General features: G+C 49.1%; 56 protein-coding genes and 1 tRNA gene (2 of these 57 only partly in view). 30 read left to right on the top strand and 27 right to left on the bottom strand.

What is annotated here, in order from left to right; genetic code table 11:
* Positions 1–30: 30 nt before the first annotated feature.
* From ACWHYD_RS00260 to ACWHYD_RS00280, 5 genes are all read left to right on the top strand, one after another.
* Positions 31–1,650, top strand: coding sequence for an MBL fold metallo-hydrolase (locus ACWHYD_RS00260; RefSeq protein ID WP_447963944.1), 1,620 nt, complete (start codon positions 31–33; stop codon positions 1,648–1,650).
* A gap of 136 nt (positions 1,651–1,786) precedes the next feature.
* A complete protein-coding gene (gene ricT, locus ACWHYD_RS00265; protein WP_447963945.1) occupies positions 1,787–2,512 on the top strand; it encodes a regulatory iron-sulfur-containing complex subunit RicT in 726 nt (241 codons plus the stop codon).
* Positions 2,513–2,610: 98 nt separating this feature from the next.
* Positions 2,611–3,030: a hypothetical protein gene (locus tag ACWHYD_RS00270; RefSeq protein WP_447963946.1), complete on the top strand. Its 420-nt coding sequence runs from the start codon at positions 2,611–2,613 to the stop codon at positions 3,028–3,030.
* Between the two features lie 126 nt (positions 3,031–3,156).
* Entirely contained in the window at positions 3,157–3,906 is a 750-nt protein-coding gene (ubiE, locus tag ACWHYD_RS00275; RefSeq protein ID WP_447963947.1) for a bifunctional demethylmenaquinone methyltransferase/2-methoxy-6-polyprenyl-1,4-benzoquinol methylase UbiE, read from the top strand.
* A gap of 4 nt (positions 3,907–3,910) precedes the next feature.
* Positions 3,911–5,542: a B12-binding domain-containing radical SAM protein gene (locus ACWHYD_RS00280; protein WP_447963948.1), complete on the top strand. Its 1,632-nt coding sequence runs from the start codon at positions 3,911–3,913 to the stop codon at positions 5,540–5,542.
* Positions 5,543–5,913: 371 nt separating this feature from the next.
* Here ACWHYD_RS00280 and ACWHYD_RS00285 read toward each other — a convergent pair whose 3' ends face one another.
* From ACWHYD_RS00285 to ACWHYD_RS00305, 5 genes are all read right to left on the bottom strand, one after another.
* Positions 5,914–6,549 (bottom strand): hypothetical protein, encoded by a 636-nt coding sequence (locus tag ACWHYD_RS00285; protein WP_447963949.1) that lies wholly within the window; start codon positions 6,547–6,549, stop codon positions 5,914–5,916.
* Between the two features lie 137 nt (positions 6,550–6,686).
* A complete protein-coding gene (locus ACWHYD_RS00290) occupies positions 6,687–7,568 on the bottom strand; it encodes an HAD family hydrolase (protein WP_447963950.1) in 882 nt (293 codons plus the stop codon).
* 272 nt (positions 7,569–7,840) lie between these two features.
* A complete protein-coding gene (locus ACWHYD_RS00295) occupies positions 7,841–8,653 on the bottom strand; it encodes an AAA family ATPase (protein ID WP_447963951.1) in 813 nt (270 codons plus the stop codon).
* A 135-nt stretch (positions 8,654–8,788) separates the two neighbouring features.
* Positions 8,789–9,745 (bottom strand): DUF2156 domain-containing protein, encoded by a 957-nt coding sequence (locus tag ACWHYD_RS00300; protein ID WP_447963952.1) that lies wholly within the window; start codon positions 9,743–9,745, stop codon positions 8,789–8,791.
* Positions 9,746–9,800: 55 nt separating this feature from the next.
* Positions 9,801–10,424, bottom strand: coding sequence for a YkgJ family cysteine cluster protein (locus tag ACWHYD_RS00305; RefSeq protein ID WP_447963953.1), 624 nt, complete (start codon positions 10,422–10,424; stop codon positions 9,801–9,803).
* Between the two features lie 198 nt (positions 10,425–10,622).
* On the opposite strand from ACWHYD_RS00305, the gene ACWHYD_RS00310 reads away from it, so the two are divergent.
* The 8 genes from ACWHYD_RS00310 (at position 10,623) to ACWHYD_RS00345 (ending at position 17,534) form a co-directional block, all read left to right on the top strand.
* The gene (locus tag ACWHYD_RS00310; RefSeq protein ID WP_447963954.1) at positions 10,623–12,119 is read left to right on the top strand and encodes a hypothetical protein; all 1,497 of its coding nucleotides are present in this window, start codon (positions 10,623–10,625) and stop codon (positions 12,117–12,119) included.
* Between the two features lie 68 nt (positions 12,120–12,187).
* Positions 12,188–12,505, top strand: a complete 318-nt coding sequence (locus ACWHYD_RS00315) for a glutathione S-transferase N-terminal domain-containing protein (protein WP_447963955.1) — start codon at positions 12,188–12,190, stop codon at positions 12,503–12,505.
* Between the two features lie 3 nt (positions 12,506–12,508).
* A complete protein-coding gene (locus tag ACWHYD_RS00320) occupies positions 12,509–13,633 on the top strand; it encodes a KamA family radical SAM protein (RefSeq protein WP_447963956.1) in 1,125 nt (374 codons plus the stop codon).
* On the top strand, positions 13,633–14,793 hold the full coding sequence (locus ACWHYD_RS00325; RefSeq protein WP_447963957.1) for a 2'-deoxycytidine 5'-triphosphate deaminase: 1,161 nt from the start codon (positions 13,633–13,635) through the stop codon (positions 14,791–14,793). The genes ACWHYD_RS00320 and ACWHYD_RS00325 overlap by 1 nt, the downstream gene beginning before the upstream one ends.
* A gap of 2 nt (positions 14,794–14,795) precedes the next feature.
* Entirely contained in the window at positions 14,796–15,227 is a 432-nt protein-coding gene (locus ACWHYD_RS00330; RefSeq protein WP_447963958.1) for a hypothetical protein, read from the top strand.
* Positions 15,228–15,281: 54 nt separating this feature from the next.
* The gene (locus ACWHYD_RS00335; protein ID WP_447963959.1) at positions 15,282–15,983 is read left to right on the top strand and encodes a TIGR04283 family arsenosugar biosynthesis glycosyltransferase; all 702 of its coding nucleotides are present in this window, start codon (positions 15,282–15,284) and stop codon (positions 15,981–15,983) included.
* Entirely contained in the window at positions 15,967–16,740 is a 774-nt protein-coding gene (locus ACWHYD_RS00340) for a TIGR04282 family arsenosugar biosynthesis glycosyltransferase (protein ID WP_447963960.1), read from the top strand. Before ACWHYD_RS00335 ends, ACWHYD_RS00340 begins: the two co-directional genes overlap by 17 nt.
* A gap of 59 nt (positions 16,741–16,799) precedes the next feature.
* Positions 16,800–17,534 (top strand): SDR family NAD(P)-dependent oxidoreductase, encoded by a 735-nt coding sequence (locus tag ACWHYD_RS00345; RefSeq protein ID WP_447963961.1) that lies wholly within the window; start codon positions 16,800–16,802, stop codon positions 17,532–17,534.
* An 81-nt stretch (positions 17,535–17,615) separates the two neighbouring features.
* Here the strand turns inward: ACWHYD_RS00345 and lipB are convergent, their stop codons facing one another.
* Genes lipB through ACWHYD_RS00360 form a run of 3 tightly spaced genes read right to left on the bottom strand, consistent with a single transcriptional unit; the run spans position 17,616 to position 20,042 of the window.
* Entirely contained in the window at positions 17,616–18,350 is a 735-nt protein-coding gene (gene lipB / locus ACWHYD_RS00350) for a lipoyl(octanoyl) transferase LipB (RefSeq protein WP_447963962.1), read from the bottom strand.
* Positions 18,351–18,356: 6 nt separating this feature from the next.
* Positions 18,357–18,761 carry an acyl-CoA thioesterase gene (locus ACWHYD_RS00355; protein WP_447963963.1) on the bottom strand — a complete coding sequence of 135 codons (405 nt, stop codon included), beginning with the start codon at positions 18,759–18,761 and terminating at the stop codon, positions 18,357–18,359.
* An 18-nt stretch (positions 18,762–18,779) separates the two neighbouring features.
* Positions 18,780–20,042 carry a TIGR02710 family CRISPR-associated CARF protein gene (locus ACWHYD_RS00360; protein ID WP_447963964.1) on the bottom strand — a complete coding sequence of 421 codons (1,263 nt, stop codon included), beginning with the start codon at positions 20,040–20,042 and terminating at the stop codon, positions 18,780–18,782.
* A gap of 135 nt (positions 20,043–20,177) precedes the next feature.
* Between ACWHYD_RS00360 and ACWHYD_RS00365 the strand changes: the two genes are divergently transcribed.
* The 3 genes from ACWHYD_RS00365 (at position 20,178) to ACWHYD_RS00375 (ending at position 23,203) form a co-directional block, all read left to right on the top strand.
* Positions 20,178–20,759 (top strand): D-sedoheptulose-7-phosphate isomerase, encoded by a 582-nt coding sequence (locus ACWHYD_RS00365; protein WP_447965910.1) that lies wholly within the window; start codon positions 20,178–20,180, stop codon positions 20,757–20,759.
* Positions 20,746–21,723 carry a hypothetical protein gene (locus tag ACWHYD_RS00370; protein ID WP_447963965.1) on the top strand — a complete coding sequence of 326 codons (978 nt, stop codon included), beginning with the start codon at positions 20,746–20,748 and terminating at the stop codon, positions 21,721–21,723. The genes ACWHYD_RS00365 and ACWHYD_RS00370 overlap by 14 nt, the downstream gene beginning before the upstream one ends.
* Before the next feature lie 70 nt (positions 21,724–21,793).
* Positions 21,794–23,203, top strand: a complete 1,410-nt coding sequence (locus tag ACWHYD_RS00375) for a sigma-54-dependent transcriptional regulator (RefSeq protein WP_447963966.1) — start codon at positions 21,794–21,796, stop codon at positions 23,201–23,203.
* Between the two features lie 713 nt (positions 23,204–23,916).
* Here ACWHYD_RS00375 and ACWHYD_RS00380 read toward each other — a convergent pair.
* From ACWHYD_RS00380 to ACWHYD_RS00400, 5 genes are all read right to left on the bottom strand, one after another.
* Positions 23,917–24,807 carry a response regulator gene (locus ACWHYD_RS00380; RefSeq protein WP_447963967.1) on the bottom strand — a complete coding sequence of 297 codons (891 nt, stop codon included), beginning with the start codon at positions 24,805–24,807 and terminating at the stop codon, positions 23,917–23,919.
* A 234-nt stretch (positions 24,808–25,041) separates the two neighbouring features.
* Positions 25,042–27,369, bottom strand: coding sequence for a GAF domain-containing sensor histidine kinase (locus tag ACWHYD_RS00385; RefSeq protein ID WP_447963968.1), 2,328 nt, complete (start codon positions 27,367–27,369; stop codon positions 25,042–25,044).
* Positions 27,356–28,315, bottom strand: a complete 960-nt coding sequence (locus ACWHYD_RS00390; RefSeq protein WP_447963969.1) for an ABC transporter substrate-binding protein — start codon at positions 28,313–28,315, stop codon at positions 27,356–27,358. Before ACWHYD_RS00390 ends, ACWHYD_RS00385 begins: the two co-directional genes overlap by 14 nt.
* Before the next feature lie 355 nt (positions 28,316–28,670).
* Positions 28,671–29,012 carry a hypothetical protein gene (locus ACWHYD_RS00395; RefSeq protein ID WP_447963970.1) on the bottom strand — a complete coding sequence of 114 codons (342 nt, stop codon included), beginning with the start codon at positions 29,010–29,012 and terminating at the stop codon, positions 28,671–28,673.
* Positions 29,013–29,388: 376 nt separating this feature from the next.
* Positions 29,389–30,195 carry a symmetrical bis(5'-nucleosyl)-tetraphosphatase gene (locus tag ACWHYD_RS00400; RefSeq protein WP_447963971.1) on the bottom strand — a complete coding sequence of 269 codons (807 nt, stop codon included), beginning with the start codon at positions 30,193–30,195 and terminating at the stop codon, positions 29,389–29,391.
* Positions 30,196–30,297: 102 nt separating this feature from the next.
* Here ACWHYD_RS00400 and ACWHYD_RS00405 point away from each other — a divergent pair, with 102 nt between their 5' ends.
* The 7 genes from ACWHYD_RS00405 (at position 30,298) to ACWHYD_RS00435 (ending at position 35,820) form a co-directional block, all read left to right on the top strand.
* Positions 30,298–31,071 carry an alpha/beta hydrolase gene (locus ACWHYD_RS00405; protein WP_447963972.1) on the top strand — a complete coding sequence of 258 codons (774 nt, stop codon included), beginning with the start codon at positions 30,298–30,300 and terminating at the stop codon, positions 31,069–31,071.
* Positions 31,072–31,106: 35 nt separating this feature from the next.
* Positions 31,107–31,652, top strand: coding sequence for an MOSC domain-containing protein (locus ACWHYD_RS00410; protein WP_447963973.1), 546 nt, complete (start codon positions 31,107–31,109; stop codon positions 31,650–31,652).
* A complete protein-coding gene (locus tag ACWHYD_RS00415) occupies positions 31,649–32,311 on the top strand; it encodes a class I SAM-dependent methyltransferase (RefSeq protein ID WP_447963974.1) in 663 nt (220 codons plus the stop codon). The genes ACWHYD_RS00410 and ACWHYD_RS00415 overlap by 4 nt, the downstream gene beginning before the upstream one ends.
* Before the next feature lie 54 nt (positions 32,312–32,365).
* Positions 32,366–32,439 (top strand) — tRNA-Gln (locus ACWHYD_RS00420).
* A gap of 161 nt (positions 32,440–32,600) precedes the next feature.
* Entirely contained in the window at positions 32,601–33,539 is a 939-nt protein-coding gene (locus tag ACWHYD_RS00425) for an AlbA family DNA-binding domain-containing protein (RefSeq protein ID WP_447963975.1), read from the top strand.
* Positions 33,540–33,683: 144 nt separating this feature from the next.
* Entirely contained in the window at positions 33,684–35,126 is a 1,443-nt protein-coding gene (locus ACWHYD_RS00430) for a hypothetical protein (protein WP_447963976.1), read from the top strand.
* Positions 35,127–35,154: 28 nt separating this feature from the next.
* Positions 35,155–35,820, top strand: a complete 666-nt coding sequence (locus tag ACWHYD_RS00435; RefSeq protein WP_447963977.1) for an SOS response-associated peptidase — start codon at positions 35,155–35,157, stop codon at positions 35,818–35,820.
* 261 nt (positions 35,821–36,081) lie between these two features.
* Here the strand turns inward: ACWHYD_RS00435 and ACWHYD_RS00440 are convergent, their stop codons facing one another.
* From ACWHYD_RS00440 to ACWHYD_RS00455, 4 genes are all read right to left on the bottom strand, one after another.
* Positions 36,082–36,399 carry a DUF3467 domain-containing protein gene (locus ACWHYD_RS00440; RefSeq protein WP_447963978.1) on the bottom strand — a complete coding sequence of 106 codons (318 nt, stop codon included), beginning with the start codon at positions 36,397–36,399 and terminating at the stop codon, positions 36,082–36,084.
* Position 36,400: 1 nt separating this feature from the next.
* Positions 36,401–36,937: a helix-turn-helix domain-containing protein gene (locus tag ACWHYD_RS00445; protein ID WP_447963979.1), complete on the bottom strand. Its 537-nt coding sequence runs from the start codon at positions 36,935–36,937 to the stop codon at positions 36,401–36,403.
* The gene (locus ACWHYD_RS00450) at positions 36,918–37,265 is read right to left on the bottom strand and encodes a type II toxin-antitoxin system RelE/ParE family toxin (RefSeq protein WP_447963980.1); all 348 of its coding nucleotides are present in this window, start codon (positions 37,263–37,265) and stop codon (positions 36,918–36,920) included. Before ACWHYD_RS00450 ends, ACWHYD_RS00445 begins: the two co-directional genes overlap by 20 nt.
* 925 nt (positions 37,266–38,190) lie before the next feature.
* On the bottom strand, positions 38,191–38,742 hold the full coding sequence (locus tag ACWHYD_RS00455) for a hypothetical protein (protein ID WP_447963981.1): 552 nt from the start codon (positions 38,740–38,742) through the stop codon (positions 38,191–38,193).
* Between the two features lie 678 nt (positions 38,743–39,420).
* On the opposite strand from ACWHYD_RS00455, the gene ACWHYD_RS00460 reads away from it, so the two are divergent.
* On the top strand, positions 39,421–40,101 hold the full coding sequence (locus ACWHYD_RS00460) for a thermonuclease family protein (RefSeq protein ID WP_447963982.1): 681 nt from the start codon (positions 39,421–39,423) through the stop codon (positions 40,099–40,101).
* A 244-nt stretch (positions 40,102–40,345) separates the two neighbouring features.
* On the opposite strand, the gene ACWHYD_RS00465 is transcribed toward ACWHYD_RS00460, so the two are convergent.
* The 8 genes from ACWHYD_RS00465 to ACWHYD_RS00500 form a co-directional block, all read right to left on the bottom strand.
* Entirely contained in the window at positions 40,346–40,846 is a 501-nt protein-coding gene (locus tag ACWHYD_RS00465; protein ID WP_447963983.1) for a hypothetical protein, read from the bottom strand.
* Between the two features lie 359 nt (positions 40,847–41,205).
* Complete coding sequence (locus ACWHYD_RS00470) at positions 41,206–42,252, bottom strand: SDH family Clp fold serine proteinase (RefSeq protein ID WP_447963984.1); 1,047 nt, start codon at positions 42,250–42,252, stop codon at positions 41,206–41,208.
* Between the two features lie 110 nt (positions 42,253–42,362).
* Positions 42,363–43,679 carry a replicative DNA helicase gene (locus ACWHYD_RS00475; RefSeq protein WP_447963985.1) on the bottom strand — a complete coding sequence of 439 codons (1,317 nt, stop codon included), beginning with the start codon at positions 43,677–43,679 and terminating at the stop codon, positions 42,363–42,365.
* On the bottom strand, positions 43,676–44,527 hold the full coding sequence (locus ACWHYD_RS00480) for a hypothetical protein (protein ID WP_447963986.1): 852 nt from the start codon (positions 44,525–44,527) through the stop codon (positions 43,676–43,678). Before ACWHYD_RS00480 ends, ACWHYD_RS00475 begins: the two co-directional genes overlap by 4 nt.
* 1 nt (position 44,528) lies before the next feature.
* Entirely contained in the window at positions 44,529–44,750 is a 222-nt protein-coding gene (locus ACWHYD_RS00485; RefSeq protein WP_447963987.1) for a helix-turn-helix transcriptional regulator, read from the bottom strand.
* A gap of 105 nt (positions 44,751–44,855) precedes the next feature.
* Entirely contained in the window at positions 44,856–45,521 is a 666-nt protein-coding gene (locus ACWHYD_RS00490) for a hypothetical protein (protein WP_447963988.1), read from the bottom strand.
* Entirely contained in the window at positions 45,460–46,659 is a 1,200-nt protein-coding gene (locus ACWHYD_RS00495) for a tyrosine-type recombinase/integrase (protein WP_447963989.1), read from the bottom strand. The genes ACWHYD_RS00490 and ACWHYD_RS00495 overlap by 62 nt, the downstream gene beginning before the upstream one ends.
* Positions 46,660–46,995: 336 nt before the next feature.
* On the bottom strand, positions 46,996–47,823 hold the full coding sequence (locus ACWHYD_RS00500) for a response regulator (RefSeq protein ID WP_447963990.1): 828 nt from the start codon (positions 47,821–47,823) through the stop codon (positions 46,996–46,998).
* 812 nt (positions 47,824–48,635) lie between these two features.
* Here ACWHYD_RS00500 and pyrF point away from each other — a divergent pair.
* From pyrF to ACWHYD_RS00530, 6 genes are all read left to right on the top strand, one after another.
* Complete coding sequence (gene pyrF, locus ACWHYD_RS00505) at positions 48,636–49,406, top strand: orotidine-5'-phosphate decarboxylase (protein ID WP_447963991.1); 771 nt, start codon at positions 48,636–48,638, stop codon at positions 49,404–49,406.
* A gap of 805 nt (positions 49,407–50,211) precedes the next feature.
* Positions 50,212–52,179: a response regulator gene (locus ACWHYD_RS00510; protein WP_447963992.1), complete on the top strand. Its 1,968-nt coding sequence runs from the start codon at positions 50,212–50,214 to the stop codon at positions 52,177–52,179.
* 291 nt (positions 52,180–52,470) lie between these two features.
* Positions 52,471–52,842, top strand: a complete 372-nt coding sequence (locus ACWHYD_RS00515; protein ID WP_447963993.1) for a response regulator — start codon at positions 52,471–52,473, stop codon at positions 52,840–52,842.
* Between the two features lie 29 nt (positions 52,843–52,871).
* Positions 52,872–53,450, top strand: coding sequence for a hypothetical protein (locus tag ACWHYD_RS00520; protein WP_447963994.1), 579 nt, complete (start codon positions 52,872–52,874; stop codon positions 53,448–53,450).
* 50 nt (positions 53,451–53,500) lie between these two features.
* Complete coding sequence (locus ACWHYD_RS00525) at positions 53,501–54,100, top strand: nitroreductase family protein (RefSeq protein ID WP_447963995.1); 600 nt, start codon at positions 53,501–53,503, stop codon at positions 54,098–54,100.
* Between the two features lie 228 nt (positions 54,101–54,328).
* Positions 54,329–54,925, top strand: a complete 597-nt coding sequence (locus tag ACWHYD_RS00530; RefSeq protein WP_447963996.1) for a class II aldolase/adducin family protein — start codon at positions 54,329–54,331, stop codon at positions 54,923–54,925.
* 270 nt (positions 54,926–55,195) lie between these two features.
* Here the strand turns inward: ACWHYD_RS00530 and fxsT are convergent, their stop codons facing one another.
* On the bottom strand, positions 55,196–56,992 hold the 3' portion of the coding sequence (fxsT, locus tag ACWHYD_RS00535) for an FxSxx-COOH system tetratricopeptide repeat protein (protein WP_447965911.1). 66 nt of this gene lie beyond the right edge of the window; 1,797 of the gene's 1,863 nt are visible here — the last part of the coding sequence; its start codon lies off the right edge, out of view; the stop codon is at positions 55,196–55,198.
* Positions 56,947–56,992, bottom strand: partial view of a toll/interleukin-1 receptor domain-containing protein gene (locus ACWHYD_RS00540; RefSeq protein ID WP_447963997.1) — the 3' portion only. The gene runs 560 nt beyond the window's last position; the window shows 46 of its 606 coding nt (coding positions 561–606); the start codon falls outside the window, past its right edge; its stop codon occupies positions 56,947–56,949. The genes fxsT and ACWHYD_RS00540 overlap by 112 nt, the downstream gene beginning before the upstream one ends.

The following is a 56,992-nucleotide window of genomic DNA, read 5'->3' on the forward strand; positions in this document are numbered from 1 at the left end:
GACCGAGTTTTTTCTCCATCTCACGTTGTGATGAATCCCTGGACGAACATTGATCCCACGCAGTATGTCGGACTGCACCCCTGGGTGTGGGTTCAGTTGGAAAGTGCGGAAGAGCCCGGACCATTTCCGTTTTTGGGCGGGGTGGATCCGGAAGTTGTCAGCAGTCTTCATCAGGTGCATGGGCTCATGATGAGCGGTATCGAGACTGCCATCAGCGACATCATGGCCAAACGAGCTTCTGTGGATGACCCTCAGATATCCCGTCGTTTGGAGGATGCCTATGCGGAAGTGGTGCAAAGCCGTCCTCCCCTGCAACGACATATTCAATGCGGACGGAAATCCGATGGAACCTTTCACTGGACCTATCCAAGAAATCCTACTGCCTCGGCCAAAATGACATACGGGGGAATGCGGATTTTTAATTCCGTCACGCGACAAGCCATCCCCTTTGGGTTTGAGCGGCCAATCGGGCCGAACGTAGGGCATTTCCTGGGTTTTCTCACTGGCAGGAATACGATGGGCGAAATTCAAACGGTGGCCCAGGCTGGCGGGCGAGACCTTGAGCGTCAATTGGCGCAGCTCTTTACCCTCTTGAAAGACCATGATTGTCTCGCCACTGCGCCAAACACCTCCATTGAGGCCCATTGGAGGCAAATCACAAAGGACCAGGATGTGGTGCATCTGGGTCATGCCGCGTTGATGTATCGACATCAGGATAGTTTTTTATGGTTTGATCCCTGGCTCATGCCATGGTTCGCGGAGTCGCCTGTCCCATCTCTGTGGGCCAATCTCCTGCCCCGCCCGGCTGGAATTTTTCTCACCCATGATCATGACGACCATGTCGATCCCCGAACCCTGTACCATTTACCCAAAGATGTGCCGATTTTTGTGCCGAGTCGACGCAACCGGAAAACGCTGCATTATGATTATCTGTCCCTTCTCAGGGAACTAGGTTTTTCACAGGTCAGGGAGCTGGCCCATGGCGAAAGTTGGCGTATAGGAGATGCCGAGGTCGTGTCCGTGCCGTTTTTCGGTGAAGACCCATGTGATGTGGAACTTCCTCGAAATTGTTATTTGGTGGCGGACCGTGGGCGGAATACGTTGGTGCATGCCGATAGCGGGCCGACCAATGATGGCCACTCGGCATTGCAAGACAAGGTCATGGCCAAGCTCGTGTCAAAGTATGGTCCGATTCCCTTGGTTTTTGCCTCACAACAACAACTCAAAGAAGTCCGGAGCTATGCGGCCTATGCCTGTCTCTCTCCTCCGGGAACTTGGTTGGAGGTGGGAGAAAACGGCTTTTTGACCAATGACTATTTAGCCGAGTTGTGCCGAACGGCTCAAGCCAGGCTGTTTGTGTCCTATGCGACGGGAGGTGCGGATTGGTATCCCGATCATTTATCGTTTATGTTCAGTGGGCGTAATCCGGCCCGGACGGCCCTGCTCACCGCGAATTGGGATCCTCCTGAAAGTCTTAAGCAGGAACTGGAACCGTTTGGCTGTCGCTATCATTTCGGCCAGGCGTTTGATGTGTTTGGAGTCGGATCCAATGGAGAAACCCTGGTATCTCATCTGTCAGATCAGCTGGCACCACTTGGGCTTTATCAGTTGGATCATGCTCCTCCTCCCTTCCTGCGAAAACAACGGTAGCCATGGCATGGGAGGGGTGGCGTGAAGTCACGAGGCCTGAGCCTCCAGGATTCCCGCTTGGCCTCTTCCAGCAAGTCCGGTATGATTGAACCTCACGCCTACAGTATTCCTAGGTAGCAAAGGGAGACAATGATTCATGGTGCAGGAATCTGAAGACCAAAAAGAATTTATAGAAGAAGTTGCGGTGGTCGGCGTCAAAGTTCGGGATCTAGGGGAGGTTAAAAAAACCAGGACCGATGATCATACAGTGAAAGTCGGCGATTGGGTTTTGTTGGATTTAGATAACGACCATACTTTTGGGAAAGTCTATCTCCCTCCTCAATTTCTTCCATTTAGCCCGCCAATGCGGGTGATGCGGCAGATTATTCGAAAAGCTACTGAAGATGATAAACGTCAGATTGCCCGCCAGGTCCGATTGGCCCAGGAAGGTGAGGAATTTTGTAATCAGCGAATTGAAGAATCCGGCCTCAAAATGACCTTGGTGGAGGTGTTTGGATCGTTTGCCCAGCGATCACTTACTTTTACCTATACGGCCGATGATCGGATTGATTTTCGGCAACTGGTCAAAGATCTAGCCAGGCGATTTGGATGTCGGATTGAGATGCGCCAGATTTCAAGCCGGGAGGAAGCCGCCAGACTGAGCGGTGTGGATACCTGTGGATTGGTGTTGTGTTGCTCCAGCTTTTTGACTGATTTTAAGCCGGTCTATCCTCGGGGACGGGCAGATGCCCCCATGAATGGTATGGATAGCCACCGGATCGGGGTCTGTGGTCGGATGAAATGTTGTTTGTTATATGAGGAAGAGGGTTGGACACTCACTCGACGCAAGCCACAGCCGTTGATTCATCCCACAAAACGATAACAACCTGTTCGTCAGAATAGTGGAAGTAGCGAGAAGGAGTGCGATGTCGCATCGGCAAGCTTGGCTGGGTATGAGGATAAGCGGAGATAAGATTTAAGATGGGGGCTAAGCCACGATTCGTCATTTATGCACATAATGCGACCTATGATAAGTTGCATCAAGTGGCGACGCTGGGGTTAACGGCGGCGGCGATGGGGAAAGACGTGATGGTGGTTTTGTTGTTCTGGACAATCAAAAAGTTGGCGGAAGGCCGGATAAATGAATTGGATTTTCCTCCGGAGTATGCCGCTCAAGCCCCCGAAGTGGCCCGGTTGATCCGTGAACGCAAAGTCCCACTCATTTCGGAAATGTTCGAGGAAGCCCGTCACGTTGGCCAATTTAAACTGGTCGCCTGTAGCGCAGGACTGGAGTATATGGGGGTTGATGCCAAAGCAGTCACTCAGGGGGTTGATGAGGTGATGGGGTTGCCTGCGATTATCTCTGCCTGCTCGGGTGCGGAAACCACCCTGTTTATTTAGTGCCCTCTCCGGTCTTGTTCTGATCAGTGTGTTGCCAGGCTTTGATCGCTCACACCGGTTTTCTGAAGGCCTTCATTCTTGACAATACTTGAGATCGGGTGCTAGGTCCTTGAGGTGGTTCCTGTCATGAATAAAATTGAAATTCCAGGCAAGGCGGCCTCCACATGGACCGGTCCGGCTCGGGAGCAGGCCGTCCAGCGAATGTTCACGGCCATTGCCAAATTTTATGACCTGAATAACTCCCTTCTCAGTTTTGGTCTGCACCATTCCTGGAAACGCAAGGCGATTTCCTATATTCCTGACACCTTTGGGACACGAGCCTTAGATTTAGGTGCGGGGACCTGCGACCTTGCGATTTTAGTGGATCAACATCTCCGCTATACGAGCCAAATTATCGCGGCGGATTTGAATTTAGCCATGTTGCGTGTGGGGCAGGATAAGGTCCGGTCCCAGAAATTGGCCAACCGTATTACTTGTTTGCAAATGAATGCCGAGCATCTCACCTTTCCGTCTGCCACATTTGATACGGTGACTGCCGGATTTTGTATTCGCAACGTCGGGAATCTTCCCCAAGCGCTCTCCGAAATCTGTCGGGTCTTGCAACCCGGAGGTCGCTTCGTGTGCTTGGAATTTTCCCGTCCTGTTTCAGCCGGCCTGCGCAAGCTGTACGACTGGTATTCCTTTCATTTGCTCCCATGGATTGGCACCAAGGTGGCCCGTGATGGCACGGGGGTGTATGAATATCTCCCGGCGTCGATACGGAATTTTCCAGATCAAAACCGGCTAGCTCAATTACTCAAGGAAGCCGGGTTTCAGTCTGTGGAGTATCACAATCTGACCGGTGGAATTGTTGCCATTCATGTGGCGGTGAAATAGCACGATGAACTCCGTATTGTACGTCTTTCTCCCCTGTAAAAAGGTCTATCCCACCGGGATTACCTACCTGGCCGACTTCATCCACCGGCGCCGGCCGGATGTGCGTCAGCAAATTCTGGATCTCTCCTTATTTCCGCCGAATCAACGTCAAGCCCAATTAAGAGAAGCGACCAAGGCCTTTCAGCCGGAATTGGTGTGTTTTTCATGGCGGGATATCCAAATTTTTTCCCCGCATGAAGGTGACGCCTCGCTCGAGCATGCGTTTAATTTTTATTACGCCAGCAATCCCCTGAAACGGGTGGTCGCCTCTTTCCAAGGTTTACACAATTTATACCGTTATTATACGGATATCCGGCATAATCTTTCCTATCCCTGGTTAATTCAGAAGGAATTCCCCTCAACCGGAATGATGATTGGCGGCGGAGCGTTCACCGCCTTTGCTGACCAGCTTATTGAAAAACTGCCGGAAGGTATCATTGGTATTCTGGGAGAAGGAGAGGACGCCATCCTCAAAGTCCTGAACGGCGAGCCTCTTGGTGAAGAACGGTTCATTATTAAAGAGCAGGGAAAGGTCACCAAGGGCACCAAAAATACTCCAGCTTTGTTAGATGCGCTCTCCGTGGATATTCCTTATCTCACGTCAATCTTTCCCCAATACCGTGAATATATCGGCGAATGTATCGGTGTGCAGAGCAAACGTGGCTGCCCGTATGATTGCGCCTTTTGTCTCTATCCGTATATTGAAGGGAAGCGGGTACGCTACCGTCCGGCGGAAAATGTGGTCAAGGACATTGCCCAGTATTATCACCAATGGGGAGCTAGACGGTTTTGGTTTACCGACGCGCAGTTCATCACCGGCAAAGATGCGTACCCTCAATGTACGGAAATTTTGGAACGAATCATCTCTCAGGAATTACACATTGAATGGTCGGGATACGTCCGGACCTCGCTGATTAATCCAACGTTGGCTAAGTTGATGGTTCAGTCAGGAGTGGGAGATTTGGAAGTGGCGATCACGGCGGGCTCGCAAAAGGTCCTGAATAGCATGCATATGGGCTTCAAGCTTGAACATTTGTATGACGGATGCCGGTATTTGAAGGAGGCGGGATTCAATGGGCGGGTCATTCTGAATTATTCGCTGAACTCACCGGATGAAACAGAAGAAACTCTCCTTCAAAGTATTGAGTCCTATAAAATGGTGGCCTCGATATTGGGAGAAGACCGGGTGTTTCCCTTGATGTTTTTCTTAGGAATCCAGCCCAATACGGATTTGGAGCAACGATTATTGTCGGAAGGCTATTTATCGAAGGGCTACAACCCGCTCAGTTTGACCCCCTGGAACATCAAAAAGATGCTGTACAATCCGGCCCCACTTAACAAGATTATCGCTAAGGCCTGTCTGGCGGCCTGGGGTCGGAAGCATGGGTCGCAGGATCCCCGCCCCTGGTCAGGCAGCTTGAGCCAGAGCGCGACGCAACAGCAGGGGCATGCTTATGCCGATACCAGTTTGTCTAAAGGTTTTGAAACCAACTCCGGCCGTGATGCCCTTTTGACTTTGGAAGAAATCCTCCGTTCCCGCCGCCCTGCGACCTCCCCACCCCTCTCCCCTGCTTCCCAACCGAATCCTTCGCGGTAATTATTACGATATTGGAATTGATGATAAATGGCGGGTTTCGGCCTAGCCGTCGAAGTCCTTAGGGTTCCGAAAAAGGATCCCCAACCCTTGACCGTCATCCGGCCTCATCTGATTGGGAGGCGCAACCTATAAGTGAGGGCGGAGCAACTCACTTTGCCCAGACTCGGCCGACCGGTTCTTTCGAGCGTCCACGCAGAGGTTCGGGCGGCACATGGGTCGAAGAGGGGAAACAATTGGGATTGAGAGGCCTAGAAAACTCCAGGTCGTTATTCAGCAGGTGCAAGGGTGTTGCGGACAATTACCCGTTGGTCGGTAACTAAGCAAAAAGATTTCGGCAATTCTCTTGGAAGGACTGTAATTCCTACAAGTATTTACCCTTTGATCGTGAACTCCATGGTGCCGATGACGTTGACGGCATGCAGCGCCTGGCCTGGCGAGCCATAAAAAATCTTGACTTGATACTTTCCCGGTATCCATCCATCCGCCGGTTTTGAAACTTGAAAGTATCCGGATCGTTGATTCATTTCCAGTTCGATCACGTCTTGTCCGACGGGCGTATTCGACGCCACTTGACCATCCTTCATGTGAAACCACGCAATCGCGAATTGGCCAGGGGCGTCTAGTGGTTGTGCCTCGAAGACGATGTAAAACATCTGCGTGTCTAAGGGGAATTCCGAAATGCCAGGGTTAACGGGTTCAACATACGCATCCCCCGTGGTCATCCATCCTGGCCGTCCAAGGGAATCCCAGGGTGTGTCGTATCCCGTTGCCATGGTAATCCAGGTAAAGACCCCTTGTGGGCGCTTCCAGTTGACCTGATCATACGCCATGTCTTTGAGCATATCGTTTTTGTTGGGAGACAGGGTCGAGCTGCCAAATGGATCATCGGCGCCACTCACGTTACTGACCAGGAACAGGAGAGTGAAGGCTGCCGCAGGCAGAGCGAAGTGAAAACCATTGACATTCTTGCGAATTAAAGTGGTGAAAAATTTCTGTGCTGTGTACATGTTCCACCTCCTGGTGGGAAGGTCGCTTTTGTTATAAGACATTTAACTCCTTTTACCTTACTCGACCGAAAATACCTTATGCAATGAGATACCCGAGACCAAGGAATGAGGGAGGCCGGGGATAGGATAAAGAATAATTATGGAAGAGGGGCGGGAATGCGAGATCCTTCAACGCTTTGGCGTCGACTATCTACCATGCGATCGGCAACCTCGGTAATGTGCTTTTCAAGAATCAAACGCAAATGGCTACCGGGTCGATAGTCCGCCGGCGCCATGAAATGAACCCGGTTGGCATGCCGGGTAAGCTGATAGCATTTTTCAAAGGATCTTCGGGTTTGGTCCTCAGGATTGTAAACCGCCAAGGCAAAGCCGTCGTTCTTCTTCATGAGGGTGAAACAGGGAACGTCCGTGGGTCCGTCCCCCACATACACCATTTGGGGAAATGGCACTCGGCGGCTCTCTTCCGGCATGTGATCATTCACGTCCTGGTCGAGATTGAGTAGGCCCTTATTCACTCGAAAGAGAAACTGGGTTTTCTGGGTATGGCTGATGGTGCGTTTGGGAAAACTGATATGGCCGTTTTCTTCATCAAACTCGCATCCGAAAATGGCTTTGACATGGGTAGCCACGACGCTTCCATCCAAAATGGCCTTTAGACCTGAACTGACCACGTAGTGTTCAAGCCGGATGCCGAACTCCTCATATTTCGGTTTTTTGAGAATGGTATTGAGTTCACCAAAGCACTCAGGAACTCCCTTGAAAAACTCTAAAAGGTTGCCCATGGACTCGAGATCCTGATTCGACAAGCTTCGAATCTGGTCATATTCCAACATGCGTTTCATGTAGGCCAGTTCCTGGTCGTAGCCTTTCTCTTTGATTAAATCGGTACAGCTGGGCCAAAAGGTGGCAGGATCAAGTTCGGCATGTCGCAGGATGGTATGGTCCTGCATGTAATGGGGACTCAACGTATGATCGAAATCATAGATGATGGCAATGATGTTATGCGGTTGGGTCAACATAGAGGAACACTCGGCCTTGTTTGGTCCCCGAGTGTAGGGTGAACGGAAAATCCTGTCAACGAAAACGTGGCGGCATGCTTCAGAAATCGGAGGGGTGAATATTCACCAGGGTCAGATTACGTGGGATATGACCAGAGGAAGAGACAGCTTTCCGGGAAACGGGAGGCAAACTATGTATTTCCGCCTTTGAGGGGGGAAAATCATGAAGGATTTGATGGAATCGTATTCGAAGCTCTTGTAAGCATCTGAGGTGTTACAGTAATCCTGATGGTCTAGAAAATAGCCTTCACGAGTTCCTGAATGCTGCGTTGCATATCAGTGTCGTCCGTAATCGGGCGGGTTATGGCGGCATCGCAAGCCCGGTCAGGGGCAACGCCCTGTTGCATCAAGGTCCCGGCGTAAATCAACAGTCTGGTACTCACGCCTTCTTCCAGGCCATGGTTACGGAGATTTCGTACCTTTTCACCCAATTTGACTAACCGGACGGCAATGTCCCTGGAGACCTGGGCTTCATGCTCCACTATCCTGGTTTCGATATCTTTGGGAGGATAACCAAATTCGATGGCCATGAAGCGCTGCTTGGTGCTTTGTTTCAACTCTTTTAAGACGCTTTGATATCCGGGGTTATAGGAGATCACCAGTAAAAAATCATCCACGGCTTCAAGAATCTGTCCTTTTTTTTCAATGGGCAAAAACCGTCGGTCATCACTTAATGGATGGATCAGCACCGTCGTATCTTTTCTGGCTTCGACCACCTCATCCAGATAGACCAGGGCGCCATGTTTGACTCCCAAAGTGAGCGGACCATCCACCCACACGGTTTCTTCACCTTTTAATAGGTATCGTCCGATCAAATCGGAGGCCGTCAAATCTTCATGGCAGGCAACGGTGATCAAGGGCCGATTAAGCCGATGAGCCATATGCTGGACAAACCGGGTTTTCCCGCATCCAGTAGGGCCTTTCAGCATGACGGGGATCTTGTTTTTTGCCCCGACGGAGAACAAATCAATTTCTCCGTTCACTTCCTGATAAAACGGCTCCTCGGTTACCCGGAATTGTTCAATACCGAATTCAAGACCCTTCATAAATCAATCCAATGTCATGTAAGGATGAAAAAGTGAAACAGGTGAATGACTTGACCAGCATTATACGGATGTTAAATCAGAGAGGACAACCTGCAAATGCTATCCATGAAATTTCAAATGGGAGTTCACGAACGCTCATGAAGGCTGGGCAATGTAGTTTGGCACTAATTGGCAGGGATGATAGGCCAGTTTTGTTCTTGCTAAAGCCGGCAGACCTGAATCATCCATCGTATTTATCAATGGATAGGCCTGAAACTCGCGACAGAATTCACGGAAAAGATATTGGGCTAACCCGTAGACTGAACGATCTGCTATCTCCAGCAAGACACAAAACACTTCAGAGGATTGTGGGAACCCGAACGTATAGGCTTTGACAGCTCCATCCACCCACACGATTCGCCCGGCAAGACCGAGTTCACGATGTTCCTGGAGGGTGACTCGATGGGCATTAGCGGAATCCCGAAGCATCATGCGAGCCACATCTTCGTTGGGTCCTAGTCGGGAAATAGGGATATTTTCCTTCTGATGGACCCAACGGTGAAAAAGGGCAAGGCACTCCTCACGATCGGTGCTCTGGTAAGGGGCAATACGGATGCGGTGTGCGCGAATAAATCGATTGCACGCGGCGCGTTGGGATTTGTAGGGATTGCCTTTCAGGTGAATGAGATCGGCAGTGCGATAGAGGTAATCCGAATCTTTTGGTGTGAGGGTGTATCCCCATCCTTGAAGCTCATCCTTTAAAGCAACGGGAATGTTTTCAATTCGCGTCACATGGGATCCACGATTCCGGATTTCCATATAGGCCATCACCTGACTTAGCACGCTTTTGAGAGGGCTGCCGGATGAGGATCCAATGTCTGAGCAAGGTCCGACAGGGGGCAGGGGCATAAAGATCCCATCGGAATATTCCGCGAAGAGGCATAGCCAGCCGTCAATGTCCGTCCAGTAAAAGGTAAACAGGTCTTTCCAGATGTAATGGGGTGGAAATGACCAGGTACTCAAGGAGATTTCCCCCCCGATACCTGTGGAGGCTAGGGCCTGGTTGAAACGAGCCTGATCCTTGATGGTTAATGGACTGAGATGAATGGGCATGAAAGAAAGTTATTCGGGATGGAGGGTCTATGGGAAAAGAGCGAATCCGTGGCCCTCACCGCTTGTCGTGTGTATTGGAAGATCGGAGAGTCGCGGTCAGGCGATCGAGTGTGTGCAACACGACGACGTCCGGTTGAAACGGAGTCACTAATCGGGGATGAACGGCAAGGGAAATTAGAACGTGATCGGATTCCAGATAGTTCGCCACACGTTGGGCCTGTTCCATGAATGCCTTTGGAAGGGTCAGTGCGGAAGGTTTTGGGTCAGCTTTCCTGAAAGGGTTTTCTTCCCCGGCTTGTTCGAGAAGAAACGGGCACAGAGTATCCCATCCAAGCACGACTTTCTCGTGTTGGGCATTCCACATAAGTGCGAAGGGATACAATTGGCAATCCAGTGGACGCACCTCATAAATGCGACAGTGTTGGGTGATGGGATCAAAGGCGGGACAAAGAAATCCTTCATCATTGGGATGTCTGACGACTTCAATCTGACTGCCCCGATGATCAGGAAAGGAAGAGGAAAGGACGCCGTGTGTGACGGCCTCTCGAATTTCATCTTCCGTAAAGTACGGTCTGAGGAAGCTGTCCTGTTCGGGGAAACGACAGCAGACGTCGCATCGAAAACAGACGGCCGAGGGAACGACTTGTGGACCAGGAATGACGGGGATTGTCTGAGGCATATGCACATCACTTTCATGGCGACTTGGCCCGCCATTTCCTTCGAGGGCGTGCCTTGTCTGGTTTCAAGAGAGCGTGCTACGATCTCCCTATTCTAGCAAAAGGGCCGTCACCAAGGTCCAAGCTTTTCATATTAGGCCCGATTTGAAGTATTTCGTACAGGTCCAACCTCTTTTGATCGACGAGTGAAGGACGTCAGAGTGTCTGGTCCGTCACATACGTCTTCCACGATTAACCCAGGATCGGTTATTTCTTCCCAAGTAGAACAGTCCGGCCCCATTCTGCCATTGAGTCCGTCAACATCTGACAGCCCCTATCCTCTCTATCGGGACAGGCTGATCAAGGACGGATTATTTGAGACCGGACAGGATGATCATTGGCGAGTGGCATGTGGCCCTTTTGAGGTTTCCCACGAGGAAGCCAAGTTTTTTGAAGCCTTAGGACAGCATCTGTTGTTGTTCTATCAGGCGTTGAACCGGTTGTATCTTGAAAGCCTGAAAGGCATGCAACCTGCGTGGGTTCATGAATATTTGGATATCGGAAAGCCCGAGGATCTATTGGCCCTTGCCAGGATGAATCGGTTCAAAAATCAACTTCCCGGTGTCATTCGTCCCGATCTCATTCCCACCAATGGGGGAATGGCCCTGACAGAACTCGATTCTGTCCCTGGAGGGATTGGCTTAACCGGCAGTCTCAGCCGGATGTATGCCCAGCAGGGCAGAACTGTGTGGCCGCAGGCCGACGGGTTGATTCAAGGGTTTTCCCGTATGTTACGAGGCATGTTGCACGGGCAGCCTCCTCGTGTGGCCATTGTGGTCTCGGATGAAGCTGAGGCCTATCGCGCCGAAATGCAATGGGTAGTGACGCAACTCCGGCAGGAAGGTTGGGAGGCCTATTGCGGGCATCCCCGTGATATTCGATTTACGGAAGAGGGTCTCCTGATTCACCATGAGGGACAGGATCAGCCTCTTTCGGTGATCTACCGGTTCTACGAATTGTTCGATTTGAAAAATATTCCCAAAGGGGAGTTGATTGTCTACAGTGCCAAAAAAGGCCGGGTTGTAGTCACCCCGCCATATAAGCCCTGGATGGAGGAAAAACTGGCCTTAGCCTTGTTCCATCATCCGATGTTGGAAAAATTCTGGGAGCACGAATTGAAGCCAGACACGTTTGACTGTCTTCGTGCCATCATTCCCGGGACATGGATTTTGGATCCCAGACCCCTTCCCCCTTCTGCGGTGATTCCCGGCTTACGCCATGGAAATCGTGCGGTGTCGGATTGGCAGTGGTTGGGAGAAGCCACCCAAAAAGAGCGTCAGTATGTCATTAAAGTGTCAGGATTTTCCGACCAGGCTTGGGGTAGCCGGGGTGTCTCGATCGGGCATGATATGTCGCAAGTCCAATGGAAAGAAGTCGTGTCCCATGCTCTGCAACAATTTGAGACGAGCCCTTCGATTCTTCAAACATTTCACAAAGGGCGACTGGTTGTGGTTGAATATTATGACAGCCATTCGGGTGACGTCGTCAGGATGGAAGGACGGGCGCGCATATCTCCGTATTATTTCGTGAATGAGGGGCAGGCCCATCTGGGTGGTGTCCTGGCAACGATCTGTCCCAAAGATAAAAAAATTATTCATGGAATGCGGGATGCCGTCATGGCTCCCTGTTCCGTCATGGAAAGTCACCTGAGCTCATAAGGCCCAGGCCTCCTGGTTCTTTCGGTCAGAGTGTAATATTCCTCTCATGTGGAAGACCCCTAGTTGACATGTCTGATACTCTTAACAGCATGAGCATGAAACTGTATCACACGGAGTGGTGTCCGGAATGCCAAGTTGTCCGCGAGAAATTGGACGAATTGGGACTGCCCTACGAACATGAAGTTGTACCGGATGTTCGCCCGTTCCGGAAAAAACTATATGAAGTCTCAGGACAAAATTATGTCCCGGTGTTGGTTCATGGAGAAACGGTGTTGACGGAGACATCCGATATCTTGGCATATCTGGACGACTACGATGACCATGGCGCTCCCTCCGGGGAAGCCACCAAGCCACCCTCCAGCCACCTTGATGAAAGGAATCATTAAGCTATGGATGATTGGAAAAAGGTCCTCGCCGCAAGTATCACCAAACCCAAGGATTTAGCCAAACATCTTGGGGTCGATCCCAAGGAGGTGGAAGCCGTCGTCGGGCCCTATCCGATGCGGATTACCCCGACTGTGCTGGCAACAATTAAAAGTAAAGGGGATGCGATCTGGAAACAGGTCGTCCCCGAGGCCATTGAACTGGATGATATTGATGCCCCGGACGATCCGTTGGAGGAAGATACGGACAGCCCGGTTCCTCACTTGGTCCACCGATATCCTGATCGCGTCTTGCTGATGGTGACCAACCAATGTCCAATCTATTGCCGGTTCTGCACGAGAAAACGGCTGGTTGGAAAACCGGGGTTTCTCAAGAAGGGTGAGTTGGATCGAGCGGTGGCGTACCTCAGAGAGCATACTGAAGTTCGGGACGTCATCCTGTCTGGGGGTGACCCCTTGTTGTTGCCTGATCGCCTCATTGAGAGAATTCTGAAAGGCCTTCGATCCATCCCGCATTTAGAATTGATTCGGTTTGGGACCCGTGTGCCGGGGACTCTCCCTCAACGAATTACTCCAGAATTGTGTGATATCGTGAAACGCTTCCATCCCATCTATATGAATTTGCATTTCAACCATCCGGATGAGTTGACGCCGGAAGTCAAGGAGGCTTGCGGTCGATTGGCCGATGCCGGGGTGCCCTTGGGAGCCCAAACCGTCTTGCTGAAAGGGGTGAATGATGATCCTGAAATCATGAAACGCCTGATGCATCAACTGTTGTTGGCTAGAGTGAAACCCTATTACCTCTATCAAGCTGACCTCACCAAGGGGACGAATCATTTTCGGACCACGGTGGAAACGGGGTTGAAAATTATTCAATCCCTTCAGGGGCATACCAGTGGCATGGCTGTTCCCCACTTTGTCATTGATGCGCCTGGAGGTGGCGGAAAAATTCCTCTGTTGCCCAACGATTATTTATTGAATTTAGATGAGAACGGGGCAGTCTTAAAAAATTACGAAAATAAAACCTATCATTATCCTCAGCCGACTTCGGGAAACGGGCGTGAATTGCCAATGGTAGGCGCCCCAGCGTCCCAGGATATGTGCGGCGCCGGCGCCATGGATGATTATTGATGCTGGATTCGAAGAAAACAGGCATTCTGTCTTTTCAACATCTTCGTGCGCTGGTTCGTCAGCGCGTGATCCGAGCCGATGTGCCCATCACCCCCAAGCAAATTCAACCGGCCAGTCTCGATTTACGGCTGGGAACCAAGGCCTACCGTCTCCTGAGCAGTTTTCTGCCAGAGCCATCCGATCAGCAATCACAGTTTACGATTGAGGACCTCTACCGGTCCGATATGGTGATGTACGATATGGATCTGACCAATGGGGCGATTCTGGAAAAAGGCCATGTCTATCTAGTCCCCTTGATGGAGCGGGTGAAGCTGCCCAAAGATATCCGCGGTCGAACCAATCCAAAAAGTTCCACGGGAAGGTTGGATATTTTTACCCGCGTGGTGACGGATCTCCATGTGGGCTTCGATGAAATCCGCTCGGGGTATGAAGGCCCGTTATTTTTGGAAATCGTGCCGCGGTCGTTTACGATACGAGTGCAGGCTGGATTGGCTCTCAATCAATTGCGATTAATGTCAGGAAAGCCCATGGTCTCGGATTCAGGGTTGCGGACCGTTCATCGCAAGACTCCCTTGCTGTTTCATAATGGAGATTCGGGAAAAACGGATCTGCCCCTATCGGGCAAGGAACTCCGGATGAATAACGGTCTGTTTTTAAGTGTCGATCTGCAAGGATCGAGTGACCATTCCGAGGCGATTGTGGGGTACCGGGCCAAAAAGAACAGTCATGTCATTGATCTCAGTCTGGTGGGCCACTATGCCGCGACCGATTTTTGGGAACCGCTCAAACGCAATGCCACGGCTACGATCCTATTGGAGCCGGAAGAGTTTTATATCCTGGCCTCCAAGGAACGTATCCAGGTTCCACCTGGGTATTCATCGGAAATGGTGGCGTATGAAGCCGCCTGCGGGGAATTACGAACCCATTATGCCGGGTTCTTCGATCCGGGCTTTGGCTATGCCAACCCAAACCGGAAAGGCACCCAGGTGGTTTTGGAGGTTCGCCCTCACGATGTGCCCTTCCGTATTCATGACGGACAGACATTTTTTAAGGTTGTTTACGAAAAGATGCGTGATATTCCCATGCAGTTATATGGATCGGCTTTGGGGTCATCCTATTTCCAGCAGGGTCTCACACTCAGCAAACATTTTAAGTGGTAATTATGAGTACAGAAACCGATCCACCTCAGTCGACTGATCCTGTTGTTCCCAAGCCCGTGCCTCCCCGTCCGCCAGTTATGGAGGAGGATCAGGAGGATCAAGAAAATCTGCAGATGCAGGTGGCCATGCGTATGGTGGGATCCGCTATGGTCTTTATCGGGTTTTTGCAGGTTTTTTTGTCCGCCAGTACCGGTGCGGAAATCAGCATCTTTCCCATGATTATTTATTTTTCAGGCATGGCGATGTGGGCCTATTCCTCCGTGGACAATCTCACGGTCCGTTATACGGTGATGGCGTTGTCTCTGCTTTGTGCGATGGCATTTATGCATTTTGGGGAAGTCTTATTTTGGCATAAGTATCTAATTTACTGGGGCACGATCGGAGTCGTCGTGTTTTTTATGTTCAAAAATCCCAAGAAACCCGCCGACTCGTAGACGTACGTTCTTGGTTTTTTATCTTTCCTGTGTGCGCCGACATTTAGGGTCTTCATGGACATCGCCGTGATCATTCCGGTCTTGAATGAACAGAAGGCATTGGCTGTGCTGTTGCCTGAATTGCTGTCATCATTCGGATTTGAGGAGCTGATAATTGTGGATGGCGGGAGTTGGGATCAAACGACGGATGTGGCAAGGACGATCTGTCAATCGGCACCTGATGTCCACACTCAAATTATCAACGGGCCACGTGGTCGGGCCTCCCAAATGAATGCAGGGGCCGCTCTGGCCAAATCGGACATTCTGGTGTTTTTGCATGCAGACACTCAATTGCCCCGCAATGCCAGACAAGTGGTGACACAGGCTATGGACGATCAGGGGTGTGTTGGTGGCCGGTTTGATGTACGTTTCCCACAGGACACCGGTTATGCATGGATGGTGAGCCGGCTCATGAATCTTCGCTCACGCTGGTCGGGGATTTCCACCGGCGATCAAACCATGTTTGTGCGACGTTCAGTGTTTGAAGAGTTGGGAGGCTTTGCAAATATTCCTCTGATGGAAGATATTGAATTCAGCCGCCGGTTGAAGCGAGTTGGTCCGATCGCGGCTCTGCGAGCTAAAGTCGTCACCTCGTTTCGACGGTGGGACCAGCACGGCCCACTCCGCACGATCGTGCGCATGTGGATACTCCGCGCGTGGTATTGGCTAGGATGGGATCCTCGTCGTCTTCAGCAGTATTATGACACCGTCCGGTAACGACCCAGCTCGACGTCGATCACGCCCATCACCGCAGGGCCAGGGGAAAGGACATCGAAGCCTCCCGCCTGCGATGTCGGCGATTATTGTCTTTGCGAAGGCACCGGTTGCTGGGCAGGTCAAAACACGTCTCTGTCCTCCTCTCACGCCTGATGAGGCAGCCAGTCTCCACGGAAGTCTCGTCTTGGATATCTTAGAGCGATGTCAATCTCTCAAAGAATACGATCGGATTCTGGCCGGAACGCCCTCTCACCATCATCCATTCTTTCGGGCCATGGAGGCTCGATTCAAAATCCCTGTCTGGGATCAACAGGGGGAGGACCTGGGAGAGCGCATGGCCGGGGTTTTTAAACAGGCCCTTGGAGCACCCTATCGTTCGGCAGTGGTTATTGGCACCGACATTCCCGGGATTCATGGACCACTGCTGAAATCAGCCGTGAAGGGCTTGGAGGATCATGATGTGGTGCTGGGCCCCACAGGGGATGGCGGATATTATTTAATCGGTCTGCGATCACCTGTTCCAGACCTGTTTGAGAATATGCCATGGTCCACTGATCAGGTGTTTGCGAATACCAAACAGAGAGTTCAGGAGTTGGGTTTATCTTTGAAGGTTTTACCGCCTCTACGAGATCTCGATACGGTTGAGGATCTTCAACTATTTATCCGGGAAGCCAAGGACCGGCAGAATCAAACATTTTCTTCTCGTACGAAAAACGTGTTGCAAGAATTAGCAGCACGATTGACCAACCGTGAATAATGGGGAAATGATTCCTGTGCGACGGGTGGTGATTATGAGAAGAACAGGGGTTGGAAGCCATGAATGAGCGGGTGGCGTTGATCACTGGTGGAGCAAGGGGAATTGGGCGTGGTATTGCCCTGGACTTAGCCGCCAAGGATTGGAAGGTGGCGATTTGTTATCGCACCAGTCAGTTGGAGGCGCAGGATGTCGTGCGCACCATTGAAGAGAAGGGCGGAAAGGCCTTGGCCATTCAGTGTGATGTCTCAGATGCCATTGCTGCTGTCCAGCTTGTTCAGCAAGTGGAAAATACATGGGACCGGATTGATGCGCTGATCAACGGGGCGGGACCTTACCATCGGGTGCCGCTTTTTGATGAAACCACCGATGGCTGGTCGGAGATGTTCAACAATAATCTTCACCCGATCTTCTATCTCGCGAAGGCTGTCGCCCCAGGGATGAAGGCTAGGCAATCCGGACGGATCATTTCGTTCGGCATGGCCAACGCGGACAAAATGGAAGCCCAATCGCATGTGACCGCCCATTATATTGCCAAGGCCGGCGTGCTCATTCTTACCAGGACGTTGGCGAAAATCCTCGCTCCTGATGGTATTACCGTGAATGCGGTTTCCCCAGGATTTATTGATTCAGGGAGCGCGCCACCTGGAGAACTTGACGGGATAGCAAAAAAAATTCCGGCCGGTTATATCGGGGAAATCGAAGATACTGTTCAAGCCGTTCGTTATTTCCTATCTGACGAGGCTCGATACGTAACGGGAGCCAACCTGCACGTGAGCGGCGGCTGGGGAGTCTAAAGCCTCGAAGCTGTCATTAATGAGCAGAATAAGGAGTTTCCCAATAATTTCCCACCTTGTGCCATGGAGGGAGATCGTCTCTCAATGTCTTGCCTCTCGTCCCGATTCTTGCTCGTATCTGGGTTTATTTTCTTCCAACCAGGTGATTCCAAAAACCTCCCCAAAGTGGTGAATGATTTGTGTCCGAACCAGATGCGAATCAATTGATCTCCCAAGGTTCTTTGCCATGGAGGCCATGGTACAGCCTTCAATGCCACATGGCGCTAAGAAGGGAAACGGTTTGAGATCGACGTTCACGTTTAAGGCAAATCCATGCATGGTTACCCCACGGGAAATTCGTACACCGATGGACGCGATTTTTTCTAAATGACCTTCCTCACTGTCGACCCACACCCCGCGAAACGATTCATGACGACATCCGGCAATACCCCATTCCCCTAAGGTGCGAATTAGGACCTCCTCCAATTGCTGGACATATATTTTTGGACCGGGACAGAAATTTCGAAGTCGTAGAATCGGATATCCGATCAACTGTCCGGGGCCATGATAGGTCACCGATCCGCCTCGCCCGGTCTGATGAAGGTGGATTCCCATGTCCTGCAGTTCAGGCCAATGAGGCTCCCAATGCTCCGGTTTGGTTGTTCGCCCCAAGGTGATGACGGGTTCGTGTTCGGTCAAGACCAATGTGTCGGGTCGATGGTCCTCAAGACGTTGGGTTGCCAAAGATTGTTGAAGCTCCCAGGCTTCTGCATAGGGCAGGTGGGGAAATGTCAGAATCATTCCCGGTTTTCGAGAATCGGAGAGAGTCATACGCATGCGTTCTCAGGAAGAAAAGGATACTAACGGGAGACCCAAAGCTTCCAGGATAGGAGGTGGGAGGCGTTTGATTTTGCCATTGGTATTCACTGCCACAAGTGTTGCCGATCCTTCCACGACCAATCTATTGCTGGTGCGATCTGTGATGACATGGGAAAACGTGAGAGACGTTCGTCGATCGGCCGCCACTGTCGTTTCGACTACCAGGGTATCTCCATAGGTGGCGGCCGATCGATAGGAAAGTTCAGCGTGTATCACGCGAAATTCGGTTCCTTCTTGTATCAATGCGGCAACCGACAGGCCATGGTTATCCAAGTAATGCGTGCGGGCTCGTTCAAAGTATTTCAGATAGTTGGCGTAATAGACGACTCCCCCACAGTCCGTATCTTCATAATAGATCCGTACTTCCATTCCGGCCTGTTGCCTCCGCTACACATTTAGAGTTGGAAATTCCGGAAGGTCGGTGGGAGCCACGCCACTTAATTTTATCACCAGCTCATAGAGTTGGTGAAAGCGTTCAGGTTTAATGGGTTCAAATCCGTAGCCCAACAACGCATGATCAGCGGCATCAAATAAGGACTTCATTTTTGACCAATCAGTGACAAAGCGTTCCCCCATGGGATCTCCGAGCGCCGCCAACGCCTGAAATTGCGCCTGCAGAGGAAGGCGATATTTCCCATCAATTTCGTTGAGAAATTGTCTGCGACAGGTGTCTCGCAGTTCCTCAGGGAGTTGTTCGAGACTCACATCCCAACTTTTCAGGTGATACTGGGTAAACAATCTGGATTGAGCAAAGGCCTCCAAGGCTCGAAGCAGGACATGAGTGGCGGCTTCAAGATCCCGAACCCGGTCTCCTCGGCGTTTAGCCCATGCTAATAAGTCGAGAGACACTCCCGGTTTAATGTCTTTTGAATCCAGCACAATTCGTTCAAGAAACGTGAGATTTCCTTTGAGTAAGTGAAGGAGACGATCCATTCCAGGAGGGCCGCCCCACACAGAGGCCAGTTCCAAGGCTTTGATCCCGCCCTTTAATTTTTCCCAGGCAGTACGATAGAGCAGTTGATCCCAGAGGCCATAGGCCTGTGCGACATCGGCCAAGGCCCGATAGAAGGGTTTCAGCCCGCCGCTGATGCGATGTTCAAGTGTGTGAAACCCTTTAACGGCCGCATCATATGAGCCATGGTTGAAATGGTAACAAGCTTCGTGTCGTAGGCGCGTCGCCTCTTCGTCCCAAGGATTGGCAGAGGCTTCAGATTGCGACAGTACCTTGGTGATCGCCTCAATGGCCTGGTCAACAGATGGAAATGGATGGCCGGGAAACAATAACACTTTGGTGGAAAAAGGAAATCCTGTCAGCACCATGGCGGAAGCCATACCAACTGTTGCGCTGGTTATATCAATCACCAGTTCGCCCGGCGTCACCTTCCAGGTGGTCAACAGAGGGCCAAGACCCTGGGCTAGAGCCTTCTGGCACGCTGAAAAACTTTCCGGAGAAGGAGTGAAGATCCAGTCCCAACGTTGGGGCATGCGGGACAGGGCGGGAGGGATTTGGGACTCCACGACCTCTTTATGGGACTCGTGCAGAAAAAAACAGACCATGTCAGGATTCAAGTGCCGGACAATAGCGATGGCGGACGTAGGATCGGATTGAATGGCAAGTAGGAGTGCTTTGGTGGGGATATGGGCACTCACAATGGGTCGACTATATCATCGGTTGAGGAGACCGGCAAGAAAACTGATGCAGGATATTAGCCCTCAACGGCTAGCCCCTGTATTTCTCTTAGGAGAGTGTGAAATTTGGGTCCTATCCTGATAGAATCGGCCACGATGAATATTGATGCGGTCATTCAGGCCTTTGAAACCAGTGCGGATGTGAAAAATGAATTTATCCGGACACATGCGGAGCGTGTGGTTGAAGTCGGTCAATTGTTGATCCGCGCATTTCGAGAAGGCCGAAAGGTCTTGCTCTTTGGAAATGGTGGGAGTGCGACGGATGCTTCGCATCTTGCTGCGGAATTTGTCGGTCGGTATCGCCGCGATCGAGATCCCCTCCCTGCCCTGGCATTGGCCTGCGATATGGCCGCAATAACCTGCATTGCGAATGATTACGACTTTACAGATATTTTCTCCCGGCAAATAAAGGCGCATGGCCGCAAGGGGGATGTGGCCATTGCCATTAGCACCAGTGGGAACTCCCTGAACGTGATCCGTGGTGTGGAAGCCGCCACTAACAGTGGTCTTGTTACAGTAGCCTGGACAGGCGCCACGGGAGGTAAAGTGGGAGATCTCGTCGATTACTGTTTTCGGGTCCCTTCTTCGGTGACGGCACGTATTCAAGAATGTCACATTACGCTGGGTCATGTGTTGTGCGAATTTATTGAAGAGCGTCTATTTGGTGACCAGGGCTAAATCATTACCAACCGGTGCGTCCCCGAAGCTGAATCTCGCCCGGCTTCGTACCTACCCGCTTCAAACTCGTCATTCCAAAGTAAAGATGGCGGATTTTGCTTCGCCATGGCGGCGAACAGGTTCATTTCAGGCCTTTCTCAAAACCCTGCCGGATATTTTAGCAGGCAAAACTTTCCGCGCTGTGGTCGCAGCGATTGTTAATGCCAGACGGCGGGGAAGACCGGTGATCCTCGGCATGGGCGCCCATCCGACCAAGGTCGGTCTGAATCCCATCGTCGTGGACCTGATGCGAAAGGGCGTCATTACCGCCGTAGCCATGAATGGGGCCGTCATTATCCATGATTTTGAGTTAGCCTATCTTGGGCAAACCTCGGAGGAGGTTGAAGCCGAAATTGATTCCGGACGATTTGGTATGGCAGAAGACACGGGACGGATTTTAAATGAGGCGATTGTGAAGGGCTGGCAGGAGGGTTTGGGCATTGGAGAAGGGGTCGGCCGGTATCTCTTGAAGCATCCTAAGCAGTTTCCACATCGGCGATGGAGTTTGCTGGCGGCCGGTGCGCAACTTGGTCTTCCGGTGACGGTGCATGTGGCGATCGGGACCGATATCATTCACATGCACCCTCATGCAAACGGCGAAGCGATTGGTGGTGGCTCATTATTAGATTTTCGCAAGCTGGCCGCAGTGGTGTCGAAGATGGAAGGGGGCGTGTATATAAATTTGGGATCAGCGGTCATGATGCCGGAAGTCTTTCTCAAGACCGTGACGTTGGGCAGGAATCTGGGACGAACCTTAAAACAGATTACAACGGTGAATATGGATTTTCTCCCGCATTACCGACCAATGACCAATGTCGTCAAACGGCCAACGCAAAAAGGCGGGAAAGGATATGCGCTGACCGGCCATCATGAATTGATGGTTCCGCTTTTGGCCGCAGCCGTGCTGGAGGCGCTTGGCAGGTAAGGGATTCAAACGTGACTGCGATTTTATAGACACGGGACAATCAGGTGCGGGCTTAAGGAGTAGAACCTTCATGAAAAAGAAAATTCTCATCGTCGATGATCATCCCGACATTGTCCTCATGCTTACGGATCGTTTAGAAGCTCTGGGTTATGACACGATTTCCGCTGGAAATGGCAAGGAAGGCCTGGAGAGATATGAGCAGGATTTTCCTCACCTCATGCTGTTGGATTTGGAAATGCCGGAGATGGCCGGCATGGAAGTATTGCACCAATTAGCAAAAATCCTTGTGAAAAAGAATGGAGAGGCTGATTCTCAGGCATTTGGCGGAGGAGAGTCTCTCCCATTGCCTGTGGTGGTCATGACGGCTCATGGCACAATTTCCAAAGCCGTTGAAGCCATGAAAGCGGGAGCATATGACTTTCTCACGAAACCTATTGAGTTGGACCATCTGGCTCTCGTCCTCAAAAAAGTCTTAACGCGGGAAGCGTTAGGGCGGCAGGTTGCCGCGCTGCGCACGGAAGTAGAAAGCCGGTATAGCCAAATCGTCGGGAATAGCTCTCAGGTGCACTTAATGGTGGAGTTGGCCAAACGGGCTGCCGAGGCTGACGCCACTGTGTTGCTATTAGGAGAAAGCGGGACGGGTAAGGAGTTGTTTGCGCGGTCAATTCACCAATGGAGTGATCGGCGGGAAATGCCATTCAGTATCATCAATTGTGTGGCTCTCACCGAAACCCTCCTGGAGAACGAACTCTTTGGTCATGAAAAGGGGGCATTTACCGGTGCAGATTCTCTCCAAAAAGGGAAAATCGAAGCGGCGGATGGGGGAACAGTTTTCCTGGATGAAATCGGCGATATGCCACTGGGGCTTCAGGCAAAATTACTCAGGGTCCTTCAGGATCATGAGTTTCCACGGGTAGGAGGGACGCGATTGGTCCGCGTCAATATTCGGGTGATCGCGGCCACTAACAAGGATCTGAAGCGAGCAGTTAAAGAGAAGACCTTTCGGGAAGACCTGTATTTCCGGCTGAATGTCGTGAACTTGATATTACCGCCATTACGGGAGCGTCCCGAGGATATCATTCCTCTTGCCGAGCATTTTTTAGCGCGCCACATGCGAGAAATGAAAAAACGGAAGCGGAGGTTTTCCAAGTCTGCCATCCAAACGATGCGTTGTTACGCATGGCCCGGCAATATTCGGGAACTGGACAATGCGATTGCTCGAGCGGTGGTGTTGGGAGTTGATGAGGAAATTTCTTCAGACCTTTTGGGATTGGGTGGAGGAAAGGACGAACTCGATGAGGTCGACAACCTCCCCTACCATGAATCCCTGGACCGATTCGGCACCCGCATTCTAGAGCAGGCCATGCGTAGGAGCAATTGGAGCCAAACTAAAGCCTCAGAGCTTCTGGGGCTTCAACGGACCTACCTCTCCCGCCTCCTCAAGCAAAAAGGCATTCAACAGGGCACTGAGGATTCCTGACCACTTTGGACTTTCGAGAAATCCAGACAGACATCCAAGAGAAGTCCCCGCTCATGACCGCTGAAGAGGGTTGGAAAATGACAGAAAGGAAATTTTGATCCTGTTTTCAATTTCCCCGGGCCCGGCAATCTGACAAAATCATTTATATCATTCAAATCGTTACGAAACTGGCGGAGTGGACTTCAAGGCGATCCATCCATAGAAGTTTTGTGGCCCTTATCTCTATCGGAAATTTTTTCCATGGCCAATTCCAAAATAATTATTCCAGCATCAAGGCTAATTAAACGGGACAGGTATCCCACATCAAAAAACATCCGGTGGTCAAGGAATAAAATTCCTTCCAAAATCCCATTTCCTTGCATTGGTGCTTGACCTGTTTTCCAAACAGACGGGCCTTCTGAGACTGTTTGCAATAGGAAGTGAGACCTGGGTGTTGGTTCATGTGACAGCGATCATGTTCCTTTTAGGTGATTGATTTCGGAAAAGGAGTTGTTGGTGAAAATGTTTAAATTGTATTGGAATCGGTCAAAATAAAAAATTCCCGTATCTCCAGCTTCGTTTCTTCCTAAGGGGTCGTATCCAATTTTCTTGCTTGGAATCTTTCTTCTGCCGGGCCGTTCTAATACATGAGGCTTCATGGCAGGGGTTCACGGTTTCAGCCTCGGCAGGGTATGGAGTGTCATGGCCAGATGACCGGGGTGCCTAATTTTTTTCTAGGTCTCATGTGATTTCTTCACCACAGGACGGGTCACTGCGCAGGTAAATTCCTGGCCTTGAAAATTGAGGAGATACACTGAAATCTCAATAGGGAATTCCTGGCCATTTTTGGTGCGGTGGATCGATGGGTAGGATAAGGGGTAACCCATCCGCAAGCTTTCCAGGTGTTGTTGAAATTTTTCATTGTCATGGTAGGGGGCAATGTCCGGAATACGAAGGGTTTTGAGTTCTTCCGGTGTATATCCTAAAGCGTCGCAAGCAGCCTGATTGGCAAAACGTAAGCGTTTATCCGAATCTGCCACCATGATCCCATTGGGTACATGATCAAAAGCAAATTGCATCAGTTGAGCGTACTCGGCCAGTCGTTCATATGCGGTGAGGTTCAATGATTGCTGTGTGGCCCCCTCAAGGGAAGCCCCGGTTAAGCTTGGTTGAAGAAGTGAGGGAAAGGTGGTCATTGGAGTCGTGGGGGTAGAAGAGCCTTGCCACCCGGCGATGGCTATGTTTCGTGCCAAACAGGCGCGATGAATGGCAGATTTAACTTCTTGCCGTTGGTACGGTTTGGTGAGGTAGGCGAAGGCTTTATCGAGGATGTCGGGATTGGCAGTCTTTCGTAAGGAGGTAAAGGCGGTCAACAGGATCACGGGCAAGTGCGGATGCGTTTGAGAGAGTTCGCTAAGAACTTCTATGCCATCCCGGTCTGGAAGTCCGACATCAAGGAGTACGACCTCATACGATGAGGTCGTACTTTTTTGTAGGGCTGCACCTCCCGTCTCTACAGGGTCTACCTCAAAACCCTCCTGGCGAAGATAATCAGAGAGGGCAAGAAGAATGTCAGTGTCGTCATCCACGAGCAAAACTCGCGGCTTCGTGGACAAAGGTGACATCTTTCCTTTCCTTGCAGGCGATCCCGAACCTTGTGGAATTTGGAGACCAGAGGTCACCTAGAAATGTTTCTACAGCCCCCCAGCAATTCTAGAGAAAAATCCCTGCAAGTTGCAGGCTTATAAAAACGGGTGTTATTTCCAAGAAAAGGAAACTGTCAAAATAAAAAAATGTATCCATTTAGATAATTGTTGTATCTAGACGGATACATTTTTGACAAATTTCAATTCTGATTTTTAGGAAATTGGCGTCGATGTTGTGACGGGTAAAATAACACAGAAGCGACTGCCCTCTCCTGGCGTACTCTCCACCCAAATCGACCCGCCGTGCAGCTCGACTAAACTCTTGGTAATAGCCAGGCCGAGGCCGGCTCCTCGACTTTTCATTTCAGATGATTGCCCACGGTAAAACCGTTCAAAAACCGTCTGTTGTTCCTCGAGAGGAATTCCGCAACCGTTATCAATGACACAGGTTTGAAGCATGCCGTCTTCCCGCTGCTTCACTTCCACGGTCACGGTTCCGGAAGATTCCGTAAATTTGAGGGCATTATTGATGAGGTTGGTAAAAATCTGAATGAGTTTATCCCGGTCGCCTTGGATGAATCCGATTGGAGGGGAAATATGGGCTTCGAGAATGAGGGACCGTTCCTGTGCCATAGGTTGTAATGTCTCCACGACCTCTCTTACGAGGCTGCCCAAGTTGACGGCGCTCCGGTGTAAGTCCATGCGACCGGCTTCGATGCGGGAAAGGTCCAATAGATCATTAATCATTCGAGTGAGTCGTTCGATATTATATTTCATTCGTTCGAGATAGAAGGATTGTCGGTCATTCAGATCCCCGACTAAGCCATCCAACATATTTTCCACCAACCCTTTGATAGAGGTCATCGGGGTTCGAAGTTCATGTGAGACAATCGAAACGAAGGAGGATTTCAACCGGTCTAATTCTTGAAGTCGTTCATTGGCCGACTGCAAATCTTGCGTGCGTTCTTTGACTCGTTCTTCCAGAGTTTGAGCGAGTTTTTCGACTTCCTCATAGTTTTGTGCGTTGTCGATCGCGACAGCGACGTGGCTGGCTATGGTCAAAAGCAAGTCCAGATCTTCCTGCGTGCAGCGTTGGTTCCCCCGATCGGCTCCCAGATATCCCAGCACGCGTTGATGACTCAGCAGTGGGGCGCACACAAAAGAGATCACTTCCATTTGTCGACAGATTGGAAGGAGGAGAGGACTCAACTGATGGGCTATTTCGTCCAGATCGTATGCGAGGACCGGACGTCCGTGGATCAAAAGGGTTTCATCTATGCTTCCTGGCATAATGGGAAATTCAAGGTCTCGAATTTGTGGCTCCAAATCCGGAGGTACCCCGGACACATCAGAGATCATGCACTTGGTGCTTCCAGGGTCCTGAAGAATCAGGATCATACGTTGGAATCCCAGATTTTTTCGAAGAAGCTTCAGGACGGTGGAAAACAGTTTTTGGACATCTAAGGTCGAGGTGATCACAATTCCGGTCTGGTGCAAGGTGCTGAGTTGTGTGACCTGCTTTGTGATGGTGTGAACATAATGGGAGATGGCTTCTTCACGTTGTTGAAGGGCTCGTGCCATTCGATCGATACTGGTGGTGAGTTGTCCTACTTCATCCTGGGTGTCAGCGGTAACCGTCACGGCCAAATCGCCTTCAGCGATTTTTTGTGAGGCTTCCACCAAACGCTGAAGGGGTGTGACGATGCGATTGGCTAACAGAATTGTGAGAAGTATGCCCACGAGGATGATTCCCACGGTGAGGAGACCGATGTGCCATACCGTTTGGTTGAGGGATTGTTGCATGTGTGCGGTGCTGATGCCGATTTGAATAATGCCGATGATGCCGGACGGTTTAGGTGATACCGTCAGACGGTCCTGAAGGTTCTCTGACAACAACAATTCCATGGTGGAGAGCCGTCTATCTTGCCGGTAGACCGGAAGGGCGAAATCATAAATGGTTTCTGATCCGATTCTGAATCCTTCTGCACCCTTTCGTTCTGCGGATCTATCAGAGAGAAGTCCTTTCTTGAGTGGTGAGGTATGCAAGACTGTCAAAATTGGCTCAATTATGAAATTTTGGGAAGTTGGCGTGATCAGTCCCTCAGTGAGGGAATCATCCGGGAATAAGGGTTGCGTTTCGTCACGAGTGAGCTTCGTCGTATTCACTAATTTTCCTTTTGATTTTCCGACTAACACGTGACCGTCCGGGTCTCGTGCGATGGCGTAGACGACTTCCGGTGCTGAAAGCGCGCCATCTAACATTGTCTCCAGGTAATGTGTATCTTGAATAATGAGGCGATTGACGCTGACATTGTTCAGTGTTTTAACCAGAATGGTTCCCGTCTTGAGTAGCGCAGCTTTCATGACCTCAGCCTCCTGCTGAATGAGATATCCACTGAGACTTGAGCAGGCGAGAACGATAACCAGACTGACAAATAAGGAAAATTTCGCGCGTAACGTGAGAAATCCACGCGGTGCCCCATTGGGTTCAGTTGGGAGAGGCGATGGCGCTAGAGTAAGTTGGGGGTTAAAATTGCTCATCGAATTGCCTCAGAATGTCTGGAGTGAGAGAGAGGCTCAAGTACCTCGCGGACTTCTGATTGATGGATTGATGGACGCGTTCAGGAGGAATAATCGTTCCCAATAAAGATGAAGTGGTTTGTCCGGCCAGTTGTTGGGTAAGCTGAGCAGCCTGTTTGCCAATGTCTTCATAATGGAAGTATGCGCCGACAACTGCGCCGCTACGCACTAATCCGGCGGAAAAACCTATGACCGGAATCTTGGCTTCCAACGTTGTACTCAACAGAAAGTCCAGAGTGTTTTCGGTGAGAACGGTACTGTCTGGTAACAGCCACAAGGCGTCGATGTGGCCTTTGAGGGCATTGAGTGCGGAAGCGATATCCTGTTCTTGATGTACTTCTTTGGAGACGATCGTGATGCCCAATGTCTTGGCGTCATGGAGAAGTTGACTATGCATCTCGTTTGTTTTTTGCGGATCGAAGAGCACTCCGATGCGTGAGGCCTTGGGTGTCAAAGTGTGTAGGGACTTTAGGTGTTGTCGGAATGGGACATTCAAAGAGAGACCGACCATGTTGGCGGTTGGCAAGCCATATTTTTCCGGATCAAGAACCAGACAAAATATGACAGGGATATCCAGGATATCGAGTTTGGCAGAAAGAGCTGCTTTTAATCCCACGGCCAGCACGACATTGGCATTAGATGCGCGAATCCGCTGGGATAGAATGCGGCCTTTTGCCATGTCTCCCTGGAGGTCGTATTCCCCAGTCACATGAAAAGAGGGAGGGAGAGCCGATGTATAAGCGGAAATGGCTTCAGAATAGGCGTTGATGTCTGCCGACTTTAGAATGACGACTTCCTCGGCAAGGGACACAGTGGACAGGTTAAGGAAAATTCCCACACACAAGCTCACCAGGATAAACTGCATCCAATGAGGTGATCGGTGGGATATATCCCTTAAATTGTTCATTATGTCTCAGCGACGATTATGCGGTAATTCGTTCTAGATTTACCTTGTTTTCGCCTCGGATTTTGTGGGATTAAGGCGGAAACGCACCTTTCCCTTGGGATTTTTACCCAAATATTGAGAAGAAGCAAGGATAGTACCGATGGAAACTAGCCAATAATAATGAGAAATTTTTGAGTTGGATTTGAGCAGAAATTTAAGGGGATGATGGCTTATGTAGAGGGGAAGAGCGAATCCGCCTAGGACGGTCCATCAGATGGAATGGGAAGTCATCTTCAGAATATTGCATTGAAAAATGCGGCATTCCCAGATATTCGGAAGACAACAATTGCCCAGAAAGACTGTGCCTGTGAAAACTCTAGGGTAAGCGATGCCAATCGTATTCTGAAACAAATTGAGCGGTAAGTGAGCGAATCATTCTGGATTCTGCCGTTTCTTGAATTTTGGGAGTCTGATAATGTGGTTGCCAGCCGCAATTTAGGCAACGAATCACGGTTTCATTCGAAGTTTCTCCACCCTCTTTGTGCACCAAGCCTTGGCATTTCGGACATTGAGAAAGTGTGTCGGCAATGTAGGTTGGTGGATCGGGTCTGAGTGAATCCAAATGGATGCGAGTATGGCGTCGGCGAATTTTTCTGATTGTGCTAGCTGGGTTATTCGAGGATGAATTGGTCATTTGTTGCAGAATGGATTTCATCATGAGTATCCCTTCTCTAAAAGATAAATACAGTGGTGGTGTGCCCTTAAGTCTTTAGGATTGCTTACTTTCCCTCTCAACTGCGTTTTCCGGTGGTATCTAGGGATTCAAGCAAGAGAAGTGCCTGAAGAACGTAAATTAATCCTAAAAAGAAAATACCAATAATAAGTAAGAAATATGGGGCAAACAGATTAGAACCAGGCACAAGGTCAGGAGGTAAGGAAAATCACGTGTTATCCAAACGGATACAGCATGTATCTCATCAGATACAGGTAATGGGTGATGTTCAAACGTTGGAGGAATGTCCAGGGGGGTTATGAGTATATGGGATAACGGAGGCTGCCTCGCCTTTCGTATGACGGCGGGTGGGGCGATCTGATTATATCTTCGAGCAGGTGACGCGAAAAAGTTTTTGGTCTTCGAGTCGGAGGGCAATGAGTTCCCGCCCCCACACGCATCCGCCGTCGATGGCGAAGACTCGCGGACCTTTCACTACTCCTAAGGCCGACCAATGTCCAAAAATAATAGTGTCCTCTTGTGTCGCTCGATTGGGAACTTGGAACCATGGCATATATCCTTGAGGGGCGTCGTTCGGATGCCCCTTGAATGAGAACTCAGGAATACCTTCTTTGGTACAAATCCGGAGGCGAGTCAAGACATTGGTAGTGAGACCTAACCGTTCGTCAGGACTCAGATGGGGAGAAAACACGTTAGCTTTTCGAAAATAGATTGCGGGGAGGCGCTGGTGAAAATTCTCATCCTGCAAGGCTTCCTCCACCTCACGAGCTAACTCCAGTACTTGAGAAATGGACCAGGATGGTAAGAGGCCTGCATGCACAAGGCAATATCCATCTTCGACGTGGGCAAGGGGTCGAAAGCGCAACCAGGTGAGTAATTCATCCACATCAGGTGCTGAGAGAACTGATTGTAAGGTGTCTTTTCGACTAAGGGCGGTTATCTTGGCCCACACCGCCAGAAGATGTAAGTCATGATTGCCCAACACAGTGATGGCCGAGGCCCCCAACTGCTTGATGAGACGAAGCACTTCCAGGGAATCGGGTCCTCGATTGACTAAGTCCCCGGCGAACCAGAGACGATCGGTTGCGGGATTAAAGCGAACCTTTTCTATCAGACGGTGTAAGGCCTGGACGCATCCCTGTACATCTCCAATTGCATACGTAGCCATTGTGAAGGATCCTCGGCTGGTAAAAGGAAATTCTAGCTGAAGAATACCCTAATCTAGCATTTTTTTTCCGCGTTGGTGTCACGGCCTTGCTACAATGGGCGCATGTTTGAAGGAGTCTTTGTATTTCAACCCTCTCCCTGGGACGATCGGAATTGGGCGAGTCTCAGTGGACTGCCTTTAGAAGAGGTATGGCTCCCCGTTGATGAGTCCGTCACGATATTCGGCTGGTTTGTAAACGCTGGACCAACTAAGCCGGTGCTCCTGTGGTGTCATGGCAATGCGGGCAATATCAGCCATCGGTTAGACAATATTCGTGAGCTGTATCGGTGGGGATTATCTGTTTTCATTTTTGATTATCGGGGCTATGGCCGGAGCACGGGCACTCCTTCTGAATCCGGCCTGTATCAAGATGCCTTGGCCGGATATGACTATCTTTTGAACCGTCGCGGGATTGACTCGAACCGGATTGTCCTGTTTGGACGGTCTCTGGGCGCTTGCGTAGCTGGGGATGTGGCTATTCGCAGGGCATCGGCCGGAATCATTCTTGAAGGGGCGTTTCCATCTATCCAGGCCATGTCGGATCACCATTACTTAGGATTGCCCGCTCGGTGGTTGCTAAATGTGGACTTCAATCTGGCTGAAAAGGTTGCCAAGCTCAGGCGTCCGTTATTGGTGATTCATGGCGAAAAGGATTCCATTGTTCCGGTGTCCTTGGGGCGGCAGGTCTATGATGCCGCACATGAACCTAAGCAATGGTCTGTGGTAGTGGGTGCGGAACATAATGATGTGCCGTTTGTTGGGGGAACCGCCTATTTTCAGAAAATCATGGGTTTTGTTCAGACTGTGGTCTCCAAAGGACATGGAGGATCGCAATGAATGAGTGTAATCCTGCTTGACCACCATTTTGATTGATGGCTACCATCCTCATTGTTCTGGACCAGTATATTGCCGGATTAAACAAGTTCATGGGTTCTGTTGCGTATCTCTATCAAATAAATTGTTCTCCAGGCGGACTCCCCAAGCTGCCCGTGTCCAAGGCCTGGATCACCTTCAATGGGATAAATGGAGACCGGTCTCGGAATCGGGTACTACATGGCGGGCCGGATCGGGCATTATGCCTGTTTTCGTTTGAGGTCCTTAAGGCCTTACAACGCGAGGGACACACTGTTCACGCTGGAGCCTCCGGAGAAAACCTGACCGTGGCTGGTCTGAACTGGGCACAACTGAAGCCAGGGGACCATTTGAAAATTGGAGAAGAGGTGCAGATCGAATTGACTAGCTATTGCGAACCATGCCGTCATAATGCGCAATGGTTTGTGAATGGAGACTTTTTCCGGATCTCTCACCGGCAGCATCCTGGATGGAGCCGGTTATATGCTCGAGTGTTGTCCGAGGGACGGGTACGGCAAGGTGATGGCGTGTGGGTCGAAACGTTGCCGAAAAGGAAGGTGAAATGATGGAACGGGTGCTCGAACCGGAAATTATGGATGAACCTGAGCAAGTTCAGGCCTATGCCGAGGCGGATTTTCAAGAAGAAAATCAAGGTTTTGTGGATAATTTCCTTCGACTCTATGAGGATCGTGATGGCCCTCATGTTGTGGATGTGGGTTGCGGCACCGGTGATATCTCCATCCGCCTGGCAAGGAGTCATCCCACCTGCAGGATTACAGGAATTGATGCCTCCATCCCCATGATTAGCTGGGCGGAACAGGCTGTGAAGCAAGCTGGGTTAGCTCATCGAATAGAATTTCTCACTCAACGGTTTCAAGATGTCAGTTTGGCCACTCCAGCTGATGCAGTAATGTCAAACAGTTTGGCCCACCATGTTCCCAATCCCCTACGATTTTGGTATGAGATAAAAAAAATGCTCAAACCCGGCGGGTTAGTGCTGGTCATGGATCTCCTTCGTCCCGATTCTCCCGAGGAGGCTCAAGCGCTCGTCGATCAGTATGCGGCTCAAGAACCAAAGAGATTACAGCAGGATTTCTTTCACTCCCTGTTGGCGGCATTTACGGAGGATGAGGTGGCTGCCCACCTCGCAGAACTTAATTTTAGTCGTTTGATGGTAGATGTGCCGGATGATCGGCATTGGATCGTGTATGGAAGGGTGTACTAACCCGGTAAAGATCTTGACGCTTTGGTCCTGTAAGTCTTAAAGTGCTCGTTCGGTTGGGGGATCGTCTAGGGGCAAGACATAAGATTTTGGATCTTAGAACCCAGGTTCGATTCCTGGTCCCCCAGCCAATTCCAGCTAAGCTCTTCTCATTTTATGAAAAGTGAAAAGTTTCCGTGGAGACTCTACGGAGACTAAATGGACCAATCTCTCCCGGCTTTTCTACTTCCCTATTGCATTCCTTTTTTTGACTCTTGCGGTTCCGCGTTAAACCCATAAGTCGGGGCAAACCATGTTTGAACTCTACCAAAGTTTAAATAGCCGCCAGGATATTGAAGACTTTATTGGATCTGTTTCTGCAGACCTATCTTCCCAGGCTAGAGAAAACTCCACGATTGAATACAAAGAAGCCCATCAAAAATTTTCGAACACCAACGAAATTGGGAAAGACGTGTCGGCTTTTGCTAATAGTGTGGGAGGACTCATTTTCTATGGGGTTAAATGTGATCCTAATGACCCAACAAAACCAAAAGCTATCACGGGTTTAGAGCCAAGAAATATTGAAACTTTTGACAGAGTCGTAAATTCAAGCATCCATCACCCCATCAAAGGGATAAAAAAGAAATTAATCCCAGACCATAACCCTCAAGTCATGCTGGTGTACGTTCCCCAAAGCGATGAATCGCCGCATCAAAATGCTGGTGACAATAAATATTATGTTCGACTAGGCAGTGAATCCAAGCCAATGCCTCACTATTTAGTGGAACTCTACTTTGGGAAACGGCGGAAGCCAAAACTATTTATAAAAATAGACCGACTCGTAAAGCCTCAACGATCATCCTTTAAAAACAACTGGTCTCCGAGAATGAACCTTCAGTTCACGATTCAGAATTCGGGGAAGGCAATTGCTAAATACCCACGGGCTATCTTTCTTTTCACGAAAAATCAATACGTTAAACCCTTAGAATCCGTCTCTTTTGTTACTGATGTGAGGTTTAGGATCCTTAGTCATTTTTCTCCTCGCAAAGAAGTATGGGAGTTCAAAGATAATCATGATGTCATTCATGCGTCTGCAGATCAAAAATTTGGCCCATTTGGCATTCAATACAATTACGCACTAGTACTGGAACCAGATACAGAAGAAAACAACCCTATACTAGAATGGGAAATTTATGCTGAGAAAATGGAACCTCAGAAAGGAAAGGTCATCCTCTCTTCATTGTTTACTTGAACGGTACAGTATCTAGTTCTGGAGTTGATCGAAGAAAAGATTCGGGACCTGGAAAAGCTAGGGTTGCTGCTGAAGAGGAAATAGTTTTTTAAAATTGGAAAAGCCAAAATGTGTCATTTTCAAATAATATGTTAAAAAAGGGATATGAGTACTGAAGAACGTTGTAATTTTTTTGATATCTGTGGTCTTCCACCCGAAGGCCCTAACCCTACCTGCATACTTCACAATTCACAGAACAAGAGTAAATGGCAGGAATTTAATATAATTTTTCAACACCTTTTGAAAAATGGCCATAGCAATTTCCAAAAGGTGTACTTCCCTGACAGTTCTACATCCTTTCAAAATAAAACCTTTATTGATGATTTAGATTTTACGGGAGCAACTTTTGAAGGCGAGCTTCAACTGCGCAATGTAACTCTTAAAAAAGGTCTCAAAATTTCTTCATGTCAGCTGAGTGGAATCCTGCTTTTGGGTGTAACAGTGGAGGGGGAAGTAGAAATTAAACAAACCCGCGCTAGACATCTTCAAATTGTTGTGAGGGAAGATTCGACCTTTCGTGGCCCTCTAGTAATTGAAAGTACCACTGCCGGGAACTTGAGTTTTAGTAACAGTAAGTTTGAAAACCAGCTAATTGTTAAATTCAAAGAATTGAGTAATATAGAAATTTGGGCAGCAGAAATACATTCTTTATTTGACATTCAAGATTGTTCGATTGGCCAAACCCTTAACTTAGAAAAGGTTATTTTTGGCCCAAAGTCTGAAGTAAATCTTTGTTCTTCAAGTATCAGGGTTGGAATATTAATGGGAGGGAAAACTAACCCAGGAGTTTTACGGATCGATGGTTTAAAAGTTAATGGATTCTCCAAATTAGCGAGTCCAATGGATTCTCCCTTCCCCATGAAAATTATTTCTGAGAAAAAGGCCCCCATATTTGATTGGGAGAAAGGCGTAAGATTTCAAAATGTAGATTTAAGTGAATGCCTTTTACTCGGAAACAATTTTAAAAATTTCCAATTAAACAATGTTCAATGGGCGTGGGTGGGTCAACCCAGGCCAAAGTTCCTGGGGAGCAGGTTTGGACGGTCAGGGCTTAAAGATGAAAAGATTCTGCGTGAAAAAAAAGAAAAGAATATGTCTCTTATACGAAACTTGAGAGAGGCCTATGAAATTTTAAAAAAAGAATATGAGGCAAAAGGAAACCATTTGCAGTCTGGTCTTTTTCATTATGGCGAAATGGAAATGAGGCGGCGGGAATATAGCTTTCCCAAACGATATCTAGGCCTTGAAGCGTTTTATTGGATTCTGAGTGGTTATGGCATCGGTTGGGGAAGGGCTTTGCTTTGGATTATCCTTATAATTCTAATTCCGGCTTATATTTACTATTGGGATAATTTAGATAATACCTATTATGATGGATGGGATTGGTTGCGCCATAGTTTTCAAGTTACTACATTTCAGAAACCAAATTTGCCTAAAGGTTTAGAGCCTTCCGATTGTACCAAGTGGACTCAAACGATCCAAAGTGTGTTGGGACCATTTCAGATTGCTCTTTTTGGTTTAGCTGTCCGAACGAGAATTAAAAGGTAAATTACGCCTCTCCTCAATATTCCCTATTATGTGCGGTCGCTTCACCCGCAAAGAAAACCTACAGCACCTGGCGGACCTATTGGGGTTGAAGGCCATCCCGCCATTATCCCCACGCTACAATATTGCCCCCTCTCAACTTGTAGCCTGTATACGGACCAACCCGGAATCATTAGAACGGGAATGTGTGGAACTGAAATGGGGCCTGGTCCCGTCCTGGGCCAAGGATCCCAGCATCGGCAATAAACTCATCAATGCCCGAGCGGAGACGGTGGCCGAAAAGCCCTCATTCCGGAAGGCGTTTAAAAACCAACGCTGTCTGGTGCTGGCCGATGGGTTTTATGAATGGAAACGGGAAGGCAAAACCAAACAACCCTATTACATTCGTTTCAAAGATCACCGGCTCTTTGCTTTCGCAGGCTTGTGGGAACGGTGGGAGAAACAGGACCCGGCCTTAGACACTTGCGCCTTGATCACGACCGGCCCCAATGCCCTGATGGAACCCATTCATGACCGGATGCCCGTGATTCTATCGGAACAATCGTATGCAAGCTGGCTCAATCCCGGCCTGAATAATACGGTTTACCTCAGTGGGCTTTTGGAGCCATACAAAGACGAGGAGATGGAAGTCTTTCCCGTCAGTCAGATCGTGAGCAATCCCAAAAATGATCGGCCAGAATGTGTGCTGCCTATTTAATGAAAGAGGAAGGGCGTGTAACTTCTCCTCTACACACCATGACCCCCGAGTCGTTAAACCCAGGGGCCGGTTGTGCCCTGATGGTGTTCCCTTGCATCAAGAGGAAGCGTGTCTCGTATTATGAAGGATGCCAGCCTCGGCAAAAACCCGCGACCCCTCCAATGGGGAAGGCCTTTCGATTGACGCCGACTACCATTGTCATCGTGAGTAGGGGTGGAATTAGAAAAATTTTTAGGGAAATTTGATTTATATTGCGCAGGTTTATTTTTCAGCGGTATCGGGAGAAATGGGAGCTGTAGGGATTGCTCCAAAAGTTAACTCGTAATCTTTGATTTTCTCAGCCAGCAAAACAGAAACCGCCTTTGCATGCGCTGGCGATAAATAAACCGTTGCCAAGTTTTTTACAATTAAATGTTCTCTGGAAGCTTCTTTTAATTCCCCAAAACGGATTCTGATATCCCAGAGAGATGTAGCGATCTCTACTGAATTTGAATAATAAGTAGGAGCCTCTTCTACACCCATTACCTCTCTTTGTCTTTGGAGTTCGACGACTTTTTTTGATTTCGATTTAATTCCCATTTTATGCAGTGCCTCCTGGCGAAGAACTGGTAGCTATATATTTATGCGGCTTTAATATTTCCACTGAGCGAAATGAATTAATGCGGTTTGTATTTGACTTAATGGTCTTGCTTGAATCTACTAACCCTTTACTTCCTGGGAAATTTTGGGTAGTTCCCTTATTAAAAAAAAAGGAATGTTTTGCTTCCGTATTGTCAGATTTTTTTTCGGAGATTTCTGCAAAACTCTTAGACTGATATTGTTTTATAACGTCTTCTCTCGTTTCGAATTCGATTTTTAATCTTGCATCAAGAGCCTCAGCAACCCTTGAGAGAGTTTTAAAGTTCCAGCTTGCATAGTCGGCATTCTCAATTCTGGAGATGGCAGATTGCTTCATTCCGCATAGAATTGCCAAATCATTTTGTTTCAGCTCTCTTTCCTCTCGTAAATTTTGCATTCCTAAAGCAATCTCATCTTGTACTCGTTGTCGGAAAAATTTATTAAAGTATGCTTTGTCCTTAAATTTTTGAGATAGTTTGTTATGGATTATTGATCTCATTGAGTTCCACCTCACCCTGTTGAATTTTTTTTCTATTCCTTTTCGCAGTCTCTATGTCCCCTGGAGGAACTTTGGATTTTTTTTTAATTATTCCCAAAAGGAAAATAATAGTCTTTTCAGGGCCAAAATAAAAAAGAATCCGGGCATTCTTTGCGCGAAGCTCGAAAATTCCATCATCTAAATGCGCCGATACTGGACGTCGGCACTGGTTCCCAAGGTTCAGAAGTAAGTCTAACCTGGAATCTAATGTAATTTGGGTTTCTTCGTCACAATCTTGGTAAAATTGGTCCCAAGCCTTCATGTACTGCTTAGGTACCCAACTAATCATATCACAATAAAGTTATATTCGGAATATTATTTATAAACTGGAGTACAATCAAGAAGCCAATAGATTAATTTTGTTTGACATTTTTGTTAGCATAGCTTCTCTCCTTCCCTCAACTCCTCGATAATAAAAGAAAAACTCCCATTGGTTCAATGCCTTCTAGCCAGCAAATCCAAAATGTTTATATTTATGTCCATAGTTGATTTCATGGGTTTACGCAAAAAAGCTATCTCCAGTTAAGAGGTTTTTTCAGGCCTTGGCATAAGAAAGTCTAACCGGAATTCTGACCGGAGGCGGCCAAAATCACTACGGGTATTAAACTGTCTCTCAAGCAATCCGCTCCAGATATGGGTTTAGTTTGAGCGTCTTCAGTTTGTAGTGTCGAGAACATATGCGTGCTTGGATCAAAGCATTTCGAGGCGAGAGCTACTTTTGGCTAAGTGAAGGTGAGGAATTGAACGATTAAGATGAGTACCGCACTAAGCCACCATTGTCGTGTATTCGCAATGTGGCTGGATCACGATAAAGTCATGCCCCAGGTGTGCAAGATGCGGTTTGGCGAAATATGGTAGATGTGATGATTGCGGTGAACCCCGCCTGCCAGAAATTCTATCGACTGGGGTAAACTCAGAGAGTTCGAGACTGAAACAAACCAAAGAATTGTATGCGTCGCGGGGGAACACGACGGGCATTTTCCAGGTAGGTGTTGTCTTCGTTGCCAACAATCCTAAAAAGCTAGAGGATAAAGTTCCCAAATGGTTGAAGCAGAGGTTAGCGGTTGGGCAACTTAACGGTTGAACTAAGCCGCAAAGGGCGGTATTGCGTCCATACAAAGCAATGAAACACAAACCGATAAGCAAAACAAAACCATCAAGCCCTTTGTCGGCTTGAGTGATTGGTTAGGCAATATTTGCGAACGCAGACTCGTTTACGCCTTTAGCTTGTGTAACTCTTGAGGACTGAGCAAGCTTGCCAACTCCTTTACCGCGTTAACGAATGAATCCTCCAAGATCTTTCGGTCGATCTCATGAGCAAGGCCGTCTGGCCATGCAGCGGGAGGTGTGAGGATATACTTGATTTGCATCATGGCTATAAACGCCTCCTCTTGGAACTCCTTTATCTTGGCCCGCGCAGATTCGTTAAGGTAGAGATCTGCATGGGCCACTGCGGTGTCAAATGGCTTCTGGTGTTCATCTACATGATTCTCGAATGACAGCGCGAGGGCGGTGCGAAACTCACCATTGTTAGGGACTGTAGAGGCAAGGCTGCTAAACCTATTCACAAACCGCCACCACTCAATAAGTGCAGCATGTAAAGCTGTTAAGCGTTCCATGCGAAGTGGAAAGAAGTGGTCGAAATACCATCGCCGTTCCTCCGATCGCCTAGTTCGGAATTCAAAGAACGGTTTTACGAGAAGCTCCGTGATAAGCGCCACTGACGCACCTACGATGGCAGCTAATAGAGTGTCTGTGAACGTCATGGCTCGTATTTATCTTGCTGAGAGGTTGATCAATCTGAACTGAGGGCACAGACTTTATTCAGTCCGGTCCGCATAAGAGCCGGATCTGCAAATAGTCTTTTTATCACACACCATCGATTATATTGAAAATACACGACTGTCTTTTTAATTTCAGACAATCACTGCTCATGTGGTCAGATATCCTGGCATCTTATGCGAATCAACCTTACAAACCCCTACCCTAGTCTTAAGGCCCATCCACCAAACTAGAAAAGATCGGACGAATTCTTGGTCAATTGACGAATAATGTCAAGTTGTGGGACTGCGAAAAGGGAATGGAATTTGGTCCTAGGCATCTGAAGCAAGTTGAAAGCTCTTTTTGAACACTCTCTCCAATTCTCTCCCTTTTCCTCTCCATTCCCTTTATTCTTGAATTTTTATATTCTGGAGGACATAAATTATTCTAGGAAATTACGTGGGGAATTTCGTCTCATACATAATAAAAGTGATAGGGATATTCTTGGGAGTTGTGTTGCTCGCTCTGAGTGGGTGGATTGGAGTGGAAAATTGGCAAGCTCCAGGAACCATCAATTTACCAATGATGGTGTTGTCAGGAGCCGCCATACTGGTTGGTTCACTCTTTCTGTGGTTGTCCTTAAAAAAAAAGTATGAAAACACGTAAATCTATTTCTTGGCTGTTTGGTCATTATCGGGTTTGCCGCTACGGCATTCGCCGCCGACTTCCAAGCCAAAGTGATCCACATAGCCGATGGCGATACGATTACCGTTCTGAAGAAGAAAAACCAGCAAATTAAGATTCGCCTCAACGGCATTGATTGTCCCGAGAAAGCGCAAGCATATGGGAACAAGGCGAAGAAATTCACCAACGATCTGGTCCATGGGGAAATGGTCACGATCATGGCCTTTGACCAGGACAGGTATGGCCGCACGATTGGCGATGTGATTTTAGATGATGGCCGGATCCTAAATCAGGAATTGATAAAGGCTGGCTATGCGTGGTGGTTCTTTAAATACTCAGATGATGAACAGCTTGGCATACTAGAGGTCAAGGCTAAAATTGCGAAGATGGGCTTATGGGCTGGTGAGGACCCTGTTCCTCCATGGATATTCCGGCATCGAAACAAATTAGCTACTCTTCCTTCGGACCAACTAACAGATGGCCCAGCGAACCTTACCACTCCTTCTGTTCCCTCAGACCCTATGACCTCCTTGCCTATTCTTGGCAACCGGAGAAGTCACAAATACCACCGGCCTGATTGTCCAAGTTATCACGCCATTTCTCCCAAAAATCGCGTTCCTTTTGATTCTTCACAAGCGGCAGAAAATTCGGGCTATAGGTTGGCGGGGAATTGTCCATAAAACCACCCATAAACCAAGTTCAGTTCTGAAAAGTACGCCGGTTTCTTGGTAGGCGATGGACTCTTTGGGCTATTTTAGGATGGATAATAAATATTCTATATTTCAATAACTTCCAAAGTAAGTCACAGCCAAAGTATACAAAAACTAGGGGTTTTTAAGTTGACAGTAATTAGTTTTATTATTCGATGGTCATAATCGAGATTACTATCGGAACCACTAGAAATTTTAGAAGGGGGAAGAGGTACTAAGGAAGTGGTGATTCCTTCCACCATTTTTTGATCTGTTCTGTAAGGACTTCCTGGTTGCCCGTCAGCCGCAACGCGTCACAGTTTTTATCGATCCAGGGTTCATCTTGTAAGCCCAGGATCTGGCCCATGATGTACGCATCAGCCAAAACTTTTTCTTTTAAAAATCCTGCTGCCTGTTGAGGGCTCAATCCCATCTCTAGGAGAAGCCTGGAAGTGTGTGGCAACATCCGGCGCTGAAGCAACCAAAAACAGTCTGCAAAGATTTCAAGCGCGGGGTCAGTGGCCAGCTTGGTTGATTTTGAGGCCTCCTCCCTCTGCCGTTGATGGACGCCACCCTTGCCTGGGTGGGTGTTATGAGTCCAATCATTTAAGGCGGCTTCGTAATCCAATTTGCCGTTAGAAAGGCGGTGAATTCGCCCGCCTTTCAGGGCATCATGGACGGCCTGACGACTGACGCCTTTTGCTATCGCGAATTGTTGTATGGTCATTTCCGGCATATTTTTGCCTTGTCAATTGAAAGGATTTGTAAAGCTAATAAAAAGTTCAAAACCTAGCGATTTTGTGCGCGGCTCGGGACCGCCGCTCTTAAAGGTCCCAGGAGTACCTTTTGATTTGTGAACTCTCCTTGCCACAAGGAGATGGTTCAACTCCTTCTCGCGCCCAGGCTGAACCCAGCGCCTTCACCTTTCCTCATGATTGATGCCCTCTCGCGTCCAGATGGGACTATCGATTGAGGCGCAATGAAAGCAAACCAATCCCAGATGGACCGAAGGAGAACAGATCGGCGCCATGAGATCGGCACTCTGTGTGACTTGCAAAGAAAGGCCGCAGTATCGACATTTCAAAATGCTTGGCCTTAAGGTTTGGATGGACATGGCACCTCCGTTTCGTGAAAGGGGGCCGGGTCTATCACGTCCTCCGACGGTGAAAAACCGTCGGTCCGTGGTGGCCGTGGGTTTCCCGGCCGGTTGCAATTGATTGGTTTGACTGTTCCGATAATGGGATAACTAGGCAGCGTCGTCATAACATCATCCACCAGTTGTTGCGATTCAAAATCTAGGATGCGCACATTCTTGACGCCCATGCCCTGCAATTCATCGCAATCAATGGGGAATCCGTGGTCGTGATATCCAAGGACCAAATTCCAGGCGATGCCCTCGGCCCGTTCTTGGGTGTAGTCTTGGGCTGTGAGGAGTTTTATTAAATAGTCCTTGACAGAGTGCAGGCCTTCCGTGGCTTCACCCCACTGTAGGGCTAATTGTGGCACATTCGCCGCCGCCTGAATATGGCTAAGCAGATCAGTCGTTTCGGCATGCGGTCGCTTTTTGTCAGAGCCATCTGATGTGATGGCTTTTACCATGGCGGCGAACAGACCTTGCACATAATCTTTGCTGCGATGAATGGCCAGAGAGGAGCGCCCATCAATCTGGATGTCGCATGGTCCAAGCTCCGCTTCTGGCGAAAGAAATATTTGATTACTTGAGAGCGCAAATATCGTTCCGGCAGACATGGCCCGCTTTGGGATCACAACCACATGACTTTCGCACGTGCGTTGAAATAATCGCCCCAATTTAAAGGCGCCCAACGGATTGCCGCCAATCGTATCTAGGATAACGATCGCTTTTTGTGGAAGGTCAGCGCGACGATCGCGAATTGCCTGCACCATAAAAGGGGAAAATCCCGTCACATCTTTGAGGGAGTTCTCCCTCATGATCAAGAAAAATATTTCCCGATCAAAATGGCGTTCAAGTTTGCGAATAGCTGCCATGCTTTTTACCGACAAAGCCCCTGGAGCCGGGGAAACGGTGACGGTAAAATCCGAATCTTCGCCATCTTCGGTTAAGGCCATAGAACTAGGAAACCATTGTGCTTTGTCTCTGTCTGATCGTTTAGAAATGTCCACGGGTCCATTCCTTCCTTTCGTGTGATTTATTGTTTTTAATTCGCGCGAGTGGGCTTTAAAAATCATCCATTGACGTGTTCCTTTCGATGTTTTTTTTGAAATTAATAAAATCAGACTGGAATTCCTATGTGATCCTTGAAGGCAGCATTCGATTCAATCCAATCAACTATAAACTCCCCGGTTGGCCCATTCCGTTGCTTCCTGACGAGAACCTCAGCTTGCCCTTGATAAGCAGATTCCGGATTGTAGAATTCATCCCGATACAGCATGACAACCACATCTGCATCCTGTTCAATGGCCCCCGATTCGCGTAGGTCTGCCAAGTGCGGCCGCTTATCCTCGCGGTCTTCACATTTTCGATTGAGTTGGCTCAAAACGATTACAGAGATATTCAGGTCTTTTGCCAGGATTTTCAATTTTCGTGAGGCTCCGCTTACGGCTTCTTGCCGAGTAGTGCCCCGCTCGTCCAGTGAGAGAAGTTGCAGGTAGTCGACAATGAGGAGGTCCAACCCCTCCCGCAATTTCATCAGATTCGCCATTGAGGCAATTTTCTCAAGCGTCAAATTGGTGCTGTCACAAATTTTTATAGGAAGGTGTGAGAGGTTCTCTGAAACATTCACAAGCTCGACCCATCCCAATTGTGAAAGCGTTGCATCGTTGAGGGCTTTCATCGTCAAATGTTTGTTACTCTGAGTGATAAACCGCTGCACCAATTCAGCGGTTCCCATTTCTAGGGAGAAAATGGACACCTTGGCGCCAGCCTTAGCCGATGCCATGGCCCCGCAAAGGGCCAGGCTTGTTTTGCCCTGACTGGGCCTTCCCGCAATGATGTCTAGATTGCCGTTTTTCCATCCCCCTATTCGTTTGTCCAGCGATGACAATCCCGTAGGCCATCCGTTCAGCACTTCCCCAGTTTTACGCTGGCCAAGGAGATCCAGAAAACCATGAACCGCCTTGGGCATATCGACGAATTCCCCCCGGTCCACGCCAAGACGTTGAATCATTTTCGTATAAAATTTTCCCACTAAGGCTTCGGGGTCTTCGCATTGCTGGGCCTCAAGGTAAAACTTTTGAATCTCCTTGACAGTCATGCGTTGCCTGCTTAGCCGTTTCACAATTTGGGCATGATGGGTGAGGTTTGCGAGCGAGACGAATTCTTTGTAAAATTCGTCCAATTCCTCACTCCCTCCTACTCGATCCAACTCATTAGCCTGCCGTAATTCGTCGCTCACGGTGAGAAAGTCGCGGCTGATATTTTTGTCCTGCAATCTCAGACATGCCTGGTAAATGATTCGGCATATTTCAGAATCAAAGTCCTCAGGGTTGAGGATGTCCCGCACCCGTATCAGGGCCACGTCTTCAAACATCACCGCTGAAACAATCGCCCGTTCTGCGGCTTTGTCGGACAGATCCACGTGGCCGCTCATATCAAGGCTCCGTTTGTCGTGGGGACTGGGTGCTGATCGCAATGAGGGTTCCCGTTGACGACCCCAACGACTTGCATTTTGCAGGGGCGCAAAGAGTCACCGTCCGGAATCCGCTTCCAGCATATTTTTTTTGATAGGTCCCCGTTCCCATTAGCGGTTTTCATTTCCGGCTCGATCCAATCGCGCCAGGGTTCATTCCTTGTACCATCGCGTAGGAACCGCTTAGGGTCTTTGATTCCAATACTGGCCTGAACCATGTCGCTTGTGGCGTAATTTTTGGCGGCAGTGCAGGCAAGCTCCTGGTCTTTGTCTGTGAGGGCAACAAACAGGCGTTCAGTTTCGCCCTTTCCAAGTTTCTTCCCGTGCCTGGCAGGGTAGGCATTCCAAAACTTTTGAAAATTCTCTGAAGAAGAATTTAAAGAAGAAGAGGCATAATGCATGGGTTTATTTGATTTACATTTGTTTACGGATTGTTTATTTTGTTTACGGTATTCCCGCTGATAATTCCGCATATATTCCCGACGATCTTCCGCAGTTCGCATGTTCCGATAATGCAGGTAATTGACAATTCTCCATCCCCAAGGCCGAGAATCAGATAAGCGAACAATCCGGCGCCCTTCTTCGTCTGGGGTTCGACTTTGCGGATCGGGTTTTTCTAAGGCTTCAAGACCTATCTGAATGATGTCCAGGGGAATTGTTGTACGCCTGGCGATTGATTCAGGGGTCATGTCAACAAACCCATGCTGATCTGACAAAATGATGAGTTGTTGAAATGTGATCAGGGCTTGCCACGGGCCTTCTGTTGCCAGTGTTCCGTCATACATCGAGGCGTAGAGTTTTCCAAACATGTCATGGCTCCCCTGTCTTCTGCGTGTTGTAGTGGGAGGTTGACGTAAAAATCCGCGAATTGATCCACTCCTGGACATCCGCCGGTCGGTAGCGGACGCCATGACCAATTTTGACGAACCGCGGCCCGGTCCCCTTGCATCGCCAATTTGCTAGCGTCTTGGGAGTGACGAATCGAAACGTGGCCGAAACCTGTTCGGCGGTTAAAAGCTCAGTGATGTGCATAGGCTCCTCCGTGTCGTTAAGCATCATGGAGGGAATTTTGAAGAAAAAGCGGGAGGATTAAAACCAACTGATAAGCAGGTTATCAGTTGCTTGACAAAACGGGTTTTACTCGTTCAAGAGGAGCGGGAGAATATCAGGGGATTGGGCCAGGTTTGCCCATAGCGCTAGGTCTTCAGCGGGAGTTGTGCGTTTCCATTCTTGATAAAGTTGTTGTAAGCGTGTCGCCAGGCGGTCCCGGTCATTTGAGCCATCACGAAGAAAACTTGACTTGTAGACGGTCTGATTCAAATTTTTCATGCCACGTACCTGATCTGAATCAGCCATTTTCAGGCAGGCCGCACCCACCCCTTCCCCGCTCGTCACCATGACATGAATGCGAACCATCACATAGGCATTCCGTATGGTGTCCACCACTTGATGCGCCGGAGGGGTTTTCCCTTTTTCTGCACTGAACCCGAATACTTTATCAAGGGAAGTGTTCGGATCTTGTAGCCGCAGCAGGACTCCCTGATCAACTAACTGCACCGCCCACGGTGGAGCCACAACCCCCGCTTGTCCAGCCAGAATCAAGGTGTTGAGCGCCGCAAGTGGGGTTTGCTGGTCAGGGTTGGCGGTACTGACCAGTATGCCCTTGAGAGCAACGACCCTTCGAGCATCCCCTTGGTGTAACGCCACATTGAAGGCTTTCACAAGAAAGGCCAGGGACCCATCATTGCATAACGGGTGTGGCGTGGCGGGTTGCGTCGTCTGTTTTTTGGCTTTGATCTTCATGGTGGTGATTCTCTCCGATGGTCAACATTTTAGTTGCATTCAAATCTAAAACTTCTCTCAAGGGATCAAGATTCAACCGGGAATAGATGGCCGTGGTGTCGGTATGCTTGTGGTTCAAAATTTTCCCAATCACCTGCAGGCTCACCCCGGTTCCGGCAATCCAACTGCCGAGGGTTCGTCTCAAATCGTGGATCCGCACATCGGGAAGTCCAGCTTTGGTGCGAATGACTCCCCAGGCCTTGGAAATATTCCGTAAATGCCTTTTGCCGTGCTGTCCCACAAAGAGATAAGGATTATCTTTTTGTCGTGGAAGATCGGTGAGAATCTGCACCAACGGCCCAGGCAAAGGTAGCAGGTGCCAGCGCCCTGACTTCGTTTCTGGAATCCGCCAGGTGCCGGCCGTTAAGTCTACATCGGCCCATTTGGCCGTTAAAACTTCTGTTCGTCTGGCGCCGGTCAATAGGCACATCAACAAGGCCGACTTAACGAATGGGTTCGCTTCAGCCTTCAAGGCCGTTAATAGTCTGGGGAGTTCATCTGGCTGGACAAACCGATCGCGGGAGGTTTCCGGGAACATACTGATATGTGTGGCAGGACTCGTTTTAAGAAGCCCCCAGGCCACGCCCAACCGAAACATGGTCCGCAATAAGGCTAGGACTCGATTCGCGCCGACAGGGTGCGTCTTCCCCAACTTGCTATGTAGTTCCGCCACATCATCACGACTGATGGCCGATAACTTCCAGGTGTTCCAGTGTGCCAGGTGTTTCAGCCGCCCCTTTTCATGGAGGTAACTTTTCTTCCGGATGGCATACCGCTCAAGGTAGAGCTCGGAGAATTTTTCAAAGGTCAATTCACCACGAGAAGAGGACAACGATTCTCCCCGCGCCAGCTTGCCAAGAATGTCCCGTGCCGCCTCCCGCGCTTGATCAACTGTAAAGGGGCCATACGTCCCAACCTTTACTTTGTGGAGTCGGCCTTTAATTCGTTTTTCCACCACGAAGGCTTTTGCGCCCTTGGTGGCACGAAGAGCAAAGCCCGGGAGATCTTGGTCGCGCAGAATGACTTCGCCCGATTTTGGGAGGGTTATGGCATCAATTTTACGCTTGGTGAGCCTGGTCCTGGTTGCGGTACTCGCCATAGCTTAACTGTCTCTATGGAGACTCTGTGGAGACTCTTGGACGGGAAGTAGGGGGAATTTCCTCATGATTGGAGGAAATTATAGGATATGAAATATTACAGTATCAATTACTTATGAAAAATAAGGAAGTGGAATGAATCAAGTCTCTAAGATTTTGGATCTTAGAACCCAGGTTCGATTCCTGGTCCCCCAGCCAGTCAATATCCTCCTCCCATCAACATATCTACGACAAACTCTATTCCTTCTTCTTAAGTCCTTTACTTTATTCAGGTTTGTTTTGATCATTCTGGCTTTGAAGCCGGTCGAAAACATCTTTTCGACAGAAGTGCCTCAGTTTTATTGATATTGCAGAGGACTTTCATTTTTTGGTTCTCGCAAGGAGAGGTCTCGAATGAATCCGGAATAGGAAGGATGCGTTCCTGTCGTCCAGGAGTTTAAAGAAAGTTCAATGGGGAATTCCTGACCGCTTTTCCTTAATCCATGGAGTACGACCGTTTTTCCGATGACGTGAGCTTCGCCTGTCGTCTGCAATCGTTGTATGCCTTTGGTATGAGCTTCCCGATACCGACTGGGCATGATCAGTGTCAGTGGTTTTCCAAACATTTCCTCTGCGGTATATTCGAACATCGATTCAGCAGCCTTATTCCACGACATGATGCGGCCGGTGTGATCGGCTAATACAATGGCATCAATGGCTGCTTGAAAGACGGCTTGAAAGCGGATTTCGCTTTCATACAAGGCGTGACGGGCGCGTTCCATTTTTTTTGCCAGGGCATAAGCCTTAAGTGCCTGCCGGACCGTGGACCTAATTTCGGAACGATTGATGGGTTTATGCAAATAGGCGAAAGCGCCTTGTTCTTCAAGGGGGCCGGTCACATCATCAAGAGTGGTATAACTCGACAAAATAATGATGGGAAGACCTGGCACCGCTTTTGCTAACTTTTCTAGAACGAGTAAGCCATCCATGTCAGGGAGTTTGACGTCCAGGATCACGACACTAGGCGAGTGATGTTTCACGCATTCCAAGGCGGTCACTCCTGTTGAGGCCACATTAATTTGATGTCCTTCGGCCTCGAGAAGATCTCGTAAGGTTAGGACAATATCCTGTTCATCGTCGACAACGAGAATTGGGGAAGAGGACGGTATTGGAGCGGTGGTTGTCATGGTTTAAACCTCATGACTGGGGAAACTGACGTGTTCAATATGGATCTTCATGAGAATGGCCGTATGATGAATACCCACGCAATCTATGTACCATTAACGGGAAGGGTGAATCGGTTAGGCGATAAGTATTTGAATGAAGCGGTAATTTTTGAAAATTATTGCAAGGAAAAGTCCATTTATCGTAGATTTTCATTTATGAGAGACGGTAATTTGATATCTGTTTGGATACATCCATATATCCAAATGGATACACAACCGTGATCTGTATACTGCCCGGGATGAAATTGACGGAGAAGGGTACTGCAGAATTTGACCTGGCTTTCCCATCCGTTTCTTTTACTAGATCGACTATCTACCTTCCAGATCCAACAATCGAACTTTATCAAACGCAAAATTGTGATGGGCACTCATCTCATCGGCTTCGAAATCCGAGTCGGTGATTTTGTCATTTATGGCAGAAACATAAAAATATTTGGACAATCCGGTGGGTAGGATGTGTGAGGAAATAGAGGTAATAGATCGAGGAAATCTATGCATCCATGGTGCTTAAGTTCGGATCGATGAGCCAAAAATGGCAGGTTCGGTCCCGATGTGTTGTCGCTTGAGTTCATCGATTGGATATGGCACTCTCCGCTGGTGATTAATATGATTTGGCCCATATTCATGGGGCAATCGGGTCTGTTGCTAATTCTTAATTGAGAAAGCCTGATATATGTCCACGGATCTCTCTCCTTGGACTGTACACAGATTCCTCATCCTCTCATTCCCATAAATGGGTAGTCACTAAAGTATATAGTGAGTTTGGAGAAAATATGGTTATCCCAATACATGAGCGGTTAATTGTCGCACTTGATGTGTCCTCTGTAGAGGAAGCTCGTCGATATGTGAAAGATTTAGAGGGTGTGGTCTGGTTTTATAAAATTGGCCTTGAATTATTTCTGGCCGTTAATGTGGATTTTATTAAGGAATTACGCGCACAAAATTGCCGGATCTTTTTAGATCTGAAAATGAATGATATCGATGAAACCGTGCGTCGAGCCGTGAATCTTGCTGCTGACCTTGATGTTGATTTTCTTACCATTTTAGGAAATCATGCCACGGCCAAAGCTGCGGTGCTTGGTCGAGGGGCGGGGTCAATACAAATTTTGACTGTTCCGCTCCTTTCAAGCTGGGGGGAAAAGGATCTTCAAGACCTGGGGATGTTAAGTATGCAAGCGGGAGATCCCGCACGTTTTCATTCTCTGGATGACTACGTTCTGTGGCGGGCAGATATGGCAATGGCCCAAGGGTGTGATGGCTTGATTGCCTCAGGGAAATATGTCGGAATTCTGAGAGAACGATTTGGGCAGAAGGCGCTCATTGTCTCCCCAGGTGTGAGACCGGCCGGGCAGAACACCCATGAACATCAACGTTCGTTAACTCCTTTTGATGCCATTCGAGCAGGGGCAGATTTTTTAGTCGTTGGGCGACCTATTCGCGATGCGGATAATCGGCGGAAAATGGCGCAAGCGATTCAAGAGGAGATTGTCCTGGCGGTCAAGGCTGGTCCCTCGAAAAAGCAGGCATTGGTTGGGGGAAGATAGCTGGGGTGCCACAGCAGCAGGCTGAAGCTACCAAAGTGGCCTTCATGAAATTACCAAATTGCCGGCACGTTTTTTTTCTTCCCTTCCTTCCTTTAGGGATGTCTAACCTTTTTCCATGTTTCCTTTTGTCTCTAGGCTATTCGCCATACTTCCCTTAAGGGTTAGCATGATGAAACGTGTCCTTTTCTATTGAGTAATCATGAGTGAACTGTGATGTCTTGTCGTAACGGATTGTGATCCACCGTTTTTTTGAACATCACAGAGGAGCAATTGGAATTGCCAATAAATCTCTCCCTGATATTCATTCCTTTCCTTAACCTTCTCCCTTTTCTTAAGGGGGAGTATAGTGCGTGACCATTAATGCGGGGATTGGTATGATGGAATCGGATGAGTGGAAAAAACAGGGAATTGATCTTCAGAGGGCTGGGAGCCATGATCAATTCCATGAGGGAAACAGCATCATATGTCGTGGATGCTGAAATTCGGTGTGTCGGAGTAGCCTGAGTATTCCTGATATTTCAGAAAAAGAGTGATGTGGAAATAGAACTGTGAGACTTGGGGTGTATCGTTGAAGTTTTTTCCAAAGTGGGTTCAAAAACAAGTATATGCCGCTAATCACCTGGGCAACGGGACTATCTCCCACATGATGAGAAGAGTAAATGTCTGATAGGTCGATGAAGGGTAGACCTTGGTTTTGGATGGCTGGATCCAAATGATTCAAAGGGAAGAAGCTCCAAATAGACCTTCGAATAGATTTTAAGGATGACGAACAGGGTTCTGGACGGTAGGCATTAGGGAGGGATGTATGACGATGCGAAGGGAATGGTTGCGAATTCTCATTGTGGAAGACCGTCCAAGCCAATTGGAAATGAATGTCAATGATCTGGCTGAGGAAGGCTATCAGGTGGTGGGGGCCAAGACAGCTGCGGAAGCTTCGGAGTTTGCCAGATGTGAAAGTTTTGCGGTCGCAGTGGTCAATGTGCAAGCGCTAGATGCCGCCGGAGTTTCATTACTTTCTCTTCTCAAGTCGAAAAATGCAGAAATTCAGATGGTCCTGAGTGCAGCCTTTGCCAGCCTGGATTCAGCGAAGGGTGTCATAGGTGAGAGCGTCGTTTCCTACATAAAACGGGAAGGGTCTCCATCCGAATTACTTGGTATTATTCGTCGAACGTTTCGTGACCAACTGACGGAATACACCAAAGACCTGGAGAGAGCTCTGACAGAGCGTGATGAACGGTTTCGGCAACTGGTGGATCATATTAAGGAAGTGTTTTGGGTCTTTGCCCCCGACCAGTCCGAAGTCTGGTATGTGAGCCCTCAATATGAAACCGTCTGGGGTCGCAGTTGTGCAAGTTTTAGAGAGGACCCTCAAAGCCTATGGAATGCTATTCATCCTCAAGATCAACCACGATTTCTCACTCACCAAATTGAGCCGGATGGGAATGGGGTTCAGGGAGAATGCCGGATTGTGAGACCGGATAATACTATTCGGTGGGTGCGAATACAAACAGTTCCAATTCGAAAGTCCAATGGGGACTTGCTGAGTCTTGCGGGAGTTGCGGAGGACATTACAGAACGGAAGCGTGTGGAGGAGGCTCTCACGAAAACGGAGCGCCAATTTCGGCAATCAAGCCGCATGGAAGCTATTGGGACGTTGGCAGGTGGCATCGCCCATGATTTTAATAATATTTTAACGGCAATTTTGGGCTACACCGAATTGGCCTTGGCCACGGTTCCAAAGGAAAGCCGTACTCAACGAAATCTGCAAGAAGTGCTGACTGCGGGTCACCGAGCCAAGCACTTAGTGCTTCAAATTTTGACCTTTAGTCGTCAAGCTGGTCAGGGGAAGAAGCCCACACCTCTTCACATGGTCGTCCGGGAAGCCTTGAAACTCTTACGATCTACGATTCCCACCACCATTGAGATACGTCAGTCATTGAAAACAGAGTCCACCATTCTCGCGGATCCGACCCAAATGCATCAGATCATTATCAATCTATGCACCAACGCTGAATATGCTATGCGAGAACCCGGGGGGATTTTGTACGTTGCTCTGGAGGATGTGGAGGTGACGGAGGACCTGACCGGAGCTATCTCGGGATTACATATTGGTCCGCATGTTCGGTTGACGGTGGAAGATACCGGTTCGGGCATGACTCCTGAGGTACTTGAACGATTGTTTGATCCTTTCTTCACCACCAAGCCGATTGGCGAGGGGTCTGGGATGGGGATGGCCGTGGTGCATGGAATTATTACGGGTCATAGAGGAGCCATTGTCGTGCAGAGTGTCGTGAATAAGGGGACAAAGATCGAAGTCTATCTCCCGACTGTTCCGACCCAGGTCTTTGAGCCTATCCACGATCCAAAAGCTATTCAGAATGGGAAAGAATCAATTCTTTTTGTGGATGATGAAGAGACTATTGTGAGGCTTGGGAAGGAACTTCTCACGCAACTGGGATATACGGTGGAAGTGCACACGAGTTCAATTGAAGCTCTGAGGACATTTAGCGAAGACCCGCATCGTTTTGATCTCGTCATTACTGACCAAGCAATGCCGGGATTGACCGGCGAGGCCTTATCCCGTGAGCTTCTGCGGATTCGCCCGGACCTCCCCATAATTTTGTGTACAGGATTCAGCCATGTGATCTCCGCGGAACGAGCGAAGGCATTGGGAATTCAGGGCTATTTAATGAAGCCATTGGCCATTCGGGACCTGGTTCCCATCATTCGCCATGTGCTCGACAAAACACCTTCGTCGTTAGCCGAGTCTTGACCTATCCGAAGATGAATCCATGGGTAAGCAGGGTTCTCTTGGTTGGGTGGCGCGTGGTGAATCACTCCAGCAGATGCCGGGTATTCCGGGAATGTTATTCAATAATCATGAATACCAGAAGTGGATGGTTCATTGGCGATAACGTTCGAGGGCTGAGCCGGGAGGTTTTGAGCTTGGCCCATACCATTAATTTTTGGAGGAGCCACAGTTGGTCGCACAGTTCGTGGTGGATCTGTTCCTAGGGAAAAGGAAGAGGACCATCCGGAGTGGGGCGTGGAAAGAGACAAAATAATGGCAAACATTCTTGTTGTGGATGATGATCGGCAGGTTTGTGACTTGTTGAAGCAGGCCTTGGAAGATAAGGGATATACTGTTGACTGTGCTACAAACGGAGTCGAAGGCATTAAGGAATATCGCAACCGCCCAGCCGATCTGATTATTTTAGACATTCTTATGCCCGAAAAAGAGGGGCTTGAGACCATACTGGATTTGCGGCGTGAATTTCCTCAGGTGAAAATCATCGCGATGTCCGGTGGAAGTGAGCGAGCCAAACTCGATTTGTTAGACCTTGCTCGTCGCTTAGGAGCTCAACACACCATCGATAAGCCTTTCCAATTGCACGCCATAACGGACCTCGTTACACAAGCCCTTCACGAAAATTAGCCAGGGTTTACCTATTTGGCCCACGAGCAATGCTGTATTTTCGGACTCAACCCGATGCCGTGTTTATCCCTTTTGTGAGGCAAGCGCTTGACCATGAACTGCAAGCCGTGCGGGGTCTGGCGTCTCACAATGATGTTGAGGCCTGGTTGGTGGAGTATCCGGACGTGGGGACGCTGTTTACTCCCTATAGTGCACTTATCACGCTTGAGGAATTGCTGGTGGCTCATGAGGCCGCAATGGTCTATCGATTAACTGACTATCATTGGCTTCTGGTATACGAATGTCTCAAAAGTTATTGTCTGTGGCACAACGATCAAATTTATGAAGGATCGGTGTCGTTTACCATGCTAGGGGGGTACCGGTTTGGGTTGGTGGATTTCGAGACGATGACCAACCGGTATTTCTGGGATCATGACTTTATGGAACTGTTGTATGCTGATACGGATGAACCTGAATGCTGTCCATGTGGAGAACACACAGACAGGTCCGATATAGAGCTCTCTTATGGATTACGTCCGCATCCCGAGAAGCTCAAATTAACCCAGGTAGAGGAGATCGCCTGGTGCATTCCGGAGCCAGAAGAATGTGGCCAGTGGCGTCTACCATAAGACCGAATTATCAATAAGTGAAGTGGGGGTAATGCCCCTCAGGAGAAACCATGGAAAAACCCGCGGACGTGCAATTCCACATTCATGATCTGTTAGGCCGTCGCTGGAGTCCAAGGGCCTTTGCCGATCAGCCGGTAGAACGAGAAAAAATCCAACGCTTGTTGGAAGCAGCACGATGGGCTTCCTCCTGTTTTAACGAACAGCCCTGGGTCTTTATTCTCGCAACCATCGAGCACCCCGAGAACCATCAGAAGCTTCTGAGTTGTCTGGTGGAGGGAAATCAAATCTGGGCGAAGCGAGCTCCACTCCTTCTGCTCACCGTGGCAAAACTCCATTTTGATCATAATGGAGAGGTCAACCGCCATGCCTATCATGATATCGGGTTGGCGGTGGGAAACCTGGTCATGCAAGCCACAGCCATGGATCTGTCGGTTCATCAGATGGCTGGGATTCTTCCCGACGCCATTCGCGAACGCTATGCCCTTCCCGCCGGCTATGAAGCCGTCACCGGGATTGCTATCGGGTACCAGGGAGATGCTTCCACACTTCCTGATGGGCTTTGTGAACGGGAGTTGGCGCCACGGTCTCGTAAGCCGTTGAGGGAGTTTGTGTTTTCCGAGACGTGGGGACAAACCCCGGAATATTTGTAACGCATTGAATCCCCCCCGATCTATGTATCGGAGCGATCCATCCCACGTTCTTGGACTGCTTCCCTCGCTCATCAGAAGCAGTGAGTTCTCTCTGTATATCTACGGGATCATGTCTGATAAAGCCAGGCATGTGCTCTGTGAAAGGGTAAGACGAAATGAAAACAGGATGGTAAACTTGACCTGAGAAAATGAAGGCCTATTCAACAGTAATGGAGGGGAAATGAATCTATGATTACAGCCATAGGCGATGTGTTACGGCGATGTTATGAGCGGGGGTGGATTACCAGCCGTGACGGAAATTGTAGTCTCAGACGAGCGAGGAGCGTCTACCTGTACGTCACTCCTTCAGGCTGGCGAAAGACAATTGTTCATCCCGAGCATATGGTCAAAATTAAGTTTGTCGCCGGGAAGTTGCAGGTGGCTCCCGGAACCAATCCTTCCGGTGAGCTGCATATGCATTATCTCTTGACCAGAGGGATGAATCGGACGCGGGCCGTCGTGCATGTGCATCCAACCCATGTGGTCGCAGCCATCTATCGGGGGTTCGATCTTCAGAAAATCTGCAAAGACTTTCCGGAAATCTACCGCTACACCCGTATCGGGCCAACCGCGCCCGCTCTTCCTGCCATCAGTACGGAACTTGGAGAAGCCACGGCGAAGGCCTTAGGTGTTACAGAAGCCAACCCGGCAGGCGATTACGATATTGTCGGCCAAGCCAATCACGGAGTCTGCTCCATGGCACCGGACCCCTGGTCAGCCTATGAGCATATCGAACGGTTGGATCATATATGCGAAATTGTCCTGAAAAGCGGCGTCTCCCCCTGACAGGATGGTGAAAATGGCCATCAGCTTTGTTCTCGCTTCGCTCGGAGACTCAACGTACATGAGTACGTTTCGCCTCCTCGCTTGCTGCGGTCGCGCTAAATGGCCATTTTGACCATCCTGCCAATTGGTCGCTTCCGTTCGGTGGTCTCGGTACGTCCCAAAACAGATGTAAAACTCTCGGAATTTCCCTCTCCCCAGTGGGAGAGGGGTAGGAGAGAAATACGCATACCACTGGGCATTATCGATTGTTCTAGTTGATTTCATCCATTTTTAAATATTCTCATCCTCCATCTTTTTCAAAAAATCTTCATAGTTTTCTCTCACAGTTTGCGTGTCGGGGTGTTCTAATCCTAAGGCTTCCTCCAAAATGGTGAGGGTGCGCTGGTAGAGAGGCTCGGCTTTACCGTACTGCCCTTGGCTGTCATAGAGGCCCGCCAAATTGTTGAGGCTTGCGGCGACATCAGGATGCGTGGGGCCCAAGGCCTGTTCGGCAATGGCCAGGGCGCGCTGGAGGAGAGGCTCGGCTTTACCGTACTGCCCTTGCCTGTGATAGAGCAGCCCCAAATTGTTGAGGCTTGTGGCGACCTGAGGATGCGTGGGCCCCAAGGCCTGTTCCCAAATGGCCAGGGCGCGCTGGTAGAGGGGCTCGGCGTCGAGGTACTGCCCTTGCCTGTGATAGAGCAGCCCCAAATTGTTGAGGCTTGTGGCGACCTGAGGATGCGTAGGCCCCAAGGCCTGTTCCCGAATGGCCAGGGCGCGCTGGTAGAGGGGCTCGGCTTTACCGTACTGCCCTTGGCTGTCATAGAGTCCCCCCAAATTGTTGAGGCTGGTGGCAACATCGGGATGCGTGGGCCCCAAGGCTTCTTCCCAAATGGCCAGGGAGCGCTGGAAGAGGGGCTCGGCGTCGGGGTAACGGGCCCGTTCGTAAAGATAAATTGCGGTTTGGTTTAAAATCCGTGCCCCTTCCTGCGACCCAAGGTTGTTGGTGATAATCATTGAGGTGCAGTGTTGAGCCTGGACCAGTAAACGTTCGCATTGTGGCCAATTTTCAAATTCTGGTGACGGAAACACATGGTCCATGGCTCGAATGAATCGTTCATTCCATTGCTGGTGTATCTCGCCATCAAGACTCTTTAGGATGACGGCTTGGACCAAGCGATGGATGTCCAAGGTTTTGGTTGTCATGTCCCGGTGGATGAGGGAAAATTTTAAAATGTCCCCTATGGCGTTGTTAAACGATAGGGTATTCCCAGCCACCGGTCCGAGAATCGGACCAAGTTCGGACGCTCCCTCGATGATGAGTTCTTCTGGTATGGAATCGGGATGAAGAAAGGCACAGCATCTTAAAAGCTCGGCAGTGGCGGGATTAGCCTGTTCGATTTTTTGAAAGGATAAAATCCAGGTTGTCGCGACTGGATCAGGATATCCAGGTGCAAAGAGACCTCGTTCCTTGAGAAGTTCGATCCCATGCGACTTATAGAGTTCGAAGTAGGCAGCTAATCCACAATGGGTTGCTTCAATGTAGGCACCAGCCTGGTCGAAGGCGAGGGGTAGGCCATCGAGTTCTCTGACAATAGGAAGAGATTGATCGCGCAGTTCTGGGGGAATGGTGTCATTGGAAGTATCTTTAGTGATCATTTTGGCACGCAGTAAAAGAAAAACTACTCCTTCCTGCTCAGGTAATTTTTTGACTTCTACACGTGAGATCGTCCCTGTCGCTTGTGCTCTTGTCGTGAGCAGTATATGGCCTGATTGAAAATCCTGGATGAAAGGCTGGATTAAGGAGAGGTCATCGGCATTGTCCAGGATCAAAAGCCATTCGTCATGTTGTTTGAGCCACCGAAGGACGGCGTTAACGAACTCTTGCTGATCCTTTACCTGTTTTTCCGGCAGGTTCAACGGCGTGGCGAGTTGGGCAAAGTCCGAAGTGAGGGATTCCTTGGATTCGGCTTTGACCCAGAGAATATGGTAGTAATCGTCTTTGTGCCGGTAGGCATACTCCACAGCCGTTTGAGTTTTACCTATCCCTCCCAACCCGGAAAAGGCAGCTTTTCCAGATGACAGAAG

This window comes from Nitrospira sp. Ecomares 2.1 (assembly GCF_965152585.1).

Coding starts and splice junctions, on each gene's coding strand:
- ACWHYD_RS00495 (WP_447963989.1), bottom strand. CDS start 46,659: ATGGCGAGTACCGCAACCAGGACCAGGCTCACCAAGCGTAAAATTGAT.
- ACWHYD_RS00525 (WP_447963995.1), top strand. CDS start 53,501: ATGGAAAAACCCGCGGACGTGCAATTCCACATTCATGATCTGTTAGGC.
- ACWHYD_RS00520 (WP_447963994.1), top strand. CDS start 52,872: ATGCTGTATTTTCGGACTCAACCCGATGCCGTGTTTATCCCTTTTGTG.
- ACWHYD_RS00335 (WP_447963959.1), top strand. CDS start 15,282: ATGGACATCGCCGTGATCATTCCGGTCTTGAATGAACAGAAGGCATTG.
- ACWHYD_RS00400 (WP_447963971.1), bottom strand. CDS start 30,195: ATGGCTACGTATGCAATTGGAGATGTACAGGGATGCGTCCAGGCCTTA.
- ACWHYD_RS00450 (WP_447963980.1), bottom strand. CDS start 37,265: ATGATTAGTTGGGTACCTAAGCAGTACATGAAGGCTTGGGACCAATTT.
- ACWHYD_RS00430 (WP_447963976.1), top strand. CDS start 33,684: ATGAGTACTGAAGAACGTTGTAATTTTTTTGATATCTGTGGTCTTCCA.
- ACWHYD_RS00425 (WP_447963975.1), top strand. CDS start 32,601: ATGTTTGAACTCTACCAAAGTTTAAATAGCCGCCAGGATATTGAAGAC.
- ACWHYD_RS00380 (WP_447963967.1), bottom strand. CDS start 24,807: ATGTCACCTTTGTCCACGAAGCCGCGAGTTTTGCTCGTGGATGACGAC.
- ACWHYD_RS00415 (WP_447963974.1), top strand. CDS start 31,649: ATGATGGAACGGGTGCTCGAACCGGAAATTATGGATGAACCTGAGCAA.
- ACWHYD_RS00330 (WP_447963958.1), top strand. CDS start 14,796: ATGAGTACAGAAACCGATCCACCTCAGTCGACTGATCCTGTTGTTCCC.
- ACWHYD_RS00345 (WP_447963961.1), top strand. CDS start 16,800: ATGAATGAGCGGGTGGCGTTGATCACTGGTGGAGCAAGGGGAATTGGG.
- ACWHYD_RS00515 (WP_447963993.1), top strand. CDS start 52,471: ATGGCAAACATTCTTGTTGTGGATGATGATCGGCAGGTTTGTGACTTG.
- ubiE (WP_447963947.1), top strand. CDS start 3,157: ATGAATAAAATTGAAATTCCAGGCAAGGCGGCCTCCACATGGACCGGT.
- ACWHYD_RS00325 (WP_447963957.1), top strand. CDS start 13,633: ATGCTGGATTCGAAGAAAACAGGCATTCTGTCTTTTCAACATCTTCGT.
- ACWHYD_RS00365 (WP_447965910.1), top strand. CDS start 20,178: ATGAATATTGATGCGGTCATTCAGGCCTTTGAAACCAGTGCGGATGTG.
- ACWHYD_RS00445 (WP_447963979.1), bottom strand. CDS start 36,937: ATGAGATCAATAATCCATAACAAACTATCTCAAAAATTTAAGGACAAA.
- ACWHYD_RS00290 (WP_447963950.1), bottom strand. CDS start 7,568: ATGTTGACCCAACCGCATAACATCATTGCCATCATCTATGATTTCGAT.
- ACWHYD_RS00390 (WP_447963969.1), bottom strand. CDS start 28,315: ATGAACAATTTAAGGGATATATCCCACCGATCACCTCATTGGATGCAG.
- ACWHYD_RS00440 (WP_447963978.1), bottom strand. CDS start 36,399: ATGGGAATTAAATCGAAATCAAAAAAAGTCGTCGAACTCCAAAGACAA.
- ACWHYD_RS00340 (WP_447963960.1), top strand. CDS start 15,967: ATGACACCGTCCGGTAACGACCCAGCTCGACGTCGATCACGCCCATCA.
- ACWHYD_RS00475 (WP_447963985.1), bottom strand. CDS start 43,679: ATGAGCGGCCACGTGGATCTGTCCGACAAAGCCGCAGAACGGGCGATT.
- ACWHYD_RS00375 (WP_447963966.1), top strand. CDS start 21,794: ATGAAAAAGAAAATTCTCATCGTCGATGATCATCCCGACATTGTCCTC.
- ACWHYD_RS00385 (WP_447963968.1), bottom strand. CDS start 27,369: ATGAGCAATTTTAACCCCCAACTTACTCTAGCGCCATCGCCTCTCCCA.
- ACWHYD_RS00405 (WP_447963972.1), top strand. CDS start 30,298: ATGTTTGAAGGAGTCTTTGTATTTCAACCCTCTCCCTGGGACGATCGG.
- ACWHYD_RS00490 (WP_447963988.1), bottom strand. CDS start 45,521: ATGAAGATCAAAGCCAAAAAACAGACGACGCAACCCGCCACGCCACAC.
- ACWHYD_RS00305 (WP_447963953.1), bottom strand. CDS start 10,424: ATGCCTCAGACAATCCCCGTCATTCCTGGTCCACAAGTCGTTCCCTCG.
- ACWHYD_RS00530 (WP_447963996.1), top strand. CDS start 54,329: ATGATTACAGCCATAGGCGATGTGTTACGGCGATGTTATGAGCGGGGG.
- ACWHYD_RS00465 (WP_447963983.1), bottom strand. CDS start 40,846: ATGCCGGAAATGACCATACAACAATTCGCGATAGCAAAAGGCGTCAGT.
- ACWHYD_RS00300 (WP_447963952.1), bottom strand. CDS start 9,745: ATGCCCATTCATCTCAGTCCATTAACCATCAAGGATCAGGCTCGTTTC.
- ACWHYD_RS00320 (WP_447963956.1), top strand. CDS start 12,509: ATGGATGATTGGAAAAAGGTCCTCGCCGCAAGTATCACCAAACCCAAG.
- ACWHYD_RS00455 (WP_447963981.1), bottom strand. CDS start 38,742: ATGACGTTCACAGACACTCTATTAGCTGCCATCGTAGGTGCGTCAGTG.
- ACWHYD_RS00355 (WP_447963963.1), bottom strand. CDS start 18,761: ATGGAAGTACGGATCTATTATGAAGATACGGACTGTGGGGGAGTCGTC.
- ACWHYD_RS00410 (WP_447963973.1), top strand. CDS start 31,107: ATGGCTACCATCCTCATTGTTCTGGACCAGTATATTGCCGGATTAAAC.
- ACWHYD_RS00270 (WP_447963946.1), top strand. CDS start 2,611: ATGGGGGCTAAGCCACGATTCGTCATTTATGCACATAATGCGACCTAT.
- ACWHYD_RS00485 (WP_447963987.1), bottom strand. CDS start 44,750: ATGCACATCACTGAGCTTTTAACCGCCGAACAGGTTTCGGCCACGTTT.
- ACWHYD_RS00315 (WP_447963955.1), top strand. CDS start 12,188: ATGTCTGATACTCTTAACAGCATGAGCATGAAACTGTATCACACGGAG.
- ACWHYD_RS00510 (WP_447963992.1), top strand. CDS start 50,212: ATGACGATGCGAAGGGAATGGTTGCGAATTCTCATTGTGGAAGACCGT.
- pyrF (WP_447963991.1), top strand. CDS start 48,636: ATGGTTATCCCAATACATGAGCGGTTAATTGTCGCACTTGATGTGTCC.
- ACWHYD_RS00260 (WP_447963944.1), top strand. CDS start 31: ATGAATCCCTGGACGAACATTGATCCCACGCAGTATGTCGGACTGCAC.
- lipB (WP_447963962.1), bottom strand. CDS start 18,350: ATGCGTATGACTCTCTCCGATTCTCGAAAACCGGGAATGATTCTGACA.
- ACWHYD_RS00285 (WP_447963949.1), bottom strand. CDS start 6,549: ATGTACACAGCACAGAAATTTTTCACCACTTTAATTCGCAAGAATGTC.
- ricT (WP_447963945.1), top strand. CDS start 1,787: ATGGTGCAGGAATCTGAAGACCAAAAAGAATTTATAGAAGAAGTTGCG.
- ACWHYD_RS00435 (WP_447963977.1), top strand. CDS start 35,155: ATGTGCGGTCGCTTCACCCGCAAAGAAAACCTACAGCACCTGGCGGAC.
- ACWHYD_RS00480 (WP_447963986.1), bottom strand. CDS start 44,527: ATGTTTGGAAAACTCTACGCCTCGATGTATGACGGAACACTGGCAACA.
- ACWHYD_RS00395 (WP_447963970.1), bottom strand. CDS start 29,012: ATGATGAAATCCATTCTGCAACAAATGACCAATTCATCCTCGAATAAC.
- ACWHYD_RS00280 (WP_447963948.1), top strand. CDS start 3,911: ATGAACTCCGTATTGTACGTCTTTCTCCCCTGTAAAAAGGTCTATCCC.
- ACWHYD_RS00500 (WP_447963990.1), bottom strand. CDS start 47,823: ATGACAACCACCGCTCCAATACCGTCCTCTTCCCCAATTCTCGTTGTC.
- ACWHYD_RS00295 (WP_447963951.1), bottom strand. CDS start 8,653: ATGAAGGGTCTTGAATTCGGTATTGAACAATTCCGGGTAACCGAGGAG.